This is a genomic window from Vibrio maritimus (assembly GCF_021441885.1).
GTDB classification, from domain to species: domain Bacteria; phylum Pseudomonadota; class Gammaproteobacteria; order Enterobacterales; family Vibrionaceae; genus Vibrio; species Vibrio maritimus_B.
The window spans coordinates 1,211,103-1,268,773 of the sequence record NZ_CP090439.1 but is presented as its reverse complement, the minus strand read 5'-3'; the positions used below and the strand labels follow the sequence as shown (position 1 = coordinate 1,268,773).

The window sequence follows — 57,671 nt, the reverse complement described above, 5'->3', positions numbered from 1 at the left end:
CAAGGGTTTTGGTGGTGGATATGTCTCAGTCGGTCTACGCCGAAGACATTAAGCCAAGTCGACTTGCTCAAATCCGCTATAAGGCGCTCGATATATTGTCTCTGTTTGAACAGGGCCAAACCGGGTTGGTGGCGTACGCTGGCGATGCATACACCCTTAGCCCTCTCACAACGGATGCGGCAACCTTAGCTAATGCCATTCAGTACCTCTCCCCTGAAATCATGCCTTTTCAGGGCGCGAGGGCAGATCTGGCCGTTGAACAGGCGGTCAAGCTAATGACACAGGCGGGAACGACTAGGGGCAGTATCGTTCTATTCGCTGACGATCTAAGCTCTTCAGAATCAGAGGCCATAAGCAAGGTGCTTAATGGCACTGACTTCACTTTGTCCATTTTAGCTTTTGGTAGTCAAAGCGGAGCACCTATCCCGCTCAACGATGGCTCGCTATTGACCGACAGCCAAGGCAGAACCGTGGTCGCAAAAACACCCCACAAACAGATGCAACAGCTTGCAAAATCATTGGGGGGCAATTTCGCCACTTATCAAACCGACAACTCGGATATCGAAAAATTAGTAGCCGCATCATCGTTTGAAGGGATCTCCGAGTCGTCAGGGCAAACGCTCGATATCGCTATCAATCATGGCTATTGGTTATTGCCTCTCGCGCTGCTTTTAGTGCTTCCACTGTTTCGTAAAGGAGTGATCTTTTCATTGATTGGTTTGATGGTTGTGTCTGCTGGCTACCCTACTCCCGCGCAAGCTTCAGTGTTAGATGGGGCATTCTTGAATAAAGACCAGCGCGGGCTCGCCGAATACGAAGCGAATAACTTTAACCAAGCCGCAGCTCTGTTCCAAGACCAACGCTGGAAATCCGCTGCCTACTATCAAGCTGGTGACTATCAAAGTGCCCTAAATGCACTCGAAGGGCTTGAAACTGTAGATGACTTATATAACAAAGGAAATGCCCTAGCTCAGCTGCAGAAGTTAGATCAAGCTATCGACGCATATGAAAAAGTTCTTGCAGCCAATCCCGAGCATACTGACGCCAAATACAACCTAGAACTCCTGAAACAGCAACAGCAACAGCAACAGCAACAGCAACAGCAACAGCAACAGCAACAGCAACAGCAACAAAAGCCTGAAGGTGATGCAGAGCAGGAGCAAGGACAATCTCAACACAGCTCCGAACAGCAGGACAGTTCCGAACAACAACACAGTTCTGAGCAACAAGACACTGCTGACTCAAGTCAGTCTCAGCAGAGCCAACAAGAGCAATCTCAAGACAATGGAGATGGTTCAGAAACACCTCAACCTTCAAGCCCTAGTGACCCTGAACCTCAATCACCATCAACGCAAGAGAGCGAGCGAGAACAACATGACGAGCGTCAAAGTGATGCACAATCAACGACAGGCGAAGCAGAGCAAGATTCTAATGAGTCACCGCAAAGCGACTCCAAGGTCACTTCTCAAGCACAACAGCAAGAAGCGAACTCTGACCTTCGTAAACTAGAGCAAGTGGAAAGCGCTCGCGATCCTAGCTATCTGCTCAAAGCGCAAATGCTATTGCAAGCTAAAGAGAAAGAGACTCCGTCATCAACGGGTAAGAACTGGTAAACAAAATGAAATCAAGATTATCTTTCATTAGACCATTAATCGTCATCTTAACGATTCTAACAAGCTATAACGCGCTTGCGCTCAATGTCTCCGCGAGCGTGACCAAAACGAATGTCAGTAAAGACGAAGTCATTCAGTTAAAGGTCATGGCCGACGAAAAACTCGATGGAAGTAAAGTAAATTTCGACGTATTGAGTGACGACTTCTTTATGGGGCGACCAAACTTCAGCTCTTCCGTCAACATTCTCAATGGCACCAGAACGGATAGCAGTATCTGGACTATCGCTATTGCGCCACAGCGACTCGGGAAGATCGTCATACCTAGTTTCGATGTTGATGGTGTCAAGACCTCTCCGATCACGCTGAATGTCACTATGGATGAACAGACGCCTACGACCGACGATCTCATCGAAGTTCGCACACAACTGAGTAAGTCTGAGCTTTATCCGAAAGAGAGCACCATTCTTGATACCCGTATCATAGTAAAGGTCGACCCAAGGTTGTTACAAAACCCATCGCTAAGTGATCCCATCGCAACAGGACTGAACATTGAGCCTATCGCTGAACCGAAGCAATACCAAGCGGTGATGGATGGCGTTGAGGTGTTGATCGTTGACCAAAGCTACCATGTCACCGCGAAAGAGAGCGGCGATTTTACTATCACGGCTCCAACTCTGCGTGGTGGAGTGTTGTATGGAAACAACCGCAATGGCAGTACCAAGATCTTAAGCCTTGATGGTAAAGCGCCTCAGGCTTCGATTCGCGTGCTGCCGATACCTGACGACTACAACGGTATTTGGTTACCTACGGCCTCTCTGACCGCTGAGCAATCGTGGACATTAGATAATGGAGAGGAGTTAACGTCTAATTCTGTTACTCTCCAAGCAGGCGATGCACTGACTCGCACCATTTCGGTAACCGCACAAGGGGTATCTCAAGAGCAAATGCCAGCTCTTACCATCACCAATCCGCGTGCATTTCGAGTGTATCCAGAAAAACCAAGCTTTATCAGCAACCCTGACGGCTCCGTTACCATGACAATGAAGCAGGTGTTAATCGCCAAATCGGTCGATAAAGTCAAACTACCTGCGCTTGATATCCAATGGTGGAACACAAAAGAGAAGAAAGCCGATACAACGACGCTAGCTGGCCTTGAGGTCGACATCGAGCAAGGAGAAGGCTCTGTTCCAGCGCTTCCTTCAACCAGTGCTGTTGTGCCCCCTACTCCTCAAACGATAACAGATGCCGGCATCTGGCCAGCACTGACGGCGTTATTCGCGGCGCTTTGGCTAGCATTTGTTTTTCTTTGGTATAGAGAACGGAGTCGCGCTCCCAAGACAGCATCTCAAGAAGTTTTTTCTACAGGGAAGTACCGCAATACGGCAGAGAAAGACCAGTTTATTCAAGCGATAAAATCCGGCGACCCAATTTTGGCTCAATCTTGCTTTGAGCATTGGCGAAAGCAAGAGCGCCTTCCAGAAGACTTCGTTACTTTTGCTCAAAGTGAATTGAACAGGATGAGCAAAAGCTCGCTAGGTCATTCCAGCGGTGCTTGGGACAATAAACAGCTTATAGAACGTACTGAAAAGCTAAAACTAGCGGGTGACGAGGCTGACTCCTTGGCAAGACTCTAACTTACTGAAACAGAAAAGGCGCTCCATTGGAGCGCCTTTTTAATCATCAACCTAAGCGATTATAGGTAGAAACGAGTACCGATGATGAACTGGTGGTCTTTCGCTTTCATGTACTTGCCTTCACCTTGGTTATCGTAGTTGTAACCTGTGTATGCACGTAGGCGAGGAGAGATTGTGTACTCAGCTTGAACAGACGTACCAGACTTAACGCGTAGGTTATTTTTGTCGTCGTTCATCTCTTCGTGCTTAAGGATTAGGTTTAGACCGAAATCTAGACCGTAAGCAAGGATAGAGTCGAATGCTTTAGTGCTATCAATTAGCTGGTTGTCAAAAGAGTTCATGTGCTTGTTGTCAGCATAGGTTGCCGCAACGTACAGACCAGAACCGAAGTTACCGTATTTAGCAGACACTAGCGCAGATTCAGCAGTTTTTTGCTTGCCTTGTTTCTTATCGATGATATTGCCAGAGTTGAATGCAGCGTTTACGTTGAAGCCAGCGATGTTGTAGCCAGCAGCAACTTGTGCGCGGTTTTGAGTCGTTAACCACTCTTGCCCTGCAGAGTCTTTTTGCTCGTTGTAACCTTGCCAGCCACCACCGATGTATAGTGAACCTGCATCTTCAAAATCAAATGTGTTTGAGTATGCTGCCATTTTTTCAGCACGTGCAGTACCGAAGAAACCGTGGTTGTCGTATAGGAACTCGTTTGACCAACCGATTGGAGTATCAACTACACCCGCAGCCATGTAGTAAGGAGACCACTGTGTACCAGCAGCTAGACGACCGTATGTGTCGTGACCAAGGCCGATGTAGCCCAGACGGGTCTTGAACGAGTTTTCGCCGCCTTCTAGCATGTTTAGTTGCCATTCACCTTTGAAATCAGCCTTGAAGCCGTTACCTAGGTCTTGGATAACTTCTAGATTGATACGTGGAGACTTCTCTTCAACAGCTGCATCTTTGTTCTTACCGTTTGCACTTGTTAGACCAACAGTTACGTGACCGCCGATGTTCATCTGCGTGCCTTCTTTGTTGTATAGCTCTAGTGCGTTAGCTTGAGTACCGATTGCTGCAGCTGTAACTGCTACTGCTAGTAGTGTTTTGTTCATAATGACTTCCATATGACGGTTTCGTACTTAAGCGCTTCTTTCTATCCATAAGAGCGAGAAGCAAAACTCAAGTAATAGGGTGTTAATCGCACTACCTGAATGCCTGCATTGACAGAACACTCACTACAAGTGCATGAAAAACATGTGTTTGCGATATGGAATTACTTTAAACGGGAAGTTCCGCGATGTGACGTTAAATGAAATTAAGAATTACAAAGCCCGAAAGCAGACACACTTATTGCTTTTATTTCAGAAAGATAGCCCACAGAGCTTTAAGAAAAACAGAGTAAACCTCACCTTTTGTAAGATATTTTTATCTTTTGTGCATTTTTTCTACAAATATCATAAAAAGAAGCCATTCACCCCACCAATAAACTCAAGTTCCAGGCATAAAAAAACCCGCTCATAAGAGCGGGTTTCTCAATCAAAAGACTAACTGTTTCTATTATAGGAAGAAACGTACGCCAGCTGCGTATTGGTTGTCTTTAGCTTCTTTGTATTCGCCAGTACCTTGTAGGTCGAACTCGTAAGCTACGAATGCACGCACGCGTGGGTGGATGTCGTACTCAGCTTGGATAGCAGAAGTCGCGTAAACTGTGTCGCTCTTCTTCTCATCGCTTACTGCTTCGTAGTTAACGCTTAGGTTTAGGCTGTTAGTTAGACCGTAAGCTACGATTGCTTCGTATGCGCGAGTCTCTTCTAGAGGTAGAGAACCAGCAGAGATAGAAGCACCGTTCATGTATTCGTTCATTGCTACAACACCAGCAACGAATAGACCGTTACCGTATTGACCGTACTTAGCAGAAACAACGTGAGATTGAGCTTTCTCTGTTTGAGAGTTAACTACGATGTCACCGCCAGTGTATGCGTAGTTCACGTTGAAGTTAGCAATGTCATAGCCAAGAGCAACTTGACCACGGTCATCAGTGATGCCGAACTTGTTGCCGTCTTCGTCTAGAAGATCAGCAGAACCTTGCCAACCTAGACCAACGTTAAGTGCACCAGCGTTACCAAACTCAAAGCCTTTAGTGTAAGCAACTAGGCTGTCTGCACGACCAGTACCTAGAGCACCGTGGTTGTCGTATAGGAAGTCGTTCGCGAACGCGATTGGCATATCAGCGATACCAGCTGCTGCGTAGTATGGAGACCACTGTGTACCAGCTGCTAGACGACCGTAATCATCGTGAGAAACACCGATGTAACCAAGACGAGTAGTGAATGAGTTGTCACCACCGTTTAGCATGTTAAGCGCCCACTCACCTTTAACGTCAGCTGTGAAGCCGTTGCCTAGGTCTTGAGTTGCTTCCATGTTGATACGTGGAGATTTTTCGTCAACTGCGAAATGGCTTTCGTCACCACCTGCAACACCAACAGTCGCGTGACCGCCGATAGAGAAAGTAGAACCGTCTTTGTTGTATAGTTCAACTGCTTGTGCAGAAGTACCGAATGCTGCAGCTGCCACTGCTAGTGCGATAAATTTTTTGTTCATTGGGATTTCCATATTTCAAGTTTTTGTGTCATCGAAATCAATGACATCACGTTCACTAAGCGGTTACGTACACAGACATAACACCTATGCATGCAACCCACTGGCGTGTAACGCTGGATTAACATGACGAGAGCCACTCTAACCTCAAAGTTCCCAAAGACTTCATAAAAAGACGTAAAACATTAAAAACAGTGTTTTCTATTTTAATAAAATCAATAAAATCAAATATATACAAAAAATATAAATTTCATAAACAGTTCTAAAAAACCGTTTATATTGAGTGAAATTGAGATTTTTTGGGGTTTTTATGGTGCTTTTTACCGATTTATCGCTCAAAAAACAGCCAGTACGTAGTTCGTTACTCGTTGTTTTTTCTATCAATTGGAAATGCAGTCTAAGGAGGTGCAGTGAAGATTTTCGATGAAACCATTGCGGTTACTGAGTTGCACCGTCAGTTATATGAGTTACAGTTCTGCCAATGAGTTGAGCAATATATGAGCATTAGATCACAAAATTACAGTTTAGACGGAACTTTACACCAAACGGAGAGGAAACATTTAGAACCCGACCTATCCTTCAATTAGATCATTCGTTAGTGGTATACGAGCGATCTCGCAGTGGAAACATTGCAGTGGTTAAAATAATTAAAGGATAAAATTATGAAAATGGCAGCCATCGCTACGGCGATTACAACAGCACTCGTCTCTGGTTCAGCACTTGCAGCAGAGGTATACAATTCAGACGGTACTTCTTTAAGCGTAGGTGGTCGAGCGGAATTCCGTGGCGACTTCCAGGGCCAAGCTTCAGGCAAAGAACTTACAGGTACAATGGACAACAAATCTCGTTTCCGTCTAAACGTTGGTGGCGAAACTCAGATTACTAGCGATCTAAAAGGTATCGGTTTTTATGAAGCAGAGCAGACCGTAAATAATAGCGGCTCTAATGACCAAAACCCTAGCTTCAAGCAACGTTACATGTATGCTGGTCTCGCTACTGGTGGCAATACGGTTAGCTTTGGTAAGCAAGATGCGGCAACCGTTCAGATCTCGCAAATGTCTGATACGATCTCTACGCACAGTGGTATCCAAAAAACGTACATAGAGGCCGGTGATGAGCAAATCAACAATGCCATCAACTACGCTGGATATTTCATGGATGCCCTGTCTGTGAAAGCAAGTTTATTAGCTTCTAACAATGCAGACCAAGATGGCTATGCTCTATCTGCAATCTATAATCTACCGATCGGCTTAGGTATTGGTCTTGGTTATGCGGCAAATGAAAACGCAGGTACAAAACAAGACGGTAAACAGTTCCTCGGTGGTCTAAATTACCGATTAGACGGTCTATATCTTGGTTTAACATACACTCAAGGCGAAGGTTCTAAGAAAGCAACAGGCAACAATGACTTCAACAGTATCGAATTCGTTGGTCAATATAGATTCCAAAACAACTTTGAAGTTGTTGTTGGCTATCAAAAAGGTGAAATCGATCCAGAAGGTAGTTCTAAGTTCAGCGTGAGCGACTATGCTGAGTTGACGGGTATTTACTACTTTAATAGTGCAATTCGCGCTTATGCAACTTACAAATTTAACAACCTGAAGGCAGGCGATAGTTTATCAGACGACGATACTATTTCTGCTGTAGACGCAGACAACTCGCTACGTCTAGGTCTACGTTACGACTTCTAACGTACCAACCGAGTCTATACATAAAGGGCGAACACATTCGCCCTTTTTTACTTTCCGAAACACATATATACACTCAGATTTTGAAAATATTCAATTAAATCAGAATGTAATATAACTCACATTTATCTGTCATATTTTAATCATACCTTATTCGCATCCCAAGGAAGATGTGATGTCGCTTCAATGCATCACGTTATTCAATACTTATAAAGGTAATTAAAATGAAAAAGGCAGTTCTAGCGAGTGCAGTATTTGCAGCAATGGTATCCGGTTCAGCGATGGCAGCTGAGGTGTATAGCAAAGACGGTACAACACTAAAAATCGGTGGTCGCGCAGAGTTCCGTGGTGATTTCCAAGGCCAAGCTTCAGGTAAAGAACTTGAAGGCACAATGGACAACAAATCTCGCGTTCGTCTAAACGTAGGTGGCGAAACTCAGATCTCTGACAACCTAACTGGTTTTGGTTTCTACGAAGCAGAACAAACCGTTGGTAACTCTGCTGGTAACGACGGCAACAAAGAGTTCAAACAACGTTACATGTACGCTGGTATTGGCACACAGTTCGGTGACTTCTCTTTCGGTAAGCAAGACACTGCTAACGTTCAAGTTTCAAAAATGACGGATATTGGTACTCACACCAATACAAACAAAGACTTTATCGCAGCAGGTGATGAGCAAGTAAACAACGCGATTGTTTACACTGGCAACTTCATGGATGCGCTAACAGTTCAAGCGGATGTTGTAGCGTCTGATGCGAAAGACAACAACTCATACGGCATCTCAGGTATCTATGAGCTACCAATCGGCCTGGGCATCGGTCTTGGTTACTCTGCAGGTGATCTTGGTGAGAACGCTGGTAAATCTAATCAGTTTATTGGTGGTCTAAGCTATGCAATGGGTCCTTTCTACATCGCAGGTTCATACACGCAAGGTGACCTAGACGATAAAGCAACAGGTACTGATGGAAAAGAGTTCACTGGTACAGAGATCGCAGGTCACTATAAGTTTGATGGCGGGTTCCGTATCATTGCTGCATACGCGAAGTCTGAAGAAAAAGCTGAAAACGGCGACAAGACAAACACTAACGATTTCATCGAACTGACAGGCCGTTACGACTTCAACAAGAGCATTCGCGCTTACGCTACGTACAAGTTCAACAACTTGAAAGCAGATAGCTCAACTCTAGCTGAAGACGCAGACAACTCACTACGTCTGGGTCTACGTTACAACTTCTAAGAATTTACCCATTCTTTAACTAAGAAAATGACCAAAGCGTAATCTTTGGTCATTTTTTTATTTACCAGCCCTATATCATTCCCCAAGAGCACCCTAACCCCACACGCTAATCACCCAATAAATCAAAATTAACACCAATCAGCCTCCTCCATAACGCGTTGAAAACATAGTAAAATCTATATTTCTCTTTTCATTAAACTGAAATACTACCTTCACAATCCCCCCTTACCTTAGCCATCGACTTTGAGGCATGAACCTCATTTATGATAACTAAGGTGTTTACACAATGAAAAAAGCAGTATTAGCGAGTGCAGTAGTATCAGCGTTGATGTCAGGTATTGTTGGCGCAGCAGAAGTTTACAGCAATGATGGTACTTCTCTAGAGGTTGGCGGTCGTATGGAGTTTCGTGGTGACTTTGGCGGGGCAGATGACGGTACTAAGATTGACGGCACAATGAAAAACAAGAGCCGTGCACGTCTAAGCATCCAAGGTAAGACTCAAATTAGCGACAACCTAACTGGTTTCGGTAAGTATGAAGCAGAACACGGCGTTCCAGATTCAGCAGGTAAAGACAACAAGTCTGATTTTAAACAGCGCTACATGTTCGCAGGTCTTGGCACTCAATATGGTGCTGTGTCATTCGGTAAGCAAGATACGGCCGGCGTTATCATTTCTCAAATGTCTGACAATGGTCAAATCTACACAGGTATTCAAAAAGAGTTCATCAACGCGGGTAACGAGCAAGTCAACAACACTGTGAAGTACTCTGCTGAATTCATGGATGCCCTAACTATCGAAGCATCTGCAATCCTAGCTTCTGGCAAAAACGAAGATGGTGCGGGTATCGCAGCGAAATACCAAATGCCGTTTGGTCTGTCTGTCGGTCTTGGTTATGCACAAAATGGTAATGGTCAAACAAACGGTATCGACGAAGGCAACGCAAAACAAACAATTGCAGGCCTTGGCTACAACATCGGCGGACTAGAGCTTGGCGCTACCTATACTCAAGGTAAGCTAGATGACAAGAAAGGTACTGACTTTAAAGGTGCTGAGCTTTCAGCAGCTTACAAAATCACAGGCGGCTTCTCGGTTCTTGCGGCTTACCAGAACACAGAAAAAGACTCCGTTGACGCAAACAGTGGCAAAGAAAAAACCAATTTCTATGAGCTGACAGGTCAATACAAGTTCAACAGCAACCTACGCACTTACCTTGCATTTAAGCTCAACAACCTCAAGAAAGGCGAATCAAGTAAACTTACTGCGGTAGATGCTGAAGATTCAATGCGTCTAGGTGTTCGCTACGATTTCTAATCGCTTGTAAACAGAGCTATTCAACCACTGCCAACTTGTTACGTAGCTTCGTATTTAAAGGCTGAGTTATTGACTCAGCCTTCCCCATCTTAGTGCAATTGCACCACTTCTACTGAAACTTACCTTACCACTTAATCTTCCAAATTTAATATTAACTATAAATATCAACAATTTAGTTTCAATGTAACTTTTGGCACGAGTACTGCTTTAGTAGTAGGGACAAATGCTGGCAGCATTTGCACTTATCGGTCTCGGTGTCTGTTGAGTTATTTTTTTAGAGGGAGAAGATAACGCAGTAGATGCTATCTAGGCAGAAGAGGCTTAATAAGTGGTCACTATTTTGCCTCCCCTTATGCTAATACGGGGGAGGCTTTTTTTATCCCTTTTTTATCGGATTAGGCGAACAACCAGCGCACCCGGATCTCTCAAACTATCAACGTTATAGCTCAGAACCGTACCTGAATGCGGAGCATGATAGCTATCTATCTGCATACCAAACGCGTCAAACTGTTTCGCAAGCAACTCCCCTTCTTCAACAGACTGTAGCAAGCTTACTTCTGGGATGACAAATCCACCTTGACGAGCTCTTACCGTGGTAATGCTCTGCCCTTCCAGCTGACATGGTTCAACCACTTTGACTGCTCCATCGAGCATTTCATTATTGATGAGAATTTGCTGAACGCCAGTCACCGTGCGTTCAATCAACTCTGGCTGGGTGATTTTGCCCATCCCGACCTCAATAGTAATGCTTGGAATGCCTGAGCTGTTCCATACCGTCTCTAGTACGCCAGCATCACCGGGATCATTCAAGATCACATCGGGCTCAATGAGACGAGCCATCTCAAGGGCCTTGTCCAATCGAAAGTCTGCAAACACATACAGCGGATACGTTGAACCTCGAGTTTGCGTGTGCAAGTCGACAGCAAAATCAGCATTAGGCTTAAGTAAATGATTCCAAAGGCGATAAAGATAGCGGTTTGCAGCATCGCCCTCTTCGTTACCAGGGAAGAAGCGGTTCAAGTTTGCTGGCGATGCGTCTGGATCCGATGAGTTAAAGTCCCGACTGTGATTCAAAATACCAGGGATGTTGACCGATGGCACGATCGTCACTATACCTGCACTCACTTTATTCTCAAGCGTTCGCGCGAGTTTATGAGCTGTCAATATGCCGTTAAGCTCATCGCCATGAACACCTGCAGTAATCATGACTTTAGGGCCCGGCTTTTCAGCTTTGATTGTTATCACTGGCAATTGGATATTCACGCCCATCGCGTTCGTTGAAGCTTGAAACCAAAATCGGTGAACGCCCGCAGCGAGTGAATCGACGTCAAGAGCAGTAATCGTAGAGTACTCTGATTGAAGTTGTTGTTGAGTCATTGAATTGCCTATAAAAATAAAGCGGGACTATGCCCGCTTTTAGTATCAATCAAGTTTATATTGCGTCCGATGTTACGCGAATCCTGCGAGGTGCGCGCCAATGACCACAAAACTTGCTAAAACGAATAACAGCAGTATAAAGCGCCAGCAGAATTTTGCCCAGTCACCCCAATCGATACGGCAGACACCGAGAGTTGCCATGAGCGATGCTGAAGTTGGTACAATAACGTTAGTGAAGCCATCTCCTAGTTGGAACGCCAACACTGCTACTTGGCGTGTTACGCCTGCGATGTCAGCAAGTGGCGCAAGCAACGGCATCGTCAACGCAGCCTGACCAGAGCCAGAGGTCACAAAGAAGTTAAAAATTGATTGGAAAGCGAACATTAGCCACGCAGCAGCCACATCAGGAAGACCACTGATCATGCCGCCAGCGCTGTTTAGAATTGAGTTCAATACGCTCGATTCATCCGTTGTACCACCACCGAGAATCAGCAAGACACCCTTAGCACAACCAACCAATAACGCAGGCGCTAGCATGATAGAAGCACCTTCTTTAAATGCATCAGCCATGTCGTTTAGCGTCATACCATTTAGACGGAAAATCACACCAATAAGCCCCGCAACAAAGCCCATAGTGAAGAACTGAGACGCGATTTCTGGAATGTACCACGCGTGAGCCACTACACCCCAGACTACCCAGATAGTCGTTACAACGACAGTGAACAGAACTAAAGTGTCACCAAGGTTCCAGCGAGATTCTTGTACCGTATCCGCTTGCTTTCTAAAGTACCCGTCCGTGCGGTGGCTGTATGACAGCTCTGGATTCGCCTTGACACGAGAGGCGTACACCATAGTGAAAACAATACCGATGATCGTAAACGCTGCCCACATCACCATACGCATAGTCATACCTGATAGCACTGGGATGCCAGCGATACCTTGAGCGACGGCTACTGAGAATGGATTCATCCACGAAGTAGCAAAACCGATTTGAGTCGCTACGTAGGTGACCATTACCGTCGTAATGCCATCATAGCCAAGCCTAACCATTAATGGCGCAATGATAATGGCGAAAGCAACCGCTTCTTCACCCATACCAAATACCGCACCACCGAGGGAGAACAAACTGAACAAAACTGGAATAAACAGCGCTTCGCTGCCTTTAGTTTTGTCGATAAGTCTTAGGATACCGTTATCAATAGTACCAGTGCGCATTACAATGCCAAATGCACCACCAATAACCAGCATGAACATAATGACACCAATCGCTGAACCCCACTTAGAGCCAGAAACCAGACCTTCAAACGCGAAGTTCATAAGACCAATGCCGCCACCTGATGCAAACAAGCCTACTGACTTGTATACCAGATCGCCATTTTCATCGGTTGCATACTCAAAAGAGTGCGGATCAATTACCGTACGAGACTTCTCTGCACCATCCACCAAGTAGGTCACTTCTTGACTGTCGAAATGACCAGCTGGAATAAAATAGGTCAACAACGTTGCTAGGATGCCAACGATAAAGATTAGGATAAGAGTATCCGGCATCTGCCAGGTTTTGGTTCCTGACGACGCGCTTGAATGCGCTTCAGTGTGAGTGTTCATAATTATGTTTTAGTTAAGCATAAAATTTGGCATAAATATGCTTTAACCAGCATAAAAAATCAATAAGCAACTGACTAGCATTTGAACATTTGGAGGATAAATTGATCTAAAGCAGCGAATATCAGTGTGTACTTCAACTGAGTACCTCAGCTCGCTCGCTTGGTGGTGTTAAACATTCGTAGTAACATGCGCAAAAACTAAGAATGCAATCTAAAGCCAACTTATGAGTTCAAACCACCAACCTATTCGCGGAGCAGTATGGATGCTAGCGGCTGGGGCGTCATTCGCGCTTGTAAATAACATTGCGCAAGTGGTCAGTATTAATCATCAAATGCCGTCTACTATGGTCGCACTGATTCAGTACGCAATAGCGCTCGTCGTGATACTGCCTTACCTCAGTTCGCTTGGGTTAAGACATTCACTAAAGACACAACATTTCTCTAAACACCTTTTTCGAGTCTTTCTCTCTGTCATTGGTATTCAGCTATGGATGTGGGCGCTTGCCTATCCCGTGCCTATTTGGCAAGGAATCGCCTTGCTAATGACATCACCTTTATTTGCAACCCTCGGTTCAGGGCTATTGCTTAAAGAGAATGTTGGTCCTGCTCGCTGGTTAGCCACTTTGTTTGGCTTTGTCGGAGCAATGATCATACTCGAACCTTGGGCGGATGATTTTAGCTGGGCAACTCTGCTGCCAGTCGGTGCTGCTTTCTTTTGGGCGTGCTACTCTTTGATGGTGAAACACTTGTCTTCGGAAGATTCACCTTCAACCATGGTGGTCTACCTACTGCTTTTGATCACGCCATTTAACTTATTTCTAGCCGTACCCGAGTGGTCTTTGCCTAGCTCAGCTTGGGTATGGACGCTTTTAATAGGCGCAGGTGCGCTCACAGCGTTGGCACAGTGGGCAATTGTAAAAGCCTACTCCGTCGCTGATGCTTCATTCGTACAACCATTTGACCATGCCAAACTGCCTATGAATGTGCTCGCTGGATGGATTGTATTTGGCTGGGCACCACCGGGACGCCTATGGTTGGGTGCTGCAATCATTATTGCTTCTGTCGCGTTCATTACCCACTGGGAAACGTCTAAACGAGCAAAGTAAAAAATATTTTGCTCTGAATGAAATGAAAACCCGTAACCAAGGTTCTACTCTATAAATGGATGAATTAAGAGGCGAATAACATGGCACAACCAATCAAACTCACTCTATATCGTTGGGCAGGCAGTTGGGGACCATTCAAGGTCAACATTCCGTGTGGTGAATGTACGCTCACAAAAGACATCCTAACGGATACCTTTGCTAACGAGCTGGACGGTATTCCTATTGAGCTTGAAGTGAAAGATTGGCTGTCTCACTGGTGGGAGCCTCTTAAAGCAGGATCATGGCACGCTCCAATACTGATGGTTGAAGGTAAAGTCGTCAGTCAGGGAGAAGCCTTAAACCGCGGTGTTCTCGTGCAGTCTGTGATTCAGGAGTGGACCAAGCGCGATACCTTACAAGGTAACATTGTCTACGGTAAGGCGACCTGCCCTTATTGCGTGAAAGCCAAGAAGATGCTTGATGAAGCAGGTATCCCATACACCTATTCCGATGTCGTCAAAGACAGTGCCGCTTTGTATCGTATGATTCCTGAGGTGAAAGCACATATTGGCTTGAAGACGCCAGTGACAGTGCCGCAGATCTGGTTGGAAGGGGAATATATTGGTGGTGCGGACAATCTAGAGAAGTGGTTGAAGGATCGCAGCCACGCTCAAACGCCAGACAATGTTGTCGATTTTGGGGAGAAGAATGCTTCTTAACGCTTTGAAGATACAAACAAAAAGCCCGCAATGTTAATTGCGGGCTTTTTTTGAATCCATTACTTTGCCAATTTCTTCATCATTCGCTTAACGAACGACTTTTTCTTTGGCGTCGGCTTTCCATACATCATGTCATCGATCATTTTCTTTGCTGCTAGTTGACCAATATACGCAGAACCTAGTTCATAACTCATGATTGTTTCCCGATTAAAATGTAATTAACTTTCATCTGAGTGTAATTTTATACCTAACCAAGAAAAAAACAAGACTCAAATCACACTTTTTTGTGGTTATCTTTCAAAAATAGTTCCCACCCCAACGCGTATCTTGATAGCTCTTGACCTAATTCTGTCAATCAATCTTTCAACTCATCACGATAGAAAACTGGAATTGTCGTCAACCAACATTCTGATCTTTAATACCCAAAAGAGGATTCTGACACTATTCCATTTTGGAATTTCCGTCTTTCCACACTTTCAACCGAATGTTTCCTATACTTCGGGCACAGATAATTTGAGCCTTGAATTAATTGAGTCAGTGATATGACGCTTACAAGCAATGTGGATGCGCCCTTCTAGTCGCTCATTTTTTGTTATTCACTTGTTTTGCAAGGTTAAGTTAATGCTCTATCCAAACAGCAAAGATTGTCTCATCGTTGATAACTACCCAATCGTTAGGGAGTCTATCGCTAAGATTGTCACCAGTATCGATGACATGAACTTAGTGCACCAAACTGCCAGCATTCAGACTGCTCTAAATCTGGTGAAAACGGGTAATATCGAACTGATCATTCTAGATGTGAACCTAGCAGAGGCTGACGGGTTTGAACTTATGCGTCGTGCCTATGCTGCAGGTTATAAGGGAAAAGCGATATTCGTGTCCAGTTACGGCTACCCGGTATATTCCGAAACCGCTTATAAACTTGGCGCTAACGGCTATATTAGCAAGTCAGAAGACACTGCGCTCATTCGCGATGCGATTGCGGGAGTCATGCGTGGCTACAATCTGTTTAAAACAGATTACAAGCAACGCAGCCGCAATATTGTGTTATCACAACGTGAAACCGTGGTGTTTAACTACCTCAAAAAAGGTTACACCAATAAACAGATCTCTGAGTTTCTATCATTGAGTGCGAAAACCATCAGTACGTATAAGTCACGTATTCTCGACAAGTACGAAGCGAACTCAATTGTAGAGTTATTGCATACTCAAGATGTTGTTCAAACGCAGCCTGACGCACCTATTGCTAACTTGGCACCTATGGTTGAAGCGCCAGTCGCTATGGCCTAACCTTTCTATTTTTCTTTATCATTCGGGCAAGGAAGCCCGAACCTCAGGCGATGCCATCAAGTATTGCTTGCTTAATTATGGTGTGAAGTTTTTGATGTAAAGGGTTTTGCCTATTACTCTGCTTGATACAAGTAACGAGAGGTGTATAAGTTTGCATATGCTCAGGGAAAGGCAAATATCGATACTCACCATTCTCTTTTACTAGGTGTTTCCCTAAAACCACCGACGTATTACCTTTGGTAACCATCTTTAACGCCAACGACAAGCTATCCATTTTTGTTTGATAATCAAAAGCAAGATCATATTCCGCCATCTGTCTGATCAAACGATGGTTAGTCTCATTCCAACCGCGAATTTCAAAATGAATACACGGGTACTCAAATACATCTTGCCATTGATGAATATCACTTTGAGCACCAACAATGGCACCAATCTCGACATTGATTATCGAATTCTGATAGAGAGATTTTGAGCAGTCCTCATTAAACATCTGTACGCCAATCTGCACACTCCCATCGAGTATCAATTGGTATGTATCACGACGCCAAGTCGTTATATGAATCATCGAGTTTTGAAAAACGGATTTAAGCGCCAAAAGAATGTTACTTCCATGGCGCTCTACCGTTATATTGTCTAGTGCCACTGCTATTGGCTGATCATAGGTTAGCTCATCGAAAATGGGGCCCTGTTTCAGTGCCGTCTCTACTGAACGCAAACCGCGCTGAATACCTGGCATGACTCGCTCTAGGTAATGTGTCGGCTCTAGACCATCGCTACGGCGAACAAATAGAGGATCCCCCAGTTGCTCACGCAATTTTGCTAAATGTTTGCTCACAGCACTTTCGGTTTTACCCAGTTGAGCCGCAGCAATGGTTAGACTGCGGTACTCGTAAATAAGAACTAGTACTTTTAATAAGTTATAATCACGTTCTTTATGCATTTTTGGACTCCGACTTTAACAGTAACCGCGCTTTTCTCCGTTTATCTCGGTACAACAAGTTATCTGCTCTTTTGATGGCGGCATCCAACGATTCTCCCCGCAGCACCTCTGTTACTCCAAAGCTGATGCTGATAGTTAATGCCATATCGCCAAAAGAGTGATTTTGAATATCGTTAGCGAACCGTTCTGCAAGTATTTCCGCTGTCTTGCCCGTACACCCAGGCAATAGCACTAAAAACTCATCGCCTCCACTTCTTACTAAGTAGTCACTCTCTCTGAAGTTCATTACCATTCTATTGGCGATATGAACTATCGCTTGATCCCCAGCATGATGACCATGTGTATCGTTTATCGGTTTAAGTCCATCACCATCGATCACTATCACAGAGAGCCCTTGTTTCTCTATCGCATATTTGAGGGCGCTATCTTTAAGGATGGCTCGATTATACAAGCCTGTAAGCTCATCTTTGCTGATCGCTATTTCTGCCAATTCGAGCTTTTCACGCTTTACTCTTAGCTCTTCGAGCTTAAGCAAGATGTAAAACACCACCAAGATAAGGCAAATAAGCCACCAGCTTGTATCAATGATCAACTTGCTATAGGGAATTCGATAAACAAACTCGAGGTTGTCATCTATATCAAACTGCACGGAGAAGGCCGATTCATAGAATGGGTAACGAAGATTTTCTATGATAACTTGCCTTTTCTCATCCGTTCGCGTTGAGATAAAGTCCTTGTTGTTGAGGAAAGGGAAATAGCTTAGATAAATATCAACATTCACATCACCAACCATCACTTCTCCGTCATAGACAGGCGTCGACAACGTAATGGTTTGTTGCTTCGTAATCGTGTCAAGGTAGATATCAGACGCGATAAGTCGATTGGCTAGGTCTTCGGCAGGCATATAGAATGCACAATTTCGAGTCGCGACACACGCCTTCTTGGAGAATGCCTCTTTCACCTCTTGGGGCGACATGGCGAAGTCTTTGGAGGAGAGTAGTTTTTTGCCCTCGTAAGATCGGTAATACAGTGCGTGAGAATTGTCATTGGTTATCGCAGGCATACTGTTAAACATTTTCTCAGCTGTCGCACCCACGACTTTTTCATTGTGCGTTAACGTCCGATCATAGTGGTAATAATATATTTGACCACGCTTGAACTCCTCTACGTCGATCGTTTTCCCTTTATTGGCCTCTACTTGAGCTTCAAACAAAACGCCAATGAGATACAGTGTCGATTTATAGTCCTGAATAGATTTTGTCAGCAAGCGGAACTGAGCTTCCTCATTATTGATAAGCTTATCTTTGCTATGGTAAACCCCCACTCCATAGAGTAAAACCGACAGAAGCACGGATTTAAGCAGAATTAAGGTGTATTTTTTAGCGTGTGCTTGCATGCAGAAAGTATGGACCAATAGTGAAGTTAACACTTTCAATTATCAGACAATAGTCTTTTATAATCAATAACACACCTTAGAGTAGCTCTTATGCAAGAGGTTTGGTTCTATGTATCTTTAAAGGCTTCGATAAGATGGTTCACACAGGCTCGGATCCGATTAGGCTGAAATCTATCTTTATGATAGATGAGAGAAAGTGGTACATCTCGTATACGCCAATCCTCAAACACTGGCACAAGTACACCTTGTCGAATCTCTTCTTCACAGTACACGGCTGGAACTCTAATTAACCCCACACCTTGTTTTGCTGCATTTACCAATACCCGACCATTTTTACAGCTCAGAGCGCTTTCAATAGGTACTTCGATAGATTCGGCGGTGTGAATATGCTCAAAATGCCACTTTTTCACCGACCCTGTAATACACTTATGCTCTTTTAGCTGTTTTGGATGTGTCAGTGCTGGGTTGTTTGCTAGGTATACTGGACTTGCTAGGGTTTGCATCTCGATAGTCGTCAAACGTCTGGCTACATAGCTCGCATCGGCAAGATCGCCCATACGAATGGCGAGATCAAACTCTTCTTCCAGTAAATCAACACGATGGCTGGAAAAATCTAATTCTATAGTGACATCAGGATACGCATTTAGAAACTGAGCGACAGCCACAGCGACCACTTCTTCTCCTAAGTAGCCTCCAACACAGTTGATCTTGATATTGCCACGAATCGTCTCAGTATCATCGACTGCGGTATGTACTGCTTTATCTATCGTATGCAAAGCTTGATCGCAGGACGACAAAAAGCTCAATCCAGCATCAGTGAGCTTCATCGAACGTGTGGTGCGAATGATTAAACTGACGCCCATTTGTTTTTCAAGTGACTGAATTTGACGAGAAACGTGGGAACGAGAAACACCAAGAGCCTCAGCAGCCTTAGTAAAGTTACCCATGTTTGCCACAAGAACAAAAGCACGAATATCAAGCAGATTTATAGAAGAGTGATACATAGGTTGCGCGCGTATTGAGTATATTTCTATATTGTGTTCGCTGATGGGCAAATTGCAACTATTGTTAGCCTAAACAACGCACTTCTCAATTTTCAGTCAGTGCTACAAGAAACTAGAAGCAATTAAATGTCCACTTTGGCCGCCAACCACCTCAAACCATTAAAAATAGAGCTCAGCCTCACTCAAGCCCACATGTGAGCCAGTTAAAATATTCAAACCATAAAATAATAACAATATTAACAACTGGAAATACATCATTTAACCAGTTAGATACACCATTTTCTCATATGAAAATATTGTTTGTTCTAGATCATCAATATGCCGTACTGCACTCGTGCTACAAAACATTTATCTGTACAGTTCCTGACACATTTAGAAATAAATAGACGAACTTTTTAACAGTATCAGGGGAGATTTATGTTAGAACTGATGATCGGCCTAGTCGTCACCATCACCGTGGGCTATTTTATTGTTAAAGGCTATAAGCCCGCTGGCGTGTTGCTAACAGCAGGGATTTTCCTGCTGCTACTCACCGGTATTTTGGGGCACACTGTACTGCCTGCAAAGATTACGTCGACCGGGAATATGGTCACCGATGCACTGGAATACGTGAAATACATGCTTCAATACCGCGGTGGAGGCTTGGGCATGCAAATCATGTTGCTGTGTGGCTTTGCCTCTTACATGACGCACATCGGCGCGAATAACGTTGTCGTTAAACAATTCTCAAAGCCTCTGTCATTCATCACCTCTCCATACGTGCTGCTGGTTGCGGCATACATCGTGGCTTGTCTGATGTCTTTGGCTGTGAGTTCAGCCACTGGTCTAGGCGTCCTCCTAATGGCAACGCTCTTTCCTATGATGACCGCTATGGGGATTTCTCGTCCGGCAGCTGTCGCGGTCTGTGCATCTCCTGCAGCGATTATCCTATCGCCAACCTCTGGTGATGTTGTGATTGCTGCAGAGAAGTCCGGCTTGGCGCTGGATGTGTTTGCTGTACAAACCGTTTTACCGGTTTCTATTTGCGCTATTATTGTCATGGCAGTCGCTGCCTTTTTCTGGAACAAATACCTAGACAAGAAAGACAATACACCAATGGAGCGCGTTGATGTCTCTGAGATGGAAGTAAACGCGCCAGCTTTTTACTGTGTGCTGCCTTTCCTACCAATTATCGGTGTTTTTCTTTTCAACGGCCGTACAATCCCGGGGTTAACTCTCGACATCTATACTATTGTGGTAGGTTCTATTTTCCTGGGCGCGCTTGTTGATTTCGTGACCAAACGCTTCAATGGCAAACAAACATTGGAAGATCTCGAGTCTTGTTACCAAGGTATGGCAGACGCATTCAAAGGCGTTGTCATGCTATTGGTCGCGGCGGGTGTATTTGCGCAAGGTCTGATGTCTATTGGCGCTATCGATAACCTACTGCATCTGGCGGACAAAGCCGGGGCTGGCGGTATCGCGCTTATGCTTATCCTAACGGGCCTAACTGTTGCCGCAGCCATCGCCACTGGCTCAGGTAACGCGCCATTCTATGCATTTGTAGAGCTCGCTCCATCACTCGCAGCAAAAATGGGACTTAACCCAGCGTTTCTTATCATCCCTATGCTTCAAGCTTCGAACTTGGGTCGAACCATTTCACCGGTTTCAGGTGTTATTGTTGCAACATCGGGGATGGCACAGATCTCGCCTTTTGAGGTTGTAAAACGTACGTCTGTACCTGTTATAGCGGGTTTGATTACGGTGATTCTTGGCACTTTAGTCTTAGTACCAATGACCGTTTAGCACTCAAACTAATGGGGGCTTATGCCCCCTTTACGCAATCTCTAGAATGCTTCACCCACGGATAAGTGAAGTGTGCTTTCCTCCGGTCCTCGAGCGACATCAAGTCGGATGTTCATTTTCTTTTGCTCGACGGGCTGCCACCTAAGGCCAACGCCTTTGGTCACGACGGTACTCTGGCTTAAGATATCTTGCTCCGCTTCGGCGGTCTTACCAAACCCAACAAAACCAACTAGACCAAATCGCTCCAAAAACGTCCAACGCCCCTCGAACTGCGCTTGCACGATATTGTCATTTCTATAGCGACCATGGTTAAAGCCTCGCATTTGAAGTGTCGGTTTCTCATAAAACGGGACATCACCTCCACTGGTCATTCCGGTTAATTGAGAAGCAATGACTAAGTCATTTCTGACACTCCAGTAGTTGCTTGTCGATAGCTTGCCTATATTGTAATTACCATCCCCACCCCAATTTTGTCCGTAATCCATATAGCTAAACTGGGTATACCAACCTTCAGTTGGGTAATAGTTATCATCACGAGTATCGTAGTGTATGACGGCACCAAGACCGCCAGATTTTACCCGTTCTTCCTCAGGCCAAAATTCATTCAATTCACGAAAGTTAATGTCGGTTTGCATATAGTTGTATTGGGGACCTATATACCAATGGGAATCAAAGACTTGAAACAGGGCTCGTAACATCACGCCACTCATCTTCATGTCGTACTTGAGTGGATTACCTGCAAATATAGGATCGTTACCGTCCCCATAGTACTTGAGTTTCAGATCACCATGGAAAATCCCACCGGTGTATCTCACTGAGTCGTCTTTTAATGCCCCGTCATGAAATGCACCAACTAGCCAACTCTCGGTAGAGGTATACATGCCGATAATGCCGGATGTGTCATTATGAGCTTTTGAGCCAGGCTCTTTAGCATGCATATAGAGCCCAACTAACTGCACACCTGTACCCAGCGTTGGGTTTGACATTGGAATGGGTAAGGCGATAAACCCTTGCTTCTCCTCATTGGTTTTACTAGTGCTATCTACTTTGGATTTTTTATCATCAACATGGTCTTTATATTCTGCCGCGATAGCAGACCATGAAGATACGCTCAAAAGTCCTAGTAAAGAGAGGAAAGAAGTACGCCTTAAGCATTGACTAATAAGGTGATTTAACATTAACAACATCCATGTATACAGTTCATTAACCAGTATACACTGAATGGTTTGAAGCGCTAACGCTTGGCCGCCAGTCCAATCATTTAATTGAATATCCCAAACGCCACCTAAGCCATTGAGAAAAAATCGATAAATTAAATAGAAAAATTTCTCGCAAATTCATCCATAAAGCATTTCAAGACGTACTAAGCTTTTGATGACAAATGTCAGACAAAAGGGAAAACAATGAAAACAACACTCAAAGGACTTACCGTCTGTGCAGCATTAATGGCGCCTGTCGCATTAGCGGGCGAGCATGTTATCTACAACGTAGATGGCGAACCGTATGAAGGCTACTGGGCTAAAGTGAGCAATACCGCTCCGCTCGTACTCTTAGTACATGATTGGGACGGTTTGACCGAATATGAAGAAAAGCGTGCAGAAATGCTCAACGAAATGGGTTACAACGTTTTTGCTGTGGATTTATTCGGGCAAGATGTCCGCCCAACAAAAGTTGAAGACAAAAGGCAGCATACTGGCGAGCTCTACAAAAACCGCGATAAACTCCAAGCCTTAATGGCGGCAGGATTAGCGGAAGCTGGTAAGCTAGGTGGCAATCTCGACAATACGGTTGTCATGGGCTACTGCTTCGGCGGTGCAGCAGCGTTAGAATCAGCACGCGCAGGTATGAACGCAAGGGGCTTTGTGACCTTCCACGGCGGTTTGAAAACGCCAGAAGGCCAAAACTATGCACAAACTAAGGCACCAATCATGGTTTTACACGGCACGGCTGATTCAGCAATCCCGATGTCCCAGTTTGCAGCCTTAGCGGTTGAGCTCGAAGAGAGCGGCGTTAAACATGAGATGATTACCTACAGCGGTGCACCGCATGCGTTCACCGTATTTGGCTCAGATCGCTACCGTGAGGATGCAGACCAGAAGTCTTGGATGGCATTCACTGGCTTCTTAGAAGAAAAGACCGGCGTTAAGGCTATGTAGCTAAGTGACTCCATTTAGCTATTCTTAAACGCAAAAAATAGAAAACCCAGGTTCACTCCTGGGTTTTTCTTATTTAATTACGAGATTGCTTTTAGGCTGGGTTCTTAGCCTTGAACAGAATCGCGTACATAACTGGGATAAACACCAGTGTTAGAACGGTCGCGAAGCCAAGACCAAACATCACCGTAATGGACATGTTTACGAAGAACACATCGCTTAGCAGAGGGATCATACCTAAGATCGTTGTACATGCCGCCAGCATAACCGGTCGCATACGAGAGATCGAAGAATCAATAATCGCATCGTAGATAGGTTTCTCTTCTGCCTGCATGTCGATTTCTTCGAGGAGTACGATCGCATTCTTAATCAACAGACCTATCAGACTCAACGCACCCAGTAGCGCCATAAAGTCGAAAGCCCCATCAAGTAACAGTAGACCCGCTGTGATACCGATAATCGCAAGTGGCACCGTGATCCAGATAATCAGTGGCTGACGAACCTTACCGAATAGCAACACGACAACAATGATCATCATGATGAATGACACAGGAATTGCGCTAAATAGTGCGCCTTGTGCTTCTGCAGAGTCTTCATACTCACCACCCCAGTCCATCGTGTAGCCTGGTGGTAGCTCGATCGCTTCAATTTGAGGTTTCAATCGCTCGAACAGCGGTGCTGCTAGCTCACCGGTTGGGTTAGCTGATGCAATGATGGTTGTGAGTCGATCACGACCACGAATCATGGCATCTTCCCAAACCGTCTCAAAACCAACGACTACCTGAGCGATTGGAACCGTGCGTTCAAGTACAGGACTGTATACTTGGGCATCCATCAACTGAGATACGTCTTGACGCTCACTTGCATCCGCTCGGAAGTAGATTGGCAACAAACGCACACCATCGCGATAGATACCGACTTGAGTACCCTCACTAGCCGCACGCAGTGACGCAGTAAGCTCAGTTCTCGTCACACCTAACTGGCGTGCTACCTGTTCGTTAAAGATAGGCTTGATGAGCTTAACTGGTTGACGCCAGTCATTACGTACTTCTTTCGCGCCAGGATCCGCATGCATAATCGCTTCAGCCTGAGACGATAAGTCACGCAGAACTTCAGGATCCGGACCTGCAAAGCGAGCTTCGATCTTAGAGTCACGTCCAGGACCGATACGAAGACTCTTAATCTTCGGCTCGATACTTTCAATGTTGTCCGTCATGAACTGATCAATTTTCGTTTGAAGATCCGCGATCATCTCACGGTTTTCGGTACGAACAATGATCTGCCCATAAGCTTTAGTTGAGTCTTGTGGTGTATATACCAGCGAGAAACGAGATGCACCACCACCAATAAAGGTCGCTGTCCATTCAACACCTTCTTGTCCACGAATAAACTCAGCAACTTTGAGAGTATCGTCGCGGGTTTGATGAATGTCCGTTCCTTCAACTTCCCAGATATCTACGAAGAACATCGGCGTATTCGCATTCGGGAAGAAGGCATTCTTAACGAAACCAAAGCCCCAAACGGCAGACACGAACATCGCAAGGATGACGCCTATAGTTAGCACACGCTGCTTGAGTGCGAACTTAAGAATGCCTTTGTAGATAACAAAACCAGCACCAGCGTAAGGATCTTTTTCCTCTTCCCCTTCTTTCTTATCATCTTTCTTGAGTAGCAGCGCACACAACAGTGGTGTTGTAGATACCGCCGTTACCCAACTTAAAGACAGCGAAATGAGGATTACGTAGAATAGAGAACGAGTGAACTCACCTGTGTTACTCTGCGACATACCAATCGCCGCGAACGCAAGGATACCAACCGCAGTACCGCCGAGTAGCGCCCAACCATTCGCACCAACCACTTCACCGGCCGCTTTCATGGCAGGCATACCACGCTTGATCCGTATCATCATACCTTCGGCGACAACGATGGCGTTATCCACCAGCATCCCGAGAGCAATGATCAATGCACCAAGCGAGATACGTTGCAGTTCAATGCCATACAGATGCATTAGCGCCAGCGTACCTGCTACGGTAATCATCAGTACTGCACCGATGATAAGACCTACACGAAGTCCCATAAAGGCAAGAAGTACCACAACTACGATAATTAGAGCCTCAACCGTATTGGTCACAAAACCTGCTACCGATTGATCGACTTCTTGAGGCTGGTTGTAGATGATGTCTAGGTTCATCCCAAGCGGGATCTGGTTTTCCAAGCTCGCTAGCTTGTCTTCGATCAATGCGCCTACTTCGACTACGTTACGGCCGCTTAGCATTGAGATACCAACGGTCAATGACGGCTTACCGTTAAAGTAGATAAGTTTGCTTGGTTGGTCGTCATACTCACGTGTAACTTTAGCAATATCACCGAGGCGAATGAGCTTCTTATCGTTACTTGAGATAAGCAGATCTTCGATTTCACTTACATGCTTGAACGAGCCCGTTGGCTCGATACGAATGTACTCTGGACCAACGCGGAATCGACCTGAATCAGATACCAAGTTCTGAGATTGAAGGAGATTTTCAATCGTCGCCATATCGATGCCAAGTTCAGCCATTTTCGTGCGAGACATCTGCACGTAAACCACTTCTTTTTGGTCGCCATCGATTGAGACTTTACGCACACCAGGGACGAGAACAAGCTGCTTCTTAAGATTGTCAGCAACATCTTTTAGCTCTCGATAAGTATACCCTTCGCCGTTAAGCGCCATGAAACCACCGTAAACGTCGGCAAAATCATCGATAATTTGCGGCTCACCTGCACCTGGAGGCAGTTTATGCTTGTTATCAGCGATCTTACGACGAAGTTCATCATAAATGCCCGGCATTTCGGCAGAGGTATACTCATCTTTAAATTCGATGGTAATGTCCGAGAGACCTTCACGAGTCACTGAGCGCTTGATGCGCTTAACTTGACCAAGCAAACGTACCGCATCTTCGATGTGATACGTTACCTCATCGTACACTTCCTGAGGCGAAGCGCCTGGATAAGTGGTAATAATCTTGGCTTCTTTGATAGTAAACGCTGGATCCTCAAGTTTACCCATCTCAAAGTAGGCTAAGATACCGCCAATGGTCATCAACAGGACTAATAGCCAACTGTTGACTTTATTCTTAACTGAATACTCACCTAAATTCATATAACTTCTCTTCTTGCTGAGTCACAGTGGTTTATTGCGCTTGATCGATCTCTGGCATCAAGCTGACTTCCATGCCTTCAATAAGGAATGGCACACCAACCGTTACAATGCGCTCGCCCATCTCTAGGCCAGAAAGAATTGTGATGCGATCCCCAGACATGGTTGATACTTCAACAGGCTTTGGTGCAACAGTATTATCTTCTTGTACTACCCAGACTGTCGCATTGTGAGCGTTGTCGCTAACTACAGCGGTTGCGGGTACCTGAATTGAACCTGAAGTCTCTTGCAACTTAGAGAAGTCCGCCGTTACATAGCCTGTCATTCCTGGAAGAATGTTCTGGTCTGTTGGCGCTTCCATAGAAACCGTTACTTCAAACGTCTGAGTATCTGAATCTGCTTTTGAGGATACTTCAGTGACTGTTACTGGGTATGGCTTTTCACGAGCAACGTCGAAATAAGCAAAAACCGGTATCTCAACAGGATCCTCTGCTTGCTCATCGCGAATCTGACGCACAAGTTTCTCAGGAACATTGAACTTCAGTTCAAGGGTGTTTAGGTTCTGGAATGTAAACACCACTTGTTTCGCTTCAACGTTTTCGAAGTTTTGAATATCACGCTGAGCGACGAAACCGTCAAAAGGCGCTAAAAGTTTGGTGTAGCTAAGCTCAGTGTTGGCTTTATCGTAAGCTGCTTTTGCTCGCGTTAAGTTAGCACGCAACTGCTCAAAGTCTTTCTGAGAGATGAAGTTATCTTTAATCAACTCTTGCGCACGTTTGAAGTCAGCTTGAGTTCTTTGCAAGGTTGCGCGCGTATCGCGAACGGCAAGTTTGAAGTTTGTGTCGTCCAGTGTAGCGAGGACAGTCCCTTTCTTGACGTTGTCCCCTTCTTTCACAGGAATACTGTTTACTTTGCCAGCGACACGGAAAGCCATATCTGCACGATCCGAAGCTAGCACACGCGCTGGAAATTCGCGGATCATACTTTGGTTTTCTAAACCGATAACGACAGTTTTAACTGGCCTAATTACAGGCGCTTCGACTGTTTTTTCAGGCTCTGGGCTACAACCGGTCAAAGCAACGCCAATCGCTGCTGCCAGAGTAAGAGCACGTAAATGAGTTTTCATAACAACCACCCAATAAAAATTTATAAAAACCAATACAATATTTGGCTAACGAGATCGAATACACGCTATTTCACAAGTTACATTAAGCGTAGCAAAAAGCAACAAACGTTACACAAAAACATAACTTTATAAAACGCATTAGCCACTAATTAAGCAATGTGGCACGTAGAAACTTCCTCTAAGACCACGAAATGCCGACGAGTTCACTATTTTTTGCGTTTTTTTACCTTTTATTGAAATGGTGAATAAGTATCCCATACTGCTACATGAATTCCATATACATGAAACATTTTATGAACATCGTCATTATAAGGTGGATAATTTCTTTAGGTGTAATACTGGTGCTTGCGATGTACCTTATTCTCACTTTTACGTCACCGAACGCCCATACTTCGTCAACAATAAAAGGTCAGAGTCGCTCTGTAAATCAAAGCGCTATGGCACTTGTTTCCCCCATTCCTCCTGTGCAGTTAACGCCTAATGAACTCGCTATTGCCAAGTTAGGTATGCAGCTATTTCTTGATCCTAACCTTTCCTCTAATGGACGCGTAAGCTGTGAGTCGTGCCATCACATTTTTACCAACGGTGCGGAAGATATTAAGGTATCTAAAGGCGTGAAGGGCAATGGAGTAAGGAATTCTCCTACAGTATTTAACATCGCCCACAATTCACGTTTTTTCTGGGATGGTCGTGCATCAAGCCTGGAATCACAGATGGATGGTCCGGTACACAACCCGCTTGAAATGAATACCAACTGGCAAAAGATTAGCGACTATGTATCGTCAGTATCGGACTACAAAGATAAATTCTCGAAACACTTTGAAGGCAAGATCAACGAGGCAAATATAAAAGCCTCCCTCAAATCCTTTATGGTGGCGCTAGACACACCCGATGCGCCATTCGACCAATATTTGGATGGAAACAAAAGCGCATTACCTGCAGCAGCACAGAACGGCTGGAAAAAGTTCCAGGATCTCGGTTGTGTTATTTGCCATCAAGGTACCAATGTAGGTGGTAACCTGTTTCAAAAATTTGGCAACGTAAACAGCACTGGCGAGCTAGAGAAAGACCTCGGTCGTTACAACGTCACAGGCATCGAGTCAGACAAAGGCGTGTTTCGCGTTCCCAGCCTAAGAAACGTCGCCAATACCGCCCCTTACTTTCATGACGGCAGAGCTCAAACCTTAGAATCGGCCATAGTTACCATGGCTAGAGTGCAACTCGGTCGCGACCTCGATGCGACAACCATCCTTGAGCTCACTGCATTTCTCAATGCTCTTACCGCACCACCGCCTCCCATTCTTGAGGAGCTTTTACCATGAGCCATAGAATACTATCCAGAAGGCGCGTCGAGGCGCTCTACCAGCTTGCCATCGTGCTATCCGCTATTTGGTTGATCATAAGTGTCGCCAACAGCCGAGTTAGTGATGCATACCAGAAATCTTACCTAAACCTATCACACAACATTACCCGCTCTCTCGAAGACATATACTCTTTTGAGTACAACAGTAATAAAACCTACGACACCTTCTCGAATGAGTTGGTGGATATTGAGCTTAAAGCCAATCATCTCTATGACAACCTAACACTCAATCAAAAGAGTTACGTCGATTGGCTCAGCCCCGTTCCCAATGAAGCAGTATTGTTCGGTCGACACATCAAAAATGAAATTCTTGGTTTTACTCAACGTCTTGAAAGACTTCTTAGTGCGAAAGTATCCTTTGAATACTCAACGAACACGCTTCAAGAGCTTAAAAACGAACTTCTCTCCACGACGCTTTCAGAGCAAGACAAGCTTCGCATCTACCAGTACTTTGATAACCGCATTGGCCGCCAAGATCTACCCTCTGATATCAAAACACATAATGTGGTTATGGCGATAGATAGCTATATCAAGCTCAACAACCGCGTTGGTGCGGAGATAGACCAAGACAAGCAAGCACTATTAAATAGTGAGATACACACTTTACTTAACGATGTGAATACCTATTGGTTAGACCGCTCTTCCAGCCAACAACGAAATGTCATTATCTCCGGAGTACTACTGTTTCTTTTTCTAGCGGGCTACATATACTGGCGTCAGTGGATACAGCAGTACAGAGAAGCCAAACTCAATCGTGAACTGTTTACCAAAGAAAAAGAGCGCTCGCATCTGGCATTAGTGGTCGAGCACGCAAGTGACGCTATCATTATCACAGATAAGTCAGGTCATATTTCTTGGGCAAACCCTGCGTTCGAGCGCTTGTCAGGCTTTCAACTAGATGAAGTCATTGGTCAAAAGCCGGGCAGTTTCCTACAGGGAGAAGAAACGTCAAAAGAGGAAGTTCAACGCATATCTGCGAGCTTAAGAAAAGGTAATGCCGTTCAGTCAGAACTCATCAACTACCATAAAAACGGAACCCCTTATTGGATAGATATTGCAATCACCCCAATTAAAACCTTGAGTAATCAAGTTGAACAATTCATAGCAGTAGAGAGAGATAGCAGCGAAAGAAAACGTCTTGAAAGTGACTTAAGACTCGCGGTCGAAAACGCAGATGCTTCTAATCGAGCTAAATCTACTTTTCTCGCTACGATGAGCCACGAACTGAGGACGCCACTAAATGGCATCCTTGGGATGGCTCAAATTCTCGAATCCTCTGTCACGCAAGAACAGCACAAACAGCAGTTACATATACTGCTTGAATCAGGTAATCATCTATTGTCACTCCTCAACGACATACTCGATATTTCAAAAATAGAGGAAGGTAAACTCGAGCTGGAATCAATTGACTTCGCCGTAGAAGAACTCTGCTCACCCATTGTCAGCACTTACTCTTCAATCTGCCGAGAAAAAGGCATTGGGTTTGAGCTTGATAATCGACTCGATAAAGGAAAGAGCTACCGCGGCGACAAATCTCGAATTCGACAAGTCATATTTAATTTGTTGGGCAACGCCGTCAAATTCACTGCCTCCGGCCATATTAAAGTGACGCTCACAGGCGAAACAAAGACCGATCATTCAGAACAACTTACTATCTCTGTAGAAGACACTGGCGTCGGCATTCCAGAAGAAAGATTGAAAAGCATATTTGATCCATTTACTCAGGCAGAAGCATCAACGACAAGGAAGTTTGGTGGAACGGGTCTAGGTCTCGCAATCGTTAAAAAGCTCGCGAAAATCATGGGAGGCGACGCAACCGTAACCAGCACCGTAGGCAAAGGAAGTACTTTTACCGTCTCATTCAAGCTAGAGCACGCCGAGCCTGTTCAGGCAGAAACAAAAGCCAATGTATCACTTGATGACCAAGCGCTCGCGCAATCCCTGAAGATTCTATTAGTCGAAGACAATAAAGTTAACGCACTGGTCGCTAAAACATTCTGTAAAAAACAAGGACATGATGTAGAAGTTGCCGAAAATGGACAAGTTGCCGTTGATAAGGTTAAGGAAAACTCATACGACCTCATCATTATGGACAATCATATGCCTGTTATGGATGGCATAGAAGCAACGCGAATTATCCGTGAAGAACTCAAATCAGAAACCGTAATTTTTGGTTGTACTGCCGATGTCTTTAAAGAAGCACACGATAACTTTGTTGCCGCTGGCGCTAATCATATTTTGACTAAACCCCTGCAAAAAGAGAGTTTTATTGATGCACTTCAGCGCTATCGCCACCTTTTAGTTATGCCACCTAAAACGGAGTCTAATTCAAGTGTCGTTGAGCTTATTAGACATGATTTAACGCAGCCAGATCTGCCAACCGCTACAGAAGCCGAACTGCGAATGGAATCGATTCAAGATGGAAATCCAATCACTTATGAGCAAGTCGCCGAGTTTAAGGATATTGGGGAAGAGCACTTGAATCGGATCATTTCCAATTACTCAGCAAAAGATATAAAACTGCTCAATGAAACGCTGGAAATCATTTTGCAACAGTGCCGCCCGATCTCTCTACATCGAGTGGTAGACAAAATCGAGCAACTTCAGAGCACTTTAGAATTGGACAAATTACCGGCTTTGGAGGAAGTCCAATCTCTAATAAACCTCGTAGAAGTCAATATTCATGAAGCGATCAGAATATTAGACAAAAACACACAACAAACCGACAAGGCTAAGCTAAAGTCATCTAATATATCTACATAGAGATGCTAACCACTGAAGGGACACGCACTTGACCATTAAAGCTGTTGTATTTGACTTGGACAACACCCTAGTATCATCAAATATCAATTTTGAATTGTTGAGGCAAGAGATTGACTGTCCAAACGGTAAAGATCTGCTAACGCATGTTGCCGAAACCGAGTGCGACAGTCAGCGCAAGATTAGGCACGACGTTATCTTAGAGCATGAGATTAACGACGCTAAGTCGAGCAACCTAATGAGTGGTGCACAAGGTCTGCTTGATTGGCTGTTGGCGAGGAACATGCACTTTGGCATCATTACCCGAAACTGCCGAGAAGCAGCGGAAACAAAACTTCGAGAGCACAAACTTGTTGTAGAAACACTTATCACCAGAGAAGACTTCCCAGCAAAGCCAGATCCAACCGCGTTGTTTCATTTAATGAAGGAATGGAGCTTGGAGAAAGGCAGCGTTCTGTACGTTGGCGACCATCAATACGACGTGCTTACCGCACAAAACGCTGGGTGTTTGAGCTGCTATATATCCAACTCAGAAGACTTGTCTTCAAGTTATGGAGCGGATTTGCATTACCCTTCTTTAAAAGCACTCCATCGCTATTTAGAGGCTCAATAGCAAGAGCCTTTATTCATATACATCGCCTTATCTGCTAGCTCTATTAGTTCTTCATGATCGACTTTATCCAGAGGAGAGCAACAAACGACACCGACGTAGTAACCAAGTTCATATACTGCACTACTCGTTTCGTTAAACGCTTCTACCTTTTCTTTAAACCGCGTAATAGGAAACTTCGAGTCGTTCCCCGTTGTACCTGACATTAATACGACGAATTCATCGCCTCCTACCCTTGCAATAACATCAGAATCTCTAAAATTCGATTTCAAAAGCTTTGCGAACTGGCGCAGAGCTTCGTCACCAACAGAGTGTCCGAATCTGTCATTAATTTGTTTGAAATGTTCTAAATCAAACAAGGCTAGGGTGTAGGGTTCAGTGGCAAAACGACATTTTTGGATCACTTTATCAGCCAAAAGGTTGTAGCCGCGGCGGTTAGAAATCTGCGTGAGTTCATCGATCGTAGAGTTGAGGTTCGCAACGAGCTCAGACTCCGCTAGCTTTGCTAGGTCGATAAGATCATTGACTTGCTGATCACTAAAGTGTCTAGGTTGGCTATCTATGATACACAAAGTGCCAATCTTCACTCCATCGTCAATCTTGAGAGGCACTCCAGCGTAAAATCGAATATTTGGCGCTCCAGTCACAAGAGGATTATCACTAAACCTTACGTCAACCGACGCGTCTGGAATAATGAACGGCTCGTCACCTAATATGGCATGCCCACAAAAAGACTCACCTCGCCCTGTTTCCTGAGCATTAAGACCGACATTAGATTTAAACCACTGTTTATCCTGTTCAACAATGCTCAAAAGTGCGATATCTACATCGAACATTCGCTTTGCCAGTCGAGTGACCCTATCAAAACGTTCTTCAGGTTTTTCTAAAATATTTAACTGTTTAACGACTTTGAGACGGTAGTCATCATCAAACGGGATTGGCGCTGGCTGCATGTGCTCTTTTTCCTTGGCATGATTCTCGGGGCGTCCCTATGAATAGCTCAGTCACGGAATTCAAACGGAACTACAGACTTAAAATTAGCCAAAATTATCCTGACTTGCCACAAAAGCATCATATTCTTATCGTAAATTCATATGAAATCACACTCTGTTGATAATTATATAATTCGCATTTCGCAAAATAATTGCGTAATGCATTTGCAAACTGGAATTAATAGGGCTTGATGTGTGTTTTGGAGCACAAAAAGAGGGAGAATAGACTTTGAAAAAGTTGGCATACATCATGCTTTATAAACTATGACTTCTTTTTGAAGTCACCTAGCCAACTGACGTTGTTAGTGAACCGATTTGTTCACACTGTTTTCGGCCGATTGACTTGTCAATCGGCCTTTTCTTTGCACGTTATTTAGTCTTGGCGTTTAAAACAGACTAGCGAGTTATTACCCTTGCTGACCAGGTTGGGACTCTTGCGCTTTCTCCATTTCTGCTAGCTTTTGCTCTAACTCACGAATACGAATTTCAGCCTCAAGCTCATCTGCACGCTTTTCAGCATCGCTGCGGTTATCCTGTTTAATACCATCCGCCAGAGTTTCCGTACGACCAGTTTCACGAGAGTCTTCTAGATCTTTCATCGACCCGGCAACACCTCCAGCAACACCTCCGGCTACTGCTCCTTTGACTGCAAGATCAGGTTCACCCGTTAGAACGCCCATCGTTGCACCTAATAGTGCGCCACCAGCTGCGCCTCGATTACGTGCTGCGTTCTCGTTTTCCTTATCGAAAGCAGGTGACGAACAACCAGCAAGCAAAGCTAGTGTCGTAACGGCAAATAATGATTTAAGAGAAGTTTTAGTAAAAGTCATAGCAGTAATCTCGCAGTGGTTGTTTCTATGCCGGAGAGAATACCGATTTGACGTGTTGCAAGGAATTCACTTGTCGTTATTAGGCTGATAAGCAGTAGTTATCAGCTTATACCGAACGGGCGTATTCATAAAAAAGCCGAGTATTGCTACTCGCAACACTCGGCATTCGACCAATCAGCTCTGTGATTTAGTTATGATCTATTCTGAAAGAGCTTCCAACAACATTTCCGTTGGCTTAACGATGGCAACAATGGTTTCGTCTATGATGATCGCCGACTCGTTAATCATCCCTTGATATGCATTCGTATCTGCTTTAGAGATAACCTCTCCAGCTTGCGCCTTAGCAACTAAAGTCAGACCTAACTCCGCGATTTTCTTCGTTGCTTTCGTCACTGCGACTGTATCAACAGATGCGACGTTCGCTGCGAAGATAGGTTCAGCAGCGGTCGCAGCGTTTAAAACTGTCTGATAGTGACGTTTTAAAGCAGAGAGCGCTTGCTTATCACCTTTATCAAACTGCTCTACAAGATCTCGCATTTCATACACAGCATAGCTCTCAACAGGCAGTGCATCAGCGAAACGATTCAAGCGTTCATGTTGATTATAAAGATCACCGTGATTTTCCGTTTGAATCCACTTCTCCCAGTTGCGAGCGTAGTACTGCGCAGGCTCAGTATAGCGAGCAAGTGTCAGTAATGGCGTTACATCGGCGCCATTCGCTAAACGCTGCATCATAACTCTAGAGTCAGCGTGATGGCGCATCCCCAGAGAGATCTCCGACCAACTGTCGATAGCGCGCATACGCTTATACATGCTTGCTTCGTCTGTCAGCTCTTCTGAAGACCAGAATCGCTCAGCGATGGCGTAGCTACGCGGCCAAATACGGTTTTCCATAGTTTGAGAGTTAATGTTTTCAGCCCAGACGGTGATTTCGCCACCAAGAATGAGCGACTGCTCGTCTTCAGTTAACTCGGCTGGGTAACCACCGCTTGGCTCAGGTATAGTCGAGCCTGGCTGCGCAGAAGAAGCCACGATTTCACCCGTGGTTGGCCAACGCACGTTGCCAATAAGCTGATAGCTCCCTTCTGCAAGCTTGTCACCAGCCAGCTTCAGGTTAAACTCGGTATACGACATAAAGTTGTCAAAATGCCCCTTGAAGCTCTCTCCTGGCGTGTACTCAAGAATTTCGACTTCAGTACGAGACTTACCGTTGTAGTCGGTAAACGCTCTGACGCTGCCATCTTTAGCTTGAATGATAGTGAGCAACCCCTTACGTGGACCGCCCTTCGTACGCGGTTTTTCCCACTGATAGCTAACGAAACGCTCGCCTTCATGCAACGTATCGTCGACCGTAATACCATGAGGCATTGGGTCATTGCGATAGTGATAGCTCGTTGGCTGAGGTTGGTCTAGGTAATAGCCCGTAGAGAGAAGTCCTTGATAGCCTTCTTTCGCCGCACGACCAATACTGTCATGCCCGCGCCAGCTTTGAATCACGATGGATTTTGGCAGATCTTTATGCCAGATCTCATCCCAGCCCGTCATCTTCTTGCCGCGATCTTCAAGCATCTTCTCTACTTTCGCATTCAAATAAGACTGTAAGCCGCGCTCGCCATCGAGATTATTTTCTTTGATAAACGCTTGGATCTTAGGGTTCTCTTGCCACTGCTTATAGTTTGGCTCGTCACCGCCGATGTGGAAGTACTCATCAGGGAAGAGTTCGACCACTTCATCAAAGACACTACTCAACATGGTATAAAGCTCAGGATTTGTTGGGTCCATGAGCGGCTCAAATACGCCCCATTCACGCTGTTGTGGGTAGCTTTGCTCCCCCATCCCGGACATTAGCTCAGGGTAAGCATGAGCAACTGCAGAAGCGTGACCAGGAAGTGAGATCTCAGGAACCACACGAATACCTAACTCACGAGCATAGTCAACGACATAGCGAATTTGATCTTTAGTGTAGTAATCACCATCCGTGGTTTTCTCCCAAAGCTTGGTGTAGTTGTCCAGTTGGATACGGATACCTTGGTCATCCCAGATATGCCAATGGAACACGTTCATTTTCGCTGAAGCCATCGCATCCAATTGACGCAGGATCACTTCCATCTCAATGAAGTGACGAGAGGTATCATAAGAGACACCGCGCCAGCGGAAACGAGGTTCATCTTCAATATAAATTGCTGGTACCGAATAACCGACAGCATCCGTTTTGACAAGTTGAAGAATGGTTTCGATACCACGGATCGCACCGTATGGACGATTCGCCTTTAAAACAATCTGCCCATTCTGTGCGTTCAAGGTGTAAGACTCATCAGCATTGATATCTTGAATCGCTGCTTTAGGCGCATCATCGATGTCGATAACCAAAGTCGCTTCACTCGCGCTTTCAGCCTGCCAATTCAGAGTCGGTAAACCCGTTTGACGCTCAAGGCGAGTGATAAAACGTTTTGCCGTCGCGTCAACGCGCTCTGAATTGTACCCTTTGATAAAAATACTGAAGTCTTTATCGATAACAACATTGCCCTGTTTCAATTCCACCATTTGAGGATAAGGCATTAAGTTCAGATCGGTATTTGGTGCCATAGCCCATGCCGTTGATGTTAGTGTGCCTGCGATTAAAAGAGATACCAGTTTCTTGTCCATGACTACTTCCTGAGAAAACAAAATTCAGCCTAATTCAGTTGCGTCAGGGTGCTCTTATGCTACACCCTGACTAAGAGAGTGATTACTCTGTAATTGGCGTTGAAGTCGTGGTGTCCTTGTTGGACTCACCACCTTGCTCCATCTGTGCGCGTTCTGCGTCTAAGATGGCTTGAGCTTCCTCTGGTGACACCATATTTCTTGGCGTGAACAAGCTCACTGCAACACCCGCTAGAGTTGCGACTGCAACAGATGGGATGACTGGGTTACCCCAGAATGCGGTTAGGCTTGGGCTGAGGATAACCATGAATGAAGCCGCTGATGCACCAACAAGCGTCGCAATCGCACCCTGCCACGTGTAGCGCTTCCAGAAGCGACCCAACATTCCGCACACGAACATTCCTGACATCACCGTTGAGATCATCTTAGTGATGTAGCCGATAATGTCGTTTGACGTCAGTGCAAACAGTAGAGCTAAACCAATTACGACGATAAGCGCTAGCCTTGAGTAGTTCATCATCGATTCTTTATTTGGAACGCGGCCTGTAAACATGACATACACGTCACGCAATAGGATAGACACACCGGCAATCGCATCAGAGCTCGCGCTCGACATAGTTGCCGACAAACCTGCAATCAGAACGATCATGCCAATACCAACTGGTAGTACCGTTGCTGCAATGTATGGGAACGCGAAATTAGCATTATCTAAATTAGGGTCAATCGCATGCGCCGCCATACCAATAACCGCAGGGATGATTGAGAAGAACAGGTACAATACACCAGATAACACAAATGAACGGCGGATGGTCGATACGTTCTTACCTGAGTAAATACGCTGACGGAATGAAGGCGTCGCCAACACACCCACACCAACCACTACGGCCAATGAGATAGCTGGAATCAGACCGAGTTTTTCAATCGCTAGAAAGCTGGTCGCTGCTGGGTCCATCGCAGCGTAAAGGTTATCAAGACCACCAATGTGTTGCACCGATAGTACTGCCATCAAGATGAAACCAACGAAAAGAATCACAGCTTGAATTGTGTCAGTCCACACCACTGCGGTGTAACCACCAATGACAACGTAAATCGTAAACGCGGCAGCAATAATGACTTTCGCAACATTGAGGTCAATATCTGCAATCCAAGCCAGATACATACCGCCACCCAAGATGTGGGCACCTAACCAGCCAATAGAAGCAATAAAGATAAGAATACCGACCAGATTTTTCACCACGCGGTTTGCACCGACATAGTAGGACAACTCTTCACTCATGGTCATAAAATTGAGTCGACGAACAGGGGCAAACCAGAGTGCGAGTAGTAAAATACCAAGAGCGCCACCAATGCCATAAAGTGCACCAGCCCAACCGTTAGCATAACCAAAACCTACTGCGCCCATACTTGAGCCAGTACCCACCATGGTCGCTACCGTGGTACCTAGTACCAAAAACAGTGGTAAGCCGCGCCCACCAAGTAGAAAATCTTCACCTGACTTTTGATTACGCGATACATACCAACCAAGCCAAATAAGAAAACACACATATATCCCGAATCCGGATAAGAATAGTGTACTGTTCATTGAACACCTCCAGAGAGATAAGCAACTTATATACTGCCTATCGTTTTACGTTATTTAATCTCGAAACGTAACTACACAATGTAATCACAATGTCATTATTATTTTTATTGATAAGGGCATCGCAAAATGCCCATTATTAAGTTGCGTGTAGATACGGCTTTATATTTATCGACGGTCTTCGCGATAGCAAGTCACGTCTACTTCTACTTTTACATCCACCACTAGGTCACAAACCATGCAGATTCGTGCTGGTGGATTTGCACCAAAAAACTCTTTGAATACTTTATTAAATGATTGGAAATAACGAGAATCTGTCAGTACCACTTTAACGTGTACAACATCCTCAAGACCGTAGCCCGCTTCTTCCATAATATCGACACAGTTCTGGATAGCCAGGCGTGATTGGTCAACAATTCCGCCTTCCACAACTTCGCCATCTGTCATTGGTGTTTGACCCGACACGTAAAGAAAGCCACCAGCTTCTGTTGCTCGAGCGAATGGTAAATGTTGTCCACCTGTACCGACACCACCTTCTACACCATAGCGTTTAATTGTCATTGTTTACTCCAGTTTTGTTACGTCTTATTTAAGTTTTACATTTCTTGAATTTGTATAATTCAAGAGCAATTAATTCCATCACGATATATAAATCGACCAAATCTTTCTTTGGCGACTAATTTATTTTGATAGCTAATATTTCCGTTAACTAATACACACTCTATTCCGTCTGCTAAAGAAATAGGTGTTTCAAATGTCGCAGTATCACGAACATTATGTTTATTAAAAAGAACTAAGTCCGCGAAGGCACCTTCTTTGATAACCCCTCGATTCAATAAGTTATAACGTTGCGCAGACATTCCTGTCATTTTATAAACCGCTTCCTCGAGTGGAAATAACTCACGATCTCGACAGTAATGTTTCAATACTTTAGGGAAGGTGCCCCACAGTCTTGGGTGAGGATGTGGATCGTTCGGCAGTCCGTCAGATCCAACCATGGTAAGCCTGTGTTTAAGTACTCGCTCCACATCTTGCTCATCCATGCAGTGATATACGGCTCCCGCTGGTTGGAGAGCTTTAGCAGCGTCCATCAAAGGCAATTCCATTTGCTTGGCAATGTCAGCAAGAAGCTGACCTGCAAACTCCGGTTTAGATTCCGACCATGTAATAAAGATATCGAAGTCGTCAGTAACCTGTTTAAGGTCCAGAGTTGAAGAGCTTGCCGAATATGGGTAGCAATCGCATGAAACATCTTGATGCTCTGCCGTCTTTTCGAGCAGATCGAGCACCTCGACAGTTCTGCCCCAGTTACCCGCTCCAGCACATTTCAGATGCGAGATCACCACAGGAACACGAGCATGTTTGCCAGTTTCAAAGGCCTCTTCCATCGCATTTAAGATAGCCTCAAATTCAGTGCGCATGTGCGTGGTGTAGATACCACCAAAATCAGCAAGAACCTCGGCCAAACGCATAACCTCACTCGCTGTCGCTTGTTTCGCACTGGCGTAAGCCAGACCAGAGCTCAAGCCTAACGCGCCCTCTGCCATCGCCTGACTCAGCGTGCTTCTCATTGATTGCAACTCGTCCTCGGTCGCCTCACGAAGTAGCTCATCCATCACGTTATTACGAAGTGTGGTATGACCAATCAACGCCGCAACATTCACCGCAGGCTGCGCGGCTTCGACCGCTTTGGCATACTCTGCAAACGTTGGATACTTAAAGTCTTCTTGTTTCCCTAGTAAGTTCATTGGATCAGGTGGTGCAACTTTAAGCGTCGCAGGCGAGGCACTGATCCCACAGTTACCGACAATAACCGTCGTCACCCCTTGACTAATTTTCGGCAAGCAATCTGGATAGCGAATAACGTTAGTGTCATCGTGCGTATGAACATCAATGAACCCTGGGCTCAATACCTGCCCTTGCCCATCAATCACCAAACCCGCTTTTGAGCCTGCTAGATCACCGATTTTCGCAATACGGTCTTGCTTAATTGCAAGGTCTGCATGGTAGGCAGGTCCATTGGTGCCATCGACGATTTCTACGTTTTTTATAATGATGTCGAACAACATGACCTTCTCTCTTATCTTCGCGCTTTCCATGAGAGGTATGTTAGAAATTAACCTGATAAAACTCAGTGACAAATTACACAAAACAACAATCAAAGTTTGATAGTTTCTAACATAATAAATATAATAGAAAACAACAATCATTAAGTATCAATAACTTAGCTCATGTTAGTGCGAGACAAAAAATGAAAAACCTATTCACAGAAGATAGAAACAATCACAAGAAACAAGAACTTGATTATGCAACCGGTCACAAAGGCTTAGCGTGTAGTCAAGAAAAAAAGCAGAGTTATAGTTTAATCAATGAAGACATCAGCCTGCCGGCGGCAGTCATCAAACGCAGTCATTTGACGAACAATATGGAGTGGATGCAGAAGTTTGCTAACCATCATGGCGTGAAGCTTTGCCCTCACGGAAAAACCACCATGACGCCTGAGTTTTTTCGTCAGCAACAACAGCATGGCGCTTGGGGCATCACGGTAGCAAGCGCCCCACAAGTTGAAGTCGCCGCTCACAGCGGTATTGCTAACATCATGATGGCGAACCAGTTAGTCGGTAAAGCTAACATGGCTTTGATCCACAGAGTTAAGCGTGATACCGGCGCTAGGGTAATGGTTTGTGTCGATTCAAAACAAAACGTTGAGCAGCTGCAACACTACTTTGAGCAAACGGTTCACACGATTGAAGTGCTGATCGAGTATGGGGTTGAGGGGGGGCGTTGTGGCTGCCGCACCGCAGAAGAAGTCACCGCACTTGCGCAGCTTATTGCAACGCTATCACACGTTGAACTGGTTGGAATTGAGGTCTACGAAGGTGTCATTCATGGCGGAGATGAAGAGGCTCGCGTGCGTCAGTTCCTCTCCAACACGCTTGAACTAGCGGCCAGCTTAGTCGCAGATAAGCTACTACCTCCTAAGCCAATCGTCACAGGTGCTGGCTCGGCTTGGTATGATGTCGTTGCCGAAGAGTTTGCTCACCTCGCTAACGTTGAAGCCATTTTAAGACCAGGTTGCTATGTTATTCACGACACAGGTATCTACCTCGATGCGCAGCACAAAGTGATGCAACGCGCTGAGAAAAACCAAGGATTTGCCTGTGAGCTAGGGGGCGATCTTTCCTCAGCATTAGAGGTCTGGGCTTATGTTATCTCACGCCCAGAGGCTACCAAGGCGATTATTGGACTAGGAAAGAGGGATGTCGCATTCGATGCAGGCTTACCCATCCCAGAGCGCATCTATCGCAATGGCGAGGCACTCGATATCAAAGACCTTGTAGCGACAGATGTGATGGATCAACACACATTTTTATCCATTCCTAAGGACTGCGACCTCCAAGTTGGTGATATGATTGCCTTTTCAACGTCACATCCTTGCCTGACGTTTGATAAGTGGCGTTACATAGCCATCAGTGACGACCAACATAACGTAGACCGTTGGGTCGAGACGGCATTCTAGAGGGAACATTTTGAGCGTAGAAGTAGACATTATTTCTCAGATCACGGAGCGCTACAGCGCGCTTCGTGATGCAGAAAAGAAGGTGGCAGACCTGATCACCGACGATGTGAGCAGTGCCGCAAACGCAAGTATTACCGAGCTTGCAGAACAAGCGAGTGTCAGTGAAGCGACTATTACCCGTTTCGCCAAGGCAGTGGGATGCAAAAACGTACGTGACCTGAAAATCAAGCTCGCTCAATCGCTAGCTGTGGGTCAACGCTTCATCATTGAGCCCCCAGTTCAAACTGGACACCAAGGTATTTATGAGTCGATAAAACAAGCTCTAGATATCAACCGCGCATTGATAAACGAAGCAGACGTCAGCAAAGCCGTGGAACTGCTGCATTCGGCAAGGCAGATCATTGCTATCGGTGTTGGCGGTGGCTCAACCATCACCTCGCAAGAGCTGCAACATCGTTTGTTTCGCCTTGGATACCCGGTTGTATCGTACAATGACGGTCTGTTAACCCGGATGGTGGCAGCGACGGCAGATGCCAACGACGTTATGGTGGTCATCTCCGCAACAGGTCACACACCGATCGTGGTCGAAACTGCAGAAACCGCGAAGCAATATGGGGTTCCTATCATTGCCATTACCCCTTCAGGTTCACCACTGGCTGACTTAAGCGACATCGTGTTACCTATCGTTCATAAAGAGACCGACTTTATCTACAAACCCTCGGCATCTCGATACGCAATGTTGGCTCTTGTTGACGTGCTAGCCATGGAACTTGCCGTGAATCACAAGCGCCGTTCTCGCGACCGCCTACGCCGATTGAAGTTGGCTCTGGATACTCATCGTACGGGCAGTGATCGTCAGCCACTGGGCGATTAACTCTCCCAAAAAAATTTCCCTCCCCCTAACAAACATGAACGCTAATCTGACTAGGCGTTCATGTTTGGTTCATATTCTCTGTCGTATTATTTCGATATCAAGGAGAGATGCCATAAAGACTCATCCATTCTTAAATTCGGTTTTTACAGAGAGGTCATTATGAAACAAGCACTCCTAACTATCAGCGCACTGTTTATCGGTTTTGTTGCAATGATGTTCAGCCTAATCATGGCGATTCCAATGGCGATTGCTGCATATATCACGGGCAACCGTATAAAAAAGCAGTTAGATAAAGAATTCGCTCGTCAGCGTCAGGCTCAAGGTTACTCAGCACAAGGAAATACGATAGAGGGTGAATATGAAGAAGTATCGTCCAAATGAATCTAAACGAGAGAAGCGATCACGCCATAAACGAAAGGTGGTGGCGTTAGCGTTCTATCTTGCTGCATTTGTTACAGCAGGCATCTTTGGCTGTTCAACCAAAAATGAAAATCCTTCATTTACGCATTCAGCGTCACTTCCAAGTTATCAACAAGATAGCTATCAAAGTTACGTGAGTGAGACAGAGCAGTGGCTCGCAGAAAATAGAGCCTATAAGTCTGATGATCATCAGCTGGAAGTGGCTTTGAACAGCCCATTTGAGGTCACTCCCAACAAACCTAACGGCGAAGCCGTTCTGCTCGTGCATGGTTTGGGCGACTCCCCCTACTCTTTTCACGATATCGCACAGCATCTCGCTGACCAAGGCTACTTAGTCAGAGCCATTTTATTGCCTGGTCACGGCAGCAAAGTGGGCGATCTTATCCTACCAAGTTTTGAAGACTGGCGAGGCGTCGTAGACCATCATACCGACCTACTATTAGAAGATTATCCATCGGTTTGGCTTGGCGGTTACTCCACAGGCGCAAACCTAGTCACCTCCAGAGCACTTGAAGATGACCGTGTATCTGGACTCTTGCTGTTTTCTCCGGCTTTCCAGCCAACGTCAACCGCCGTTAAGTACGCAGGTTTTGCAAGCCTGTTCATGCAGTGGGCTGACCAAGACCCTGAAGACAATATGCTTCGATACAACTCGCTACCTATGAATGGCGCTGCCGTCTATTACGACACCGTGAGCGAAGTACAAAACAAGCTCGCTGCTCATGACTTTAGTAAGCCAACCGTAATGGTACTCAGTGAGGGTGACAGTGTTGTCGATACAGCCGCAGCCGTTGAATGGTTCAACCGTCAATTTCCAAACCCCGCCAACCGATTGATTTGGCAAGGAGAATCAGCACCTAGTGGCGAGCGAGTTATCCAACAGTCGATGAGACTTCCGAAGTACCGCGTGTCAAATGGCTCTCACATGGGCATGCTTTTCCACCCAAACAACCCCTATTACGGCACCAAAGGAACTGTGGCGATTTGCGACAATGGTCAATCTGAAGAAGGCTACAATGCGTGTCTGAGAGGCGAAGAGATGTGGTATTCATCTTATGGGTATCAAGAACCAGGGAAAGTACACGCTCGGCTAACCTTTAACCCCTACTTCGAAGAAATGGCAGCGGTACTGGACTCTACGATGGCAGCAACCAAAACCGTTGATGAGGGTTCTTTGCAACACGCCTCCACTCGATAGAAGAATGCTGGTTGATATACTTTTGCTTGATAGAGCACAGAAAAGAAACGAGTAACTCCAACCTTCTGTTAGATAAACTATTATTGTTGAATAACAATCATCAGAGGGCATTGGTTTATGAAAAAGATAGCGGTAATTCTCAGCGGATCTGGCGTATTTGATGGTGCGGAAATCCATGAGTCCGTACTTGCGCTTCACGCTGTGGAAAAAGCAGGCTCGACTTGGCACTGCTTCGCGCCAAATGTTGAGCAGCTCCACGTGGTGAATCACCTAACGGGGGAAGCAACGGAAGAGTCACGAAATGTCCTTGTTGAAGCAGCTCGAATAGCAAGAGGCAATATCGAAGATGTTGCAAAGCTTAATGTCGATGACTTTGATGCTCTGCTTGTACCGGGTGGCTTTGGCGCTGCTAAAAACCTAACAGACTTTGCTATCAACGGTGCAGAGTGCTCAATCAATGCTGACGTTGCCGCTGCATGTCGTGCATTCAAAGATGCCAAAAAACCCGCGGGTTACCTCTGTATTGCGCCTGTCATCATTCCAATGGTCTATCCAGAGTCAGTAAAAGGTACGATAGGCAATGACGATGGCACCGCAGCTGGCTTTAATGGCCTTGGTGGCCAACATGTTGATTGTCCGGTCGACGATATTGTGTTCGATGAAGAAAACAACGTATTGTCGACGCCTGCATATATGCTCGCTAATAGCATTTCAGACGCGGCAAGTGGTATCGAAAAACTGGTAACCAAACTCGTTGCTCTAGCTTAACCCGAAATCAAAAAAGCCCCTACTATCCAGCAGGGGCTTCCTCAATCATTCCCTTTTCTCTTCTCAAGTGATAGTTAGCACTTCAGCACTCATTGGCTCGATGTGCAATGCACCACCAACCTCAACGACTGTGCCAGAGAAAATGGACGTCAGTGTCTTAGATTCATTCAGTGCGATCACTTTGCTGCGCGAAGATTTATTGATGACGACGACACCTTTATCGCCGCGACGGAAAGCGAGAAGATCTTCGTTTGCTTCAATCACCTCAGCACTTGATTCGTGTACTGTATTGTAAAAATGAATAAGCTTCGCCAGTTTAGGATCTTTCCAGCTATCGACCCATCTTGGTAAACCTTTCGCATTTTTGATCCCACTCGGATCGAGGTCACTGTAAATCAGCGGAACCCCTTCCCCGCGAGTCAAAATATAAACATATGCCAGCCATTCATCCGACTCTTCCATAACCATGTTGCTAAACACATCATTGTTTGGAATATCATGGGTAGTTACAAACGTGATAGAACGTTCATGCGTTAACGCCTGACCAAAACAGTATGGGTCAATCAAGGAAGTGAGACTGCCTTCTTTCGATGAAAAGGCGTCAAAAATGGTCTTAAACAACGGGAAGTCGTAAGCAGCAAGGCGAGTTTCCTCTAGATACGGCTGAAGGAATAACTCGTACTCTTCTTCCGTCGCGCCGCCGTCGGTAATGATCTCACCGAATACGTGCATACCCTCAGTAATATCTTTGGTGAACACCTTTTTGATGTGCTCTAGCGTCAAATGCTTGGCGGCATCGATACGATAGCCACGTACGCCAAGGTCTTTCATAGCTAGCAAGTAAGCTTGCTGCTGCGCAATCACGTGATCGCTTGTTCTGAGTGTTGGTAGACCTGGATCCTCTGGACCACCAGTAAGACGACCATTTTGAACTTCCCAGCGATCTTTCCAATTTTCAATACCAAACGCTTCAACAAAATCTTCTTCCGTGAAAAGTGGCTTGCTGAGATCGCCAAACAGCTTCTGCTGCTCAAAGTAAGTCGAATGGTCTTGGTAATTCGCCATATCTTGAGAGCTAGGATATTGAAGGTCGAGTCTTTGACTCGATTCATTCGCCATATGATTAAAGACCACATCAATATAAACCCATAAGCCGAGTTCATTGAGGGCATCCATCATGGCTTTGAAGTCTTCGGTGTTACCTAGCTTATTATCAATAACTCGATAGTCTTGCGGCTGGTAAAGCTGCCACCAGAGGACCTCTTTCTCACTTCGATATGACTTCATTGGCGGTGAAACCAGCACTGTCTTGTACCCACAAGCTTTGATTTCCTGAGCTCGCTCAGTTACCAATGCATATGGCCAATCGAACGCATGAAGAATCACGTTACTCTGACTAGTGGTAGTGTTAGACATTTGAATCGCCTTTGTTATTTGGAATTACGTCAATAAAGACAAATTATAGTGACTGGGGAAACGTAGGGCTCATCCCCCGACCGCTTTCTCTTGTATTAGAAAGTAGGCGTAGATAAAAATTTAAGATGATATTTTAGAGTATCTCTAAAGTTATCTTCATAACACTATGAAATATAAATACATTTCGACCTACACAAGAAACATTTTGTCACACCCGTTACGAAATCGTTAAATCTCTAGCTTCCTAAGCCGTGAGCCGTGTCACAGCACGTATCAACGTAACTGTATCGAAAAACCACGTCTGTCAGGTACAAAAAAGGCGCACTAGCTAACTAGTGCGCCTTTGAAAAAGAAATAATGATTAGAATGGCTTAGGAGCGTAGCCAGTCATTACCTTCAGCTTCAGCTCTTTGCCAATTTTAGTCATTGGGTGAACCACAACTAAGCCTTTTACTGACTTCTTCAGTTTGCCCATATCAGCCTGTTCGGCTTTGGTAATTTCACGAGAGAATGGCATGTCGAGCAAGCTTTTGCGCTCTTTGTTCATGTCATAGCTCTGCTTGTGTTTCATTTGAGCGATCTTTTTGGTGATTTTATCAATCTCATCCGTAAAGCGTGAGATCAACTCATTGTCGCCACGAGATTTCGCGCCGTCCAACTTGTGCTTACACTTGTCGAGGCGGTTATTTAGTTTTTGAAGTTCTTGTTTCATGCTCATGGCGTTAACCTTCTTATGATCGTTCGTGGTCGCGCATCATAAAGTCTACAACCCAATAATGCTAGAGTTCTGCGCATTATTTTATCAGCTAGAGAAAATACCCTGACGCAAACGGTTGCAATCACAAATTGCTTTATATAGAATCCGCTGCTCCCAAAAGTTGGGACTTACTGTCAGGCATTTTGTATAAGCTTCAAATACGGTGAAGCGTTTCTACAGAGCACCAATATTGCTCTTCTATAAGATGACCTTAGACCCTATCTGCTCTTATATCTATAAGTCTGTTCAGTGAGTATAAACACGCACCTGCACAAACAACGTGCCTTAAGTGCGCTCACTTAGATTTTTACTACCTATTTCATACGGACATCACTGCTATTACGGACATAGCTAGGTACACCACAAAAGAGCTGTATCATGTCTTTACTTATGAGCATTGTCGGTATCATCGCACTGCTATCTGTTGGCTTCCTATTTTCTGAGAACCGCCAAGCCATCAACAAACGTACTGTCTTACTCGCCTTAACCGCGCAAATTGGTTTCGGTGCTTTTGTTATGTTTGTTCCTTTGGGTGAACAAATCCTTCAGGGCATGTCTAACGGCGTTAACCACGTTATTTCTTACGCTAACGAGGGTCTCGCGTTTGCCTTTGGCGACCTAGGCAAGTTTGGCATGGGCTTTATTTTTGTTATCAATGTACTTTGCGTAATCATCTTTATCTCCGCGCTAATTTCTGCACTGTACTACCTAAACATCATGCAAACCCTAATCAATGTGATTGGTGGTGCATTGACTAAATTGCTTGGCACATCGAAAGCAGAATCGCTAAGCGCGACAGCGAACATCTTTGTTGGCCCAATCGAAGCGCCGTCAATGATTCGACCTTTAGTGAAGAACATGACTCGCTCTGAGCTTTTTGCCGTTATGACCGGTGGCTTAGCAAGCGTCGCTGGCGGCACCATGATCGGTTACATCAGCCTTGGTGTCGATCCAAAGTACATCATCACTGCATGCTTCATGACGGCACCTGCGGGGTTACTATTTGCGAAACTTCTATGCCCGCAGACAGATGAAGTGATCACGGACAAATCGATTAAAGTCGATGATAAAGAAGCACCAAAGTCGCTTTTAGATGCCATCACGGAAGGCTCTTTGGTCGGTATGCATCAAGCGGCTACAGTAACCGCATTGGTGATTTCATTTGTTGCCCTCGTAGCGCTTTTAAACGGCATCATTTCAGGCGTTGGTGGCATGGCAGGTTTCGAAAACGCAAGCCTAGAGCTCATTATCGGCTACATCTTGTCACCTCTCACTTTCCTTATGGGTGTTCCATGGAACGAGGCTGTGACCGCTGGCGCGCTGATCGGCAAAAAGATTGCTGTGAATGAGTTTGTCGCGTACATGAGCTTCGTTGAAGTCAGTGAAACACTAACGGCTAAGACGCAAGCAATCATCGCGTTTAGCTTGTGCGGCTTTGCTAACATCGGCTCACTAGCCATGGTTATCGGTGGTATCGGTGCTATGAACCCAGAGCGTCGTCCACTTCTTGTTGAAATCGGTCCGCGCGTACTATTTGGCGCCATTCTGGCAAATCTAATGTCCGGTACTATCGCTGGTCTGCTTATCACTCTGTCTTAAGGAACTATACAATGCCAACTACACATATTAATGCGAACAAAGGCGACTTTGCAGAAACGATTCTAATGCCGGGTGACCCACTTCGCGCAAAACTTATCGCTGAGACTTATCTTGAAAACCCAAGACTCGTTACCGATGTTCGTAATGTATACGGCTACACTGGAACCTACCAAGGTAAAGAGATCTCGGTGATGGCGCACGGTATGGGCGGTCCTTCAGCAACGATTTACTTTCATGAGCTAATGACAGAGTTCGGAGTTAAGAACTTCATTCGTATCGGTAGCTGTGGTGCGATTCACGATGACGTAAAACTGAAAGACGTTATCGTCGCAATGGGCGCATCTACCGACTCCAAAATCAACCGTATTCGTTTCCGTGATCACGATTACGCGGCGTTGGCTGACTTCAATATGCTGCAAAATTGTGTGTCTGTGCTGAGCGAAACTGACATGAGCTATCGTGTTGGTCAGGTATTCTCATCAGATCTCTTCTATCGCCCAGACTTCGACATGTACGAGCTCATGGCGAAATACGGTGTGCTGGGTGTAGAGATGGAAGTCAACGCGCTTTACTCATGTGCCGCTGAAAATGGCTGCAAAGCCATTGCGATGTGTACGGTGACCGATCACATCACTAAAGGCGAACACCTTACCGCAGACGAACGTCGCACAGAGCTGCACGAGATGATCAATGTCGCACTTAAGACTGCGCTAACACTGTAGTCAACAATTAGCCCAGCACTTGCCTGGGCTTTTTTAGGAATCAGGATATGTCAAACCGAGCCATCGTCGCCAACCTTTACCATGCTCCACAACGAGGTAGCTTTGAATACATAGAGCAAGCCTGTATTGAAATCGATGCTACCGGTACCATCACCCAAGTGCTTTCAAAGAGCGATCATAAGTACGATGAAGTGATCGCAAACCATGAGCAAAGCAATAGCTTAACGCGGTTAGCTAAGAATCAGTATTTGCTACCAGGTCTCGTTGACCTGCATACGCACGCCCCACAGTGGCCTCAAGCAGGAAAAGGATTGGATCTTCCGCTTAATGATTGGCTAAACCAATACACGTTCCCGCTAGAAAACCGTTATAAAGATCCAGACTTTACGGCCAGAATTTATCCAGAACTTGTCGATACGCTTATCGCTCATGGCACCACCACAGCGATGTACTTTGCTACCATCGATAGTGCGCCGTCCGAGTATCTTGCTCAAGTGTGTAAAGATAAAGGTCAGCGTGCTCTGGTTGGCAAGATCTCTATGGATGAAAAGTCCATGTGCCCGGAGTACTATGTAGAGTCCTCGACTGAAGTTGCTATTTCTGCCGCTGAAACCTTCATTCAAAACATCAGAGAAATCGACAATCAACAGAATTTGATCCACCCAGTAGTGACGCCTCGTTTTGTACCTACTTCTACAAAGCAACTACTGGAAGGCTTAGGTAAGTTGGTTCAAAAGTACCAATGCCATGTTCAAACTCACGCATCTGAAAGCGATTGGGCTCGTGATTTTACTCAGCAAGCTTTTCAGAAAACGGATGTCGAGCTTTACGAGGAAACAGGTCTCCTGACTCGGAAAACCGTACTGGCGCACTCTATTTTTCTGACCCAGAGCGATAAAAATACGATCAAAGAAGTAGGAGCAGGCATTGCCCACTGCCCACTTTCTAACATGTATTTTGCTGATGCCGCTTTTCCATTGAGAGAAGCGTTAGACCAAGGTTTGCATGTGGGACTCGGCTCGGATCTCTCGGGCGGACCACTTCCATCCATTTTCCACGCAGCGCTCGATGCCGTCAGTCACTCTAGAGTGAGAGAGGCAGGTACGAACACTCACATTATGGATCAGCGAGGAGAAGCACATAGCCGAGTTTCATTTGTCGAAGCATTTTGGTTGGCGACTCACGGTGGAGGATTAACCCTGGATCTTCCTGTCGGTATTTTTAAGCCAGGTTACTACTTTGACGCTTTGGTGATCGACTCGAACACTGCCGGAAGCCAAGTGCGTATCTATGATGACTTGGATTCAGCACAAGATGCCCTGGAGAAGATCATTGTTCACACAACCGAGCCTGCTATTTCAGCGGTTTGGGTAAGTGGCAAGCAGATTAAGTAACCCTCACGAAAAGAGCCCGCGTATATAACGCGGGCTCTTTGGTATTCTAGTATGGAACAATAAGTACTAAGTTCGGTACAGTACCTTCACTACGTGCCAGCCAAATTTAGTCTTTACCAAGTGAGGAACAAGCGTTTCACCCGAAAAGCACACCTTATCAAACTGTGGCACCATTTGACCCTTGCGGAACTCACCCAGGTCACCCCCTTTCTTGCCAGATGGACACGTAGAATATTTTTTTGCAAGCGTTTGAAACTTAGCGCCTTTCTTAAGCTGTTTAATGATATCTTCAGCTTGTTCTTTGTGTTTTACCAAAATGTGAAGTGCTGCCGCAGTTCTTGCCATGGTATGCCTCTGTGTTATCGCGAGTATGGGATGATAAGTGGCGCAGAGTGTAATCTAAACTGAGATGTAAATCACGTTTACTTTTCACGCAGTTAAACTTTTCTAACGATCTGCCGCATTAACTTTTAGCGATAAAGTTTATAAAATCAACCTATTGGTGATTAGAGTAAGAGTTCAAATGAAAGCAAGCATCAGTAAGGCTAATCAATCTCAGGGCATGTTGTTGTTTACCCTTAACATGCAAAAGCAGCGTTTTGCCATTGGTACGCTAAAGGTGCGTGAAATTGTGCCTTTTATGCCGACTACGCAAATCCCATATTCGCATCAGCATGTTGTGGGGACGGTCAGCATTCGTGGGCTTACTGTACCCGTCATCGATATGGCTGCTGCTATCGGGTTCCGACCTATCGCCCCTGAAGAGTACAACAGTACCTATCTGGTCGTGACCGACTGCCTTCGCACGGTGGTAGCATTTATGGTTCGAGATATCGATAAAATCATCGAGTGTGATTGGAAATCCATTGAACCTGCACCGGAGAGTAGTGGTAAAAATGTGTTTGTCACGGGTGTGACTCGCTTTAATGATCAGATTGTTCAGCTTCTTGATGTGGAGCTTCTGCTTTCTAAGATCTATCCGCAATATGCCGATACCAAGATCCCGATGCTTACCGACGTGCAGCGCGAGAGAATAAAGGCGCTTAATATTCTGCTTGTCGACGACTCATCCATCGCAAGAAAACAGCTGGGTGATGCGCTAAACCAAATCAGCATTCCATTCGATCTCTGCAAAGATGGCAACAGTGCACTTGAATTTATGCGTGCAAAAGCCTCGCGAAATGACGCGATAGATATTCTCGTGAGTGATATTGAGATGCCGGGGCTGGATGGCTATGAACTCGCCTTTGAAGTACAAAATGACCCAGCACTTGGTCACGCTTATCGTATTTTGCACACCTCACTTTCAAGTGAAATGTGTACCGAAAGAGCCCATCAGGTGGGGGCTCACGAAGCGCTGGTGAAGTTTAATGCCGGTGAGTTGATCGAAGCTATGTTGCGAGGCGCAGAAAGTCTCACCGCGAACTAGTCATGACGCCTCTTTTAGAGGCGTCATTCATTTCTATTCAACTATTCCGCGTCGTAGTTGTTATTCGGGGCAAATGAGAATCCCTGACCACCGATCGATGCTTCGTACATCAGGCCACCTTTAGTCATAGTAAACACAGCCATACCATTGATGTAAGTTGCTTTACTCTGCTTATCACCCGCTTGTGCTCCCGCTCCTGTTGAGCCTGCTTGTGCGCTCGCTCCAAGTGTCAGAGCCACCGCTGATGCTTGCGCACCAAATTCAAAGCTACCGCTGGTAAAGGCGTAGTAATCCGCTTTACTCTCGAAGAAGATGATTTCGCTATAGGCCTGAGCGCCCAACTGCAAACCGATACTAAGCTGCGCTAATGTCGAATCGCCAACGTGTGTACCTTGACGATAAACCTGACCTTCGCCATAAGATCCACCGATACCAAACCCGCCTTTACCGACAGTTGGAAACACAGCATAACCATACGCATTTTCAAAAAACGGCTGCGTGGCTTCTGCTTGCTTAAACTTATTGAGAGTGGCTTCATACTTACTGCTAGATTCTGAAGACGTAGTGTTTTGTGCTTTATTAACATCTTGTTGAGCCTCCTCAGCAAATACGCTAGGAGTAACGGCAATACATACTGCAAGCAGTAAAGGTGAGGCTTTGACGAACATGTGCTTTCCTTGTTTTTGATAGGCAACGTTAGTTAAGATACTAACTTATTGGATATGCACAACGTTAGACGATGAAGGATTTTAATAGTTCAACAATCAAGCTCGGTATTTTTGCCTCAGCCTGCGTTTCAACCTAAACTAAAGAGTCGCACATTACTCCTGTAAGGCAATGAAAACTATGCTAAAGAAGCTATTGCTCAACTTGGTTTGTATCGTACTCGGCGTTCCATTGCTCTTAGTGCTGTTTTTTAAGTTTGTTAATCCACCCATTTGGGGGTGGAAAATAGCGCGCACCCTATCTCCCCCAAACGGGTACCCCGAGCAGACTTATCATCAATGGGTATCGATCTCTAATATCAGTCCAAACATGCCCAAAGCTGTGGTCGCTTCTGAGGATCAAAAATTTCCATCTCATTCAGGTGTTGATTTTCAAGCCCTGTTTAGTGTTATCGCACAAAGTGGCTCATCGGGACCAGCACGAGGCGCAAGCACCATCACCCAACAGACAGCAAAAAATGTGTTTTTGTTTCCGAGTCAAACCTATGTGCGTAAAGCTTACGAGCTGTATATCGCGATGCTGCTTGAGCTGATCTGGGGCAAAGAGAGAATCATGGAAGTTTACCTCAACGTCATCGAGTTTGGACCGGGCATTTATGGCGTCGAAGCCGCGAGCCAGCAGTTCTTCGGAATTCAATCAAAAGAACTGACCGCCATTCAAGCGGCTCAACTTGCCGTCGTGTTACCGAATCCATACAGAATGCAGCCTACTCCCATGTCTGATTATGTGAACAAGAGAACACACTGGGTTGTCAATCAAATGAATAACTTAGGACCGCTTACTCTCTAACGCGTGAAGGCGTCTCAACATCACTAGCAGGACTAACGCCTTGACCAAAACGTCGTATTTGGCTCATCAGCAATACGACGACCATGATTAAAGCGGACATCAAATAAAAACGCCCTAGTGAATCTTGAGTGGTTACCCACTGTTCAACCAAATATCCGCCAAAAACACCTGCAATGACCATTTGTATTGAGCCCGATAAAGCAGAAACGGCACCGGCTTGCTCTTTATGTGGCCCAAGCAGCAGCGATATAGAAATAGGGAATGAAAGTCCTTGAGCCACCGTGAGCCAAGTAAATGCGAACAATAGGTTAAAGACGGTCATCTCGGTCATCATCAGCCAAAGACCAGATAAGCTCATAATGATGATTGCAAGAAACAAGATCCAACTGGTCGAGAAGAACCGATTGAGGATATTGAGCGACACACTACCCATCATCAACCCTGCCGAAGGTATGATCATGACAGAGCCATATTCCGCAGCCGTCAGCCCCAACTCATGCTGCATAAGGAATGGAAACAGGCTTAACGTCACTACTGCCCCAAGGTAACTTATCCAGTTATAACTCGCGCTGCCTATGACTTGAGGGTTGACCATTAACTTGGCGTAATTGCTCATAACTAGACTCGGTTGAAACGGTCTCGGCTGATAAGGCAGAGTCTCAGGTAAAATAAACCAACCTAAAACAAAAATAGCGACAAGATAAATCAATACAAAAACAAACACCGCCTCCCAACTAAGGTGAAACGCAATCCATCCACCGAAAACAGGCGCGATAATTGGCATGACTGAAGCAGTGACTGAGATGTAAGAAAGTGCCTTAGTAAGTTGCTTGCCATCATAGCTGTCTCTGAGCACACTTCGTCCCAGTACTGATGCGCTACCCGCTCCCAAGCCTTGCAATAAGCGTCCGATCTCCAGTGCGGTAAAATGTTCGTTAAGTGCAATACACAGGACAGTCCCGAGCAGATAAACACCTTGTCCTAAGATGAAAACAGGGCGTCGGCCGATCGCGTCAGAGAGCGGGCCATAAAAGAGTTGTGATAAGCCAAAACCAACTAAAAATAGTGTCACGAGCATCTGCACATCAGCATGGCCGATGGATAAGGACTCACTAATAAGAGGCAGCGAAGGCAAGTAAATACTCACGCCGACTTGGCCCGTTGCAATGATCATCATTGCGAGCAACATAGGGGTTTTGTTGAAGGATTTATTGTGTTTTTTACTCATACACTCATTCTATATTGCGTATGAATCATTGATAATACACTATAAGGGAAACAGAATACGTCCTATCAGGAAACAATAAGAGGTCTTCATGGATTGGATATCGTGTATCAACACCTACATTCGTGTCGTAGAAGAAGGCAGTTTCAATGGTGCGGCTCGCCGACTCAATACCACCAGCTCAGCAATCAGCAAACGCATACATTGGATTGAAGACCGCATCGGCGTCCAGCTTCTCAAACGAACCACCAGATCCGTAACGCAAACCGAAGCGGGCGCCCTATTTTATCAGCGCGCTAAAGACTCTTTGGATCGCTTTCAGTCAATTATTGACGAAACTCGCTCGGTCAACGAAACACCAGCAGGTCTACTTAAAATTGGCGCAACCATAGCGGTCGGCTCTAAGTTCTTAGTTCAGTACCTGAACGACTTTCTCGCTCAATACCCGGACATACGAATCCAGTTGACAACCACCGCGCCTGGTGAACTGCCAACCAGTAATCTCGACGTATTTATAAGTCGTGAGTTGGAGACGCTCAACTCATTGAGCATGAGGCAAACGGCACTTTTTGAGCAAAGAATTGGCTTTTACGCCGCCCCCTCTTACATAGAAGAGTTTGGCGCACCAAAAACCGTTGAAGAGCTTAAACAGCACAACATTCTTATTTGGGGAGAACGCCCACAACGCGAATACAAGATATCAAAAAACCAACGAATCATGCTCTCAGGAAACTTCGCGACGACTAACCCAGAAGCCCTTTTCTATGCAGCTAAAAATGGTATGGGTGTGTTGATCAGTAACGATGTAATGATCAAAGAAGACGTAAAGTCCGGGGCATTGATACGCGTTTTACCCGAAATTCAAGCAATGGACTCGACTGTCTATGCCTACTATCCAAAACTAGATTACGAACACACTCGGACCAAGCTGTTTCTTGATTACATCAAAATGCGACTATCTCAGTCGAACGATGAGAAGGGAGCGTAATGGCTCCCGATCCAATGAGTAAGTAATCCCTCTAAACTCATGCTCAATACTGGGTCATGCAGCACTAGTAAAGTGCAACTTCGCCTTAGCAAAAAGAAGCTCTAAACCATAGATAGCAGCAAAGAGACAAGAGAAGAACCATGCCGACTGAACAGCAATAACAAACCAGCTATTCTTCCATTCAAGTGCTGTATTTACAATCACTTGCATGCCAGTAAAATACACTGCAACACCAACAATTAGCGCTACCAACAAAGACATCACCGTAAGAATTGGAAACCATTTCGCCATAAGATACTCCTGATAGATATGGTAAGTTCAAAGATTCTTTGTAAGTTGCTGCATTAATAATGCCACTTTTTATGTGGTTATTTTCTTGTTCGATTTTTTCGAACTAGATACTCAAACAAAGCGGCTTATCAGTTCTCTATCTCACATCTAAACTGGGCACATTGATAGGAAAGCGAGCAATGCTTTCATTAAAGAGGATAACCCCATGTCTAATACACTTGTTTTGAAATCGAGCATTCTTGGCGACTACTCACAATCTAACCAGATTATTGAGCAAGCGATTGAAGGTAAATCCAACGTTACTATTCGCGATCTCGCAGCAGAGCCTGTTCCTGTTTTGGATATGGCAGTAGCAACCGCATTGCGAAGCACTGGCGACGACCTAAGCGATGAGCTTAAAGCAATTGTTAAACTGTCTGACGAGCTAATCACAGAGCTTCAGAACGCTGAAAAAGTGGTCATCGCAGCACCGATGTACAACTTTATGATCCCTACGCAGCTAAAAAACTATTTCGATCTCATTGCTCGTGCTGGCGTGACATTTAAGTACACAGAGACAGGTCCGGTTGGTCTGATCAAAGACAAAAAGGTTGTTGTAGTCACCACTCGTGGCGGCATTCACAAAGACACGCCTCGCGACAGTATGCATGATTACCTTGCAACGATTCTTGGCTTCCTTGGCATGACTGATGTTGAGTTCGTATACGCTGAAGCACTCAACATGGGTGATGAGCCAGCAGCAGAGAATCGCGCGTCAGCACTGGAAGCACTTGCTCCACTCGTGTAATCGCGTAGACAAAATAGAGTGATGAGTGCCGTTTATAGGCATTCATCACTTCTTCTGTACATTTCCCAACCCCACAGTTCAAATTCCATACAAACCTACGACAGTTTTCCACGGATATAACTGCACGCCCGTGCAATAATTGACGAGTCCACTTTTTGGGGGAGTCGCGTTGGTCGTTTTCTTCACTTTCTTTCTAAGTCTATATTACTTAATCGCTTTTCCTGGCGGGGTTCGCGCCTACCAGAGAGGTCAGTTGAGCTTCGGGGACGCATTTCTACCGCTTAGTGTATTCGCTACATGGT

48 protein-coding genes and 1 riboswitch (1 of these 49 only partly in view) are annotated in these 57,671 nt (G+C 45.3%); of the genes, 25 read left to right on the top strand and 23 right to left on the bottom strand.

Going from position 1 to position 57,671, the window contains the following annotated elements:
• Positions 1-1,613: the 3' portion of a VWA domain-containing protein gene (locus tag LY387_RS22095; RefSeq protein WP_234496355.1), read on the top strand. Its footprint begins 253 nt before the window's first position; 1,613 of the gene's 1,866 nt are visible here — the last part of the coding sequence; its start codon lies off the left edge, out of view; the stop codon is at positions 1,611-1,613.
• 5 nt (positions 1,614-1,618) lie between these two features.
• Positions 1,619-3,247, top strand: coding sequence for a BatD family protein (locus tag LY387_RS22090; RefSeq protein WP_234496354.1), 1,629 nt, complete (start codon positions 1,619-1,621; stop codon positions 3,245-3,247).
• A 59-nt stretch (positions 3,248-3,306) separates the two neighbouring features.
• Here LY387_RS22090 and LY387_RS22085 read toward each other — a convergent pair whose 3' ends face one another.
• The gene (locus LY387_RS22085) at positions 3,307-4,350 is read right to left on the bottom strand and encodes a porin (RefSeq protein WP_234496353.1); all 1,044 of its coding nucleotides are present in this window, start codon (positions 4,348-4,350) and stop codon (positions 3,307-3,309) included.
• Between the two features lie 445 nt (positions 4,351-4,795).
• Positions 4,796-5,839, bottom strand: coding sequence for a porin (locus tag LY387_RS22080; protein WP_234496352.1), 1,044 nt, complete (start codon positions 5,837-5,839; stop codon positions 4,796-4,798).
• A gap of 659 nt (positions 5,840-6,498) precedes the next feature.
• Between LY387_RS22080 and LY387_RS22075 the strand changes: the two genes are divergently transcribed.
• The 3 genes from LY387_RS22075 (at position 6,499) to LY387_RS22065 (ending at position 10,074) form a co-directional block, all read left to right on the top strand.
• A complete protein-coding gene (locus LY387_RS22075; protein ID WP_234496351.1) occupies positions 6,499-7,527 on the top strand; it encodes a porin in 1,029 nt (342 codons plus the stop codon).
• Between the two features lie 221 nt (positions 7,528-7,748).
• Positions 7,749-8,762, top strand: a complete 1,014-nt coding sequence (locus LY387_RS22070) for a porin (protein WP_234496350.1) — start codon at positions 7,749-7,751, stop codon at positions 8,760-8,762.
• A 286-nt stretch (positions 8,763-9,048) separates the two neighbouring features.
• Positions 9,049-10,074 carry a porin gene (locus LY387_RS22065; RefSeq protein WP_234496349.1) on the top strand — a complete coding sequence of 342 codons (1,026 nt, stop codon included), beginning with the start codon at positions 9,049-9,051 and terminating at the stop codon, positions 10,072-10,074.
• Positions 10,075-10,461: 387 nt separating this feature from the next.
• Here LY387_RS22065 and LY387_RS22060 read toward each other — a convergent pair whose 3' ends face one another.
• Both LY387_RS22060 and yfcC read right to left on the bottom strand, forming a co-directional pair.
• A complete protein-coding gene (locus LY387_RS22060) occupies positions 10,462-11,451 on the bottom strand; it encodes a succinylglutamate desuccinylase/aspartoacylase family protein (RefSeq protein WP_234496348.1) in 990 nt (329 codons plus the stop codon).
• A gap of 72 nt (positions 11,452-11,523) precedes the next feature.
• Positions 11,524-12,999 (bottom strand): putative basic amino acid antiporter YfcC, encoded by a 1,476-nt coding sequence (gene yfcC, locus LY387_RS22055; protein ID WP_234497825.1) that lies wholly within the window; start codon positions 12,997-12,999, stop codon positions 11,524-11,526.
• Between the two features lie 280 nt (positions 13,000-13,279).
• On the opposite strand from yfcC, the gene LY387_RS22050 reads away from it, so the two are divergent.
• Together LY387_RS22050 and LY387_RS22045 are read left to right on the top strand one after the other, a co-directional pair.
• A complete protein-coding gene (locus LY387_RS22050) occupies positions 13,280-14,161 on the top strand; it encodes a DMT family transporter (protein WP_234496347.1) in 882 nt (293 codons plus the stop codon).
• Between the two features lie 80 nt (positions 14,162-14,241).
• The gene (locus LY387_RS22045; RefSeq protein ID WP_234496346.1) at positions 14,242-14,859 is read left to right on the top strand and encodes a glutaredoxin family protein; all 618 of its coding nucleotides are present in this window, start codon (positions 14,242-14,244) and stop codon (positions 14,857-14,859) included.
• A gap of 59 nt (positions 14,860-14,918) precedes the next feature.
• Here LY387_RS22045 and LY387_RS27205 read toward each other — a convergent pair whose 3' ends face one another.
• On the bottom strand, positions 14,919-15,053 hold the full coding sequence (locus LY387_RS27205) for a hypothetical protein (RefSeq protein ID WP_128649903.1): 135 nt from the start codon (positions 15,051-15,053) through the stop codon (positions 14,919-14,921).
• 427 nt (positions 15,054-15,480) lie between these two features.
• On the opposite strand from LY387_RS27205, the gene LY387_RS22040 reads away from it, so the two are divergent.
• Positions 15,481-16,149, top strand: a complete 669-nt coding sequence (locus LY387_RS22040; protein WP_234496345.1) for a response regulator transcription factor — start codon at positions 15,481-15,483, stop codon at positions 16,147-16,149.
• Positions 16,150-16,192: 43 nt separating this feature from the next.
• Here the strand turns inward: LY387_RS22040 and LY387_RS22035 are convergent, their stop codons facing one another.
• The 3 genes from LY387_RS22035 to LY387_RS22025 form a co-directional block, all read right to left on the bottom strand.
• Positions 16,193-17,089 (bottom strand): LysR family transcriptional regulator, encoded by an 897-nt coding sequence (locus LY387_RS22035; RefSeq protein WP_234496344.1) that lies wholly within the window; start codon positions 17,087-17,089, stop codon positions 16,193-16,195.
• Positions 17,082-18,518, bottom strand: a complete 1,437-nt coding sequence (locus LY387_RS22030) for a GGDEF domain-containing protein (RefSeq protein ID WP_234497824.1) — start codon at positions 18,516-18,518, stop codon at positions 17,082-17,084. Before LY387_RS22030 ends, LY387_RS22035 begins: the two co-directional genes overlap by 8 nt.
• 74 nt (positions 18,519-18,592) lie before the next feature.
• On the bottom strand, positions 18,593-19,489 hold the full coding sequence (locus tag LY387_RS22025; RefSeq protein WP_234496343.1) for a LysR family transcriptional regulator: 897 nt from the start codon (positions 19,487-19,489) through the stop codon (positions 18,593-18,595).
• A 417-nt stretch (positions 19,490-19,906) separates the two neighbouring features.
• Between LY387_RS22025 and dcuC the strand changes: the two genes are divergently transcribed.
• Positions 19,907-21,274, top strand: a complete 1,368-nt coding sequence (gene dcuC, locus LY387_RS22020) for an anaerobic C4-dicarboxylate transporter DcuC (RefSeq protein ID WP_234496342.1) — start codon at positions 19,907-19,909, stop codon at positions 21,272-21,274.
• A gap of 41 nt (positions 21,275-21,315) precedes the next feature.
• Here dcuC and LY387_RS22015 read toward each other — a convergent pair whose 3' ends face one another.
• Positions 21,316-22,389: a BamA/TamA family outer membrane protein gene (locus LY387_RS22015; protein WP_234496341.1), complete on the bottom strand. Its 1,074-nt coding sequence runs from the start codon at positions 22,387-22,389 to the stop codon at positions 21,316-21,318.
• Positions 22,390-22,677: 288 nt separating this feature from the next.
• Between LY387_RS22015 and LY387_RS22010 the strand changes: the two genes are divergently transcribed.
• Entirely contained in the window at positions 22,678-23,430 is a 753-nt protein-coding gene (locus LY387_RS22010) for a dienelactone hydrolase family protein (protein ID WP_234496340.1), read from the top strand.
• 91 nt (positions 23,431-23,521) lie between these two features.
• On the opposite strand, the gene LY387_RS22005 is transcribed toward LY387_RS22010, so the two are convergent.
• Together LY387_RS22005 and LY387_RS22000 are read right to left on the bottom strand one after the other, a co-directional pair.
• Positions 23,522-26,566 (bottom strand): efflux RND transporter permease subunit, encoded by a 3,045-nt coding sequence (locus LY387_RS22005; protein WP_234496339.1) that lies wholly within the window; start codon positions 26,564-26,566, stop codon positions 23,522-23,524.
• 31 nt (positions 26,567-26,597) lie between these two features.
• Positions 26,598-27,689 (bottom strand): efflux RND transporter periplasmic adaptor subunit, encoded by a 1,092-nt coding sequence (locus LY387_RS22000; protein ID WP_234496338.1) that lies wholly within the window; start codon positions 27,687-27,689, stop codon positions 26,598-26,600.
• Between the two features lie 437 nt (positions 27,690-28,126).
• Between LY387_RS22000 and LY387_RS21995 the strand changes: the two genes are divergently transcribed.
• The 3 genes from LY387_RS21995 to LY387_RS21985 are packed head-to-tail and all read left to right on the top strand — an operon-like array spanning position 28,127 to position 32,425.
• Entirely contained in the window at positions 28,127-29,011 is an 885-nt protein-coding gene (locus LY387_RS21995) for a cytochrome-c peroxidase (protein WP_234496337.1), read from the top strand.
• The gene (locus tag LY387_RS21990) at positions 29,008-31,815 is read left to right on the top strand and encodes a PAS domain-containing hybrid sensor histidine kinase/response regulator (protein ID WP_234496336.1); all 2,808 of its coding nucleotides are present in this window, start codon (positions 29,008-29,010) and stop codon (positions 31,813-31,815) included. The genes LY387_RS21995 and LY387_RS21990 overlap by 4 nt, the downstream gene beginning before the upstream one ends.
• A gap of 28 nt (positions 31,816-31,843) precedes the next feature.
• A complete protein-coding gene (locus tag LY387_RS21985; protein ID WP_234496335.1) occupies positions 31,844-32,425 on the top strand; it encodes an HAD family hydrolase in 582 nt (193 codons plus the stop codon).
• Here the strand turns inward: LY387_RS21985 and LY387_RS21980 are convergent.
• The 6 genes from LY387_RS21980 to LY387_RS21955 all read right to left on the bottom strand — a co-directional run bounded on the left by LY387_RS21980 (position 32,419) and on the right by LY387_RS21955 (position 40,535).
• Entirely contained in the window at positions 32,419-33,375 is a 957-nt protein-coding gene (locus LY387_RS21980) for a sensor domain-containing diguanylate cyclase (protein WP_234496334.1), read from the bottom strand. The genes LY387_RS21985 and LY387_RS21980 overlap by 7 nt on opposite strands.
• 446 nt (positions 33,376-33,821) lie before the next feature.
• Positions 33,822-34,244, bottom strand: a complete 423-nt coding sequence (locus LY387_RS21975; protein WP_234496333.1) for a glycine zipper domain-containing protein — start codon at positions 34,242-34,244, stop codon at positions 33,822-33,824.
• Positions 34,245-34,442: 198 nt separating this feature from the next.
• The gene (locus LY387_RS21970) at positions 34,443-36,890 is read right to left on the bottom strand and encodes a family 20 glycosylhydrolase (protein ID WP_234496332.1); all 2,448 of its coding nucleotides are present in this window, start codon (positions 36,888-36,890) and stop codon (positions 34,443-34,445) included.
• 82 nt (positions 36,891-36,972) lie between these two features.
• The gene (locus LY387_RS21965) at positions 36,973-38,469 is read right to left on the bottom strand and encodes a sodium:solute symporter family protein (protein ID WP_419153459.1); all 1,497 of its coding nucleotides are present in this window, start codon (positions 38,467-38,469) and stop codon (positions 36,973-36,975) included.
• Between the two features lie 165 nt (positions 38,470-38,634).
• Positions 38,635-39,027: a RidA family protein gene (locus LY387_RS21960; protein ID WP_006069083.1), complete on the bottom strand. Its 393-nt coding sequence runs from the start codon at positions 39,025-39,027 to the stop codon at positions 38,635-38,637.
• A 59-nt stretch (positions 39,028-39,086) separates the two neighbouring features.
• Positions 39,087-40,535, bottom strand: a complete 1,449-nt coding sequence (locus tag LY387_RS21955; protein ID WP_234496331.1) for an N-acyl-D-amino-acid deacylase family protein — start codon at positions 40,533-40,535, stop codon at positions 39,087-39,089.
• 182 nt (positions 40,536-40,717) lie between these two features.
• On the opposite strand from LY387_RS21955, the gene LY387_RS21950 reads away from it, so the two are divergent.
• The 5 genes from LY387_RS21950 (at position 40,718) to elbB (ending at position 45,246) form a co-directional block, all read left to right on the top strand.
• Positions 40,718-41,986 (top strand): amino acid deaminase, encoded by a 1,269-nt coding sequence (locus tag LY387_RS21950; protein WP_234496330.1) that lies wholly within the window; start codon positions 40,718-40,720, stop codon positions 41,984-41,986.
• A 10-nt stretch (positions 41,987-41,996) separates the two neighbouring features.
• On the top strand, positions 41,997-42,860 hold the full coding sequence (locus LY387_RS21945) for a MurR/RpiR family transcriptional regulator (protein ID WP_234496329.1): 864 nt from the start codon (positions 41,997-41,999) through the stop codon (positions 42,858-42,860).
• Positions 42,861-43,019: 159 nt separating this feature from the next.
• Positions 43,020-43,241: a hypothetical protein gene (locus LY387_RS21940; protein WP_234496328.1), complete on the top strand. Its 222-nt coding sequence runs from the start codon at positions 43,020-43,022 to the stop codon at positions 43,239-43,241.
• Positions 43,219-44,478: an alpha/beta hydrolase gene (locus LY387_RS21935; protein WP_234496327.1), complete on the top strand. Its 1,260-nt coding sequence runs from the start codon at positions 43,219-43,221 to the stop codon at positions 44,476-44,478. The genes LY387_RS21940 and LY387_RS21935 overlap by 23 nt, the downstream gene beginning before the upstream one ends.
• Before the next feature lie 117 nt (positions 44,479-44,595).
• Positions 44,596-45,246: an isoprenoid biosynthesis glyoxalase ElbB gene (gene elbB / locus LY387_RS21930; RefSeq protein ID WP_234496326.1), complete on the top strand. Its 651-nt coding sequence runs from the start codon at positions 44,596-44,598 to the stop codon at positions 45,244-45,246.
• A gap of 63 nt (positions 45,247-45,309) precedes the next feature.
• On the opposite strand, the gene LY387_RS21925 is transcribed toward elbB, so the two are convergent.
• Both LY387_RS21925 and LY387_RS21920 read right to left on the bottom strand, forming a co-directional pair.
• Positions 45,310-46,662, bottom strand: coding sequence for an alpha-amylase family protein (locus LY387_RS21925; protein WP_234496325.1), 1,353 nt, complete (start codon positions 46,660-46,662; stop codon positions 45,310-45,312).
• A 361-nt stretch (positions 46,663-47,023) separates the two neighbouring features.
• Positions 47,024-47,380, bottom strand: a complete 357-nt coding sequence (locus LY387_RS21920) for a YibL family ribosome-associated protein (RefSeq protein WP_234496324.1) — start codon at positions 47,378-47,380, stop codon at positions 47,024-47,026.
• A gap of 162 nt (positions 47,381-47,542) precedes the next feature.
• Positions 47,543-47,640, top strand: a riboswitch (purine riboswitch).
• A gap of 157 nt (positions 47,641-47,797) precedes the next feature.
• Between LY387_RS21920 and LY387_RS21915 the strand changes: the two genes are divergently transcribed.
• From LY387_RS21915 to guaD, 3 genes are read left to right on the top strand one after another with little or no spacing between them, the layout of a single operon-like run.
• On the top strand, positions 47,798-49,018 hold the full coding sequence (locus tag LY387_RS21915; RefSeq protein ID WP_042469903.1) for a NupC/NupG family nucleoside CNT transporter: 1,221 nt from the start codon (positions 47,798-47,800) through the stop codon (positions 49,016-49,018).
• Positions 49,019-49,029: 11 nt separating this feature from the next.
• On the top strand, positions 49,030-49,740 hold the full coding sequence (deoD, locus tag LY387_RS21910; RefSeq protein ID WP_234496323.1) for a purine-nucleoside phosphorylase: 711 nt from the start codon (positions 49,030-49,032) through the stop codon (positions 49,738-49,740).
• A 47-nt stretch (positions 49,741-49,787) separates the two neighbouring features.
• Positions 49,788-51,134 carry a guanine deaminase gene (gene guaD, locus LY387_RS21905; protein WP_234496322.1) on the top strand — a complete coding sequence of 449 codons (1,347 nt, stop codon included), beginning with the start codon at positions 49,788-49,790 and terminating at the stop codon, positions 51,132-51,134.
• Positions 51,135-51,200: 66 nt separating this feature from the next.
• Here guaD and ppiC read toward each other — a convergent pair whose 3' ends face one another.
• Entirely contained in the window at positions 51,201-51,479 is a 279-nt protein-coding gene (gene ppiC / locus LY387_RS21900) for a peptidylprolyl isomerase PpiC (protein WP_004737764.1), read from the bottom strand.
• 178 nt (positions 51,480-51,657) lie between these two features.
• Here ppiC and LY387_RS21895 point away from each other — a divergent pair, with 178 nt between their 5' ends.
• Positions 51,658-52,563, top strand: coding sequence for a chemotaxis protein (locus LY387_RS21895; protein WP_234496321.1), 906 nt, complete (start codon positions 51,658-51,660; stop codon positions 52,561-52,563).
• A 41-nt stretch (positions 52,564-52,604) separates the two neighbouring features.
• Here LY387_RS21895 and LY387_RS21890 read toward each other — a convergent pair whose 3' ends face one another.
• Complete coding sequence (locus LY387_RS21890; protein ID WP_234496320.1) at positions 52,605-53,231, bottom strand: YSC84-related protein; 627 nt, start codon at positions 53,229-53,231, stop codon at positions 52,605-52,607.
• A gap of 169 nt (positions 53,232-53,400) precedes the next feature.
• Between LY387_RS21890 and mtgA the strand changes: the two genes are divergently transcribed.
• Positions 53,401-54,078: a monofunctional biosynthetic peptidoglycan transglycosylase gene (mtgA, locus tag LY387_RS21885; RefSeq protein WP_234496319.1), complete on the top strand. Its 678-nt coding sequence runs from the start codon at positions 53,401-53,403 to the stop codon at positions 54,076-54,078.
• Here mtgA and LY387_RS21880 read toward each other — a convergent pair.
• Positions 54,068-55,306 carry a multidrug effflux MFS transporter gene (locus LY387_RS21880; protein WP_234496318.1) on the bottom strand — a complete coding sequence of 413 codons (1,239 nt, stop codon included), beginning with the start codon at positions 55,304-55,306 and terminating at the stop codon, positions 54,068-54,070. The two genes, mtgA and LY387_RS21880, sit on opposite strands and share 11 nt — an antisense overlap.
• 88 nt (positions 55,307-55,394) lie before the next feature.
• Here LY387_RS21880 and LY387_RS21875 point away from each other — a divergent pair, with 88 nt between their 5' ends.
• Entirely contained in the window at positions 55,395-56,291 is an 897-nt protein-coding gene (locus LY387_RS21875; protein WP_234496317.1) for a LysR family transcriptional regulator, read from the top strand.
• 54 nt (positions 56,292-56,345) lie between these two features.
• On the opposite strand, the gene LY387_RS21870 is transcribed toward LY387_RS21875, so the two are convergent.
• Positions 56,346-56,582: a hypothetical protein gene (locus LY387_RS21870; protein WP_128649424.1), complete on the bottom strand. Its 237-nt coding sequence runs from the start codon at positions 56,580-56,582 to the stop codon at positions 56,346-56,348.
• A 205-nt stretch (positions 56,583-56,787) separates the two neighbouring features.
• Here LY387_RS21870 and LY387_RS21865 point away from each other — a divergent pair, with 205 nt between their 5' ends.
• Positions 56,788-57,369, top strand: a complete 582-nt coding sequence (locus tag LY387_RS21865; RefSeq protein ID WP_234496316.1) for an FMN-dependent NADH-azoreductase — start codon at positions 56,788-56,790, stop codon at positions 57,367-57,369.
• Positions 57,370-57,671 lie beyond the last annotated feature (302 nt).

Bases quoted from the DNA above. Each gene is read 5' to 3' on its own strand.
- LY387_RS22090 (WP_234496354.1), top strand. From the start codon at position 1,619: ATGAAATCAAGATTATCTTTCATTAGACCATTAATCGTCATCTTAACG.
- LY387_RS22085 (WP_234496353.1), bottom strand. From the start codon at position 4,350: ATGAACAAAACACTACTAGCAGTAGCAGTTACAGCTGCAGCAATCGGT.
- LY387_RS22080 (WP_234496352.1), bottom strand. From the start codon at position 5,839: ATGAACAAAAAATTTATCGCACTAGCAGTGGCAGCTGCAGCATTCGGT.
- LY387_RS22075 (WP_234496351.1), top strand. From the start codon at position 6,499: ATGAAAATGGCAGCCATCGCTACGGCGATTACAACAGCACTCGTCTCT.
- LY387_RS22070 (WP_234496350.1), top strand. From the start codon at position 7,749: ATGAAAAAGGCAGTTCTAGCGAGTGCAGTATTTGCAGCAATGGTATCC.
- LY387_RS22065 (WP_234496349.1), top strand. From the start codon at position 9,049: ATGAAAAAAGCAGTATTAGCGAGTGCAGTAGTATCAGCGTTGATGTCA.
- LY387_RS22060 (WP_234496348.1), bottom strand. From the start codon at position 11,451: ATGACTCAACAACAACTTCAATCAGAGTACTCTACGATTACTGCTCTT.
- yfcC (WP_234497825.1), bottom strand. From the start codon at position 12,999: ATGCCGGATACTCTTATCCTAATCTTTATCGTTGGCATCCTAGCAACG.
- LY387_RS22050 (WP_234496347.1), top strand. From the start codon at position 13,280: ATGAGTTCAAACCACCAACCTATTCGCGGAGCAGTATGGATGCTAGCG.
- LY387_RS22045 (WP_234496346.1), top strand. From the start codon at position 14,242: ATGGCACAACCAATCAAACTCACTCTATATCGTTGGGCAGGCAGTTGG.
- LY387_RS27205 (WP_128649903.1), bottom strand. From the start codon at position 15,053: ATGAGTTATGAACTAGGTTCTGCGTATATTGGTCAACTAGCAGCAAAG.
- LY387_RS22040 (WP_234496345.1), top strand. From the start codon at position 15,481: ATGCTCTATCCAAACAGCAAAGATTGTCTCATCGTTGATAACTACCCA.
- LY387_RS22035 (WP_234496344.1), bottom strand. From the start codon at position 17,089: ATGCATAAAGAACGTGATTATAACTTATTAAAAGTACTAGTTCTTATT.
- LY387_RS22025 (WP_234496343.1), bottom strand. From the start codon at position 19,489: ATGTATCACTCTTCTATAAATCTGCTTGATATTCGTGCTTTTGTTCTT.
- dcuC (WP_234496342.1), top strand. From the start codon at position 19,907: ATGTTAGAACTGATGATCGGCCTAGTCGTCACCATCACCGTGGGCTAT.
- LY387_RS22010 (WP_234496340.1), top strand. From the start codon at position 22,678: ATGAAAACAACACTCAAAGGACTTACCGTCTGTGCAGCATTAATGGCG.
- LY387_RS22005 (WP_234496339.1), bottom strand. From the start codon at position 26,566: ATGAATTTAGGTGAGTATTCAGTTAAGAATAAAGTCAACAGTTGGCTA.
- LY387_RS22000 (WP_234496338.1), bottom strand. From the start codon at position 27,689: ATGAAAACTCATTTACGTGCTCTTACTCTGGCAGCAGCGATTGGCGTT.
- LY387_RS21995 (WP_234496337.1), top strand. From the start codon at position 28,127: ATGGCACTTGTTTCCCCCATTCCTCCTGTGCAGTTAACGCCTAATGAA.
- LY387_RS21990 (WP_234496336.1), top strand. From the start codon at position 29,008: ATGAGCCATAGAATACTATCCAGAAGGCGCGTCGAGGCGCTCTACCAG.
- LY387_RS21980 (WP_234496334.1), bottom strand. From the start codon at position 33,375: ATGCAGCCAGCGCCAATCCCGTTTGATGATGACTACCGTCTCAAAGTC.
- LY387_RS21975 (WP_234496333.1), bottom strand. From the start codon at position 34,244: ATGACTTTTACTAAAACTTCTCTTAAATCATTATTTGCCGTTACGACA.
- LY387_RS21970 (WP_234496332.1), bottom strand. From the start codon at position 36,890: ATGGACAAGAAACTGGTATCTCTTTTAATCGCAGGCACACTAACATCA.
- LY387_RS21965 (WP_419153459.1), bottom strand. From the start codon at position 38,469: ATGAACAGTACACTATTCTTATCCGGATTCGGGATATATGTGTGTTTT.
- LY387_RS21960 (WP_006069083.1), bottom strand. From the start codon at position 39,027: ATGACAATTAAACGCTATGGTGTAGAAGGTGGTGTCGGTACAGGTGGA.
- LY387_RS21955 (WP_234496331.1), bottom strand. From the start codon at position 40,535: ATGTTGTTCGACATCATTATAAAAAACGTAGAAATCGTCGATGGCACC.
- LY387_RS21950 (WP_234496330.1), top strand. From the start codon at position 40,718: ATGAAAAACCTATTCACAGAAGATAGAAACAATCACAAGAAACAAGAA.
- LY387_RS21940 (WP_234496328.1), top strand. From the start codon at position 43,020: ATGAAACAAGCACTCCTAACTATCAGCGCACTGTTTATCGGTTTTGTT.
- LY387_RS21935 (WP_234496327.1), top strand. From the start codon at position 43,219: ATGAAGAAGTATCGTCCAAATGAATCTAAACGAGAGAAGCGATCACGC.
- elbB (WP_234496326.1), top strand. From the start codon at position 44,596: ATGAAAAAGATAGCGGTAATTCTCAGCGGATCTGGCGTATTTGATGGT.
- LY387_RS21925 (WP_234496325.1), bottom strand. From the start codon at position 46,662: ATGTCTAACACTACCACTAGTCAGAGTAACGTGATTCTTCATGCGTTC.
- LY387_RS21920 (WP_234496324.1), bottom strand. From the start codon at position 47,380: ATGAGCATGAAACAAGAACTTCAAAAACTAAATAACCGCCTCGACAAG.
- LY387_RS21915 (WP_042469903.1), top strand. From the start codon at position 47,798: ATGTCTTTACTTATGAGCATTGTCGGTATCATCGCACTGCTATCTGTT.
- deoD (WP_234496323.1), top strand. From the start codon at position 49,030: ATGCCAACTACACATATTAATGCGAACAAAGGCGACTTTGCAGAAACG.
- guaD (WP_234496322.1), top strand. From the start codon at position 49,788: ATGTCAAACCGAGCCATCGTCGCCAACCTTTACCATGCTCCACAACGA.
- ppiC (WP_004737764.1), bottom strand. From the start codon at position 51,479: ATGGCAAGAACTGCGGCAGCACTTCACATTTTGGTAAAACACAAAGAA.
- LY387_RS21895 (WP_234496321.1), top strand. From the start codon at position 51,658: ATGAAAGCAAGCATCAGTAAGGCTAATCAATCTCAGGGCATGTTGTTG.
- LY387_RS21890 (WP_234496320.1), bottom strand. From the start codon at position 53,231: ATGTTCGTCAAAGCCTCACCTTTACTGCTTGCAGTATGTATTGCCGTT.
- mtgA (WP_234496319.1), top strand. From the start codon at position 53,401: ATGAAAACTATGCTAAAGAAGCTATTGCTCAACTTGGTTTGTATCGTA.
- LY387_RS21880 (WP_234496318.1), bottom strand. From the start codon at position 55,306: ATGAGTAAAAAACACAATAAATCCTTCAACAAAACCCCTATGTTGCTC.
- LY387_RS21875 (WP_234496317.1), top strand. From the start codon at position 55,395: ATGGATTGGATATCGTGTATCAACACCTACATTCGTGTCGTAGAAGAA.
- LY387_RS21870 (WP_128649424.1), bottom strand. From the start codon at position 56,582: ATGGCGAAATGGTTTCCAATTCTTACGGTGATGTCTTTGTTGGTAGCG.
- LY387_RS21865 (WP_234496316.1), top strand. From the start codon at position 56,788: ATGTCTAATACACTTGTTTTGAAATCGAGCATTCTTGGCGACTACTCA.